Raw genomic sequence first — 53,375 nt, forward strand, 5'->3', positions numbered from 1 at the left:
GGTCCGGCAGACGCGCACCGGGCGGCCGAAGCGGTTGCGCGTCACGCGGCACACCTGGCGACGGCGGCGCGGGCCGCGGCGATAGCGCCGGTCACGATAATATTGCGCCTTCTCGATGGGCGTGCCGTCCGGCAGCGTCGCACGGCTCTCGGCGGTCTTCGCCGCATCCTTCAGCGTATCGGCGGGGGCCGTGACGGGCGCGGCGTCGGCCTTGCCGGAGAGAGCCAGCGTGGCGGAGCCGGCAGCGAGCGCGGCGAGGCCGAGCAGGAAGTTGCGACGTTCCATCGTATGATTCTCCGACGTTCGAGTTGTGTTGCGAGAATAGATTTCAGTCTGAAAGCAATCCGAAGCCGAAATATGATCGGTATAATTACGTGTTCCAGAAATATTTCTTGTTAAAAATAATCATGAAATGAAACGACAAATCAAACATGTGCTGTATTTTCTGTCATTTCGTTTTTCGAGAAACCGCCCCGTTCGAGGCGGTTTCTCGTGAAACCTGACTTCAGCGGCCGTAATAGCCCGGCGGGTAGCCGGTGCCGGGGTGGACTCCCTGGCCGTAATAGCCCGGGCGAGGCCCACCATAGCCCGGACGCGGGCCGTAATAGCCGCGGCGGGGGCCGTCATAACCCCGGTAGCGGCCATAAGCGGGCGCGCCATAGCCCGGACCCCGCCCGCGCTGATAGCGGTCCCGTTCCATCGTCCGGCGAATGATTTCCATGCGGCGCAGCTTGGCATCGCTGGCGGTGAATTCGGCCGCCTGAGCGTCGATCTGGCGGGCCAGTCCTGCGGGCAGGTCCTGACCGGCCTGGGCCGGCAAGGCGAAGCCGGCCCATCCGAGCGAACCGAGAAGGGCGAGGGCGACGATGCGTTTCATCATGATCATCCTGTTGGCGATGGCCGAGCAGGCCATACCGGGCCTAAACCCGGGATGAATGAACCCCTCCGTGGCGCAATGGTTCCCGGTGGCACCTTCTCAGATCGTCCCCGGCATGGCCGGGAGGATCTTGTCGAGGGTCAAGGGATAGTCACGAACGCGCACGCCGGTCGCGTTGTAGACCGCGTTGGCCACGGCCGCGCCGACGCCGCAGATGCCGAGTTCGCCGACACCCTTGGCCTTCAGCCAGGAAGATTTGTCGTCGAGCTCGTCGAGGAACACGACGTCCAGCGCCGGAATATCGGCATGGACCGGCACCTGATATTCGGCGAGGTCGTGGTTGATGAACTTGCCGAAGCGCTGATCGACGACCTGCTCCTCCATCAGCGCCGCGCCGATGCCCATCGTCATGCCGCCGAGGCATTGGGAGCGAGCCGTCTTCGGGTTGAGGATGCGCCCGGCCGCGCAGACGCTCAGCATCCGCCGGATCCGCACCTCGCCGCTGGCGGCATCGACGCCCAGCTCACAGAAATGCGCGGCGAAGCTCGCCTGGGCGAACTGCTTGGTGAGCTTGCCGAAGCTGGCTTTGTCGGTGGCCGATAGCGAGCCGCTGCGGGCGATCTCGCCGAGCGGCACGCTGCGCTGGCCGGCCTTGACCGCGCCATCGGCGAATTCGGCATCGTCGGAGTTGACGCCGGCCTTGCGGGCGATCTCGTTGCGCAGAGCCATGCAGGCGGCATAGACGCCCGCCGAAGCAGAGTTCGCGCCCCAGGAGCCGCCTGAGCCGGCGGATTCGGGGAAGTCGCTGTCGCCGAGCTTTACATGCACCTTGTCGAGCGGCAGGCCGAGCATCTCGGCCGCCACTTGCCCGAGAATGGTGTAGCTGCCGGTGCCGATATCCGTCATCTGCGTTTCGATGGTGAGTTCGCCTTTGCCATCGAGGGTCGCGCGGGCGCCGGAGGGCATCACCAGATTGTTGCGAATGCCGGCTGCGACGCCCATGCCGATGAGCCATTGGCCGTCGCGGGTACTGGCCGGCTTGGCGCTGCGCTTTTCCCAGCCGAAGCGCCTGGCGCCGTCGCGCAGACATTCGACCAGCTTGCGCGAGGAGAAGGGCCGGTCCGGCCCCTTTTCCGGATCGTACTGGATGTCGTTGCGGATGCGCAGCTCGACCGGATCGACACCGGCCTTCTCCGCCAGTTCGTCGATGGCGCATTCGAGGGCCAGCAGGCCGACCGCTTCACCCGGTGCGCGCATCGCGCCACCCTTGGGCAGATGAAGCTCGGCCATGCGGGTGCGGATCAGCCGGTTCTCGCCGCCATAGAGCAGCTTGGTCTGGTCGGCGGCGTTCTCGGCCTCGCCGCCCTCCTGATTGCCGCAATAGGCATCATGGCCGACCGCGACGAGCTTGCCGTCCTTATCCGCACCCAGCCGCAGATGCTGGATCGTCGCGGGGCGGTGATTGGTGTGGTTGAAGATCTGCGGGCGCGTGAGCGTCACCTTCACAGGGCGCCTCAGCTCGCGCGCCGCCAGCGCCGCCAGGATCGGATCGGCATAGATGAAGAGCTTCGAGCCGAAGCCGCCGCCGATATAATGCGAAACGACGCGGACCTTCTCCTTCGGCAGGCCGAGGGTGCCGGCGATACCGGCATGAGCCCAGTGGATCATCTGGTTGGAGGTGTAGACGACGAGCCTGTCGCCGTCCCAGCGGGCGACGGAGGCATGCGGCTCCATCATCGCGTGAGACTGGTCCGGCGTGGTGTAGGTCACATCCACCTTCACCGGAGCGGAGGCGAAGGCGCTGTCGAAATCGCCGACCTTGGAATCCGGGGCTTCCTCGACCGGATCACCGGAATCCTTCACCTTCGCGAGGTCGAACTCGCCCGCCCCGCGTTCGTAGCGGATGTCGATGAGCTTGGCCGCGGCGCGGGCCTGCTCGAAGCTCTCGGCGACGACGAAGGCCACCGCCTGCTCGGCCTGCTCGATCTCCGGCCCGGCGAGCTGCGGAGCATTATGCTTGCCCTCGGCATCCTGCTTGGGAGCGTTGAGATGCGTCATCACGAGGAGCACGCCAGGCGCAGCCTCGGCCTGCTTGACGTCGATGGAGACGATCTTCCCGCGTGGAATGCTCGCACCCAGGACGAAGCCATAGACCGCGTTCGGGAACTCCTCATGAAATTCATAGGCGTAATGCGCCCGGCCCGAGACCTTGAGCGGCCCCTCGATCCGGTCGAACGGCTTGGTGACGATGCGGCCCCGGTCAATCGGGTTGGGAGCGGTGGCTGGCGTACTGAAATCCATGGCGGCGATCCCCGGTCAGGCGGTTATGGTCGCGAGGACGCGACGGGTAAGGCCGAGCTTGAATTCGTTCTGCTTGGTCGCTCTGGCGCCGGAGAGCGCAGCATCCGCCACGGCATCGCTGCCCCTGGCGAAGGCGGCGTCCGCCTCCTTGCTGCGCCAGGGCTTGTGCGCCAGCCCACCGAAAGCAAAGCGTCCGCTCCCATCGGTCCCAAGGATGGCGGCGATGGAGACGGTCGCGAAGGCGTAGGAAGCTCGATCCCGCACTTTGCGATAGACATGTTTGCCGGCAATGGGTTTCGGAAGCGTCACGGCGGTGATCAGCTCGCCGGGCTTCAGATTCGTCTCGATCTGGGGTGTGTCACCGGGAAGGCGGTGGAATTCGGCGATGGGGATGCTGCGGGTCGCCCCATCGGGGGAAACCGTCTCCACGGTCGCGTCGAGCACCCGCATCGCCACCGCCATATCCGAGGGGTGGGTCGCGATGCAGGCGTCGCTTACACCGATCACCGCCAGATTGCGGCTGAAGCCCTCGATCGCGGAACAGCCCGAGCCCGGCTCGCGCTTGTTGCAGGGCGTGGCCGTGTCGTAGAAATACGGGCAACGGGTGCGCTGCAGCAGGTTGCCTGCCGTGGTCGCCTTGTTGCGCAGCTGCCCTGAAGCGCCGGACAGGAGGGCGCGGGACAGCACCGCGTAGTCCTTCCTCACGCGGGCATCGGCGGCCAGCACTGTGTTGCGCACCAGCGCGCCGATCCGAAGCCCGCCGTCCTGCGTCGGCTCGATCGCGTCCAGACCGATGCGGTTGATGTCGATGAGATGGGTCGGCTTCTCTATCTCCAGCTTCATCAGATCGAGCAGATTGGTGCCGCCCGCGATCAGCTTGGCATTCGGGTTCGCCGCGAGCGCCTTGGCCGCAGCAGCGGGGTCGGTGGCCCGCTCATAGGTGAAGGGCCTCATCCGCGCTCTCCTTCATGCACTTCGCGAATGGCGGCGACGATGTTCGGATAGGCGGCGCAGCGGCAGATATTGCCGCTCATGCGTTCACGGACCTCGGCCTCGGAAAAGGCCACCTGCTCCAACTCGGCGGTGACGTGGCTGGGGATGCCTGCAGAGATCTCGTTGAGCATGCCGACGGAGGAGCAGATCTGGCCGGGGGTGCAGTAGCCGCACTGGAAGCCGTCATGCTTCACGAAGGCGGCTTGCATCGGGTGCAGCTTGCCGGGTTCGCCCAGCCCTTCGATCGTGGTGATCTCGTCGCCGTCATGCATCACGGCGAGGGAGAGGCAGGAATTGATGCGCTGGCCGTTGACCAGCACGGTGCAGGCGCCGCACTGCCCCTGATCGCAGCCCTTCTTCGACCCTGTGAGATGAAGATGCTCGCGCAGCGCGTCGAGGAGGGTCACGCGGGGGTCGAGCGTCAGGCGCGCGGGCTGGCCGTTGACGGTGAATCCGACCTCGTTCCGCGCGGCCGGTACCGGGCCCGTGGCGCCGCTGGAGGTCGTACGTGATTCGGCTGCAAAGGGCGATACTCCGCCCACCACGGTGGCCGCTCCCGCCGCGACGGCCGTCCGTCGCGTGGGGCGGAACTGGTCAAGTGGCATATCCACGCTTCCCGGTTTCGAATTGGAATGAGACCAAGGAACGGGCGGCTGCCGGATTTGATCCATCACGCCGGCGTGATCGGCGCGCCGAGGTGCCTGCCAGTCGGGTCACGGCGCGATCGAGGCCGTGCTGCGCCGCTGGGCGCGCCGGCTCGAAAGGTGCTCAAGAGCGTCTGCGAGCGCGCTGCTATGGCAGGGGCTTGGCTCGTGCCGGTTGCCGGCGAGACTTGGAAGGTCTCCCACCGGCAAGCGATGTCGGCGGGCCAGTCTCCGAGAGGAGCTGCCCCAGCGGCTGCGGGCGACCCAGCAGATAGCCCTGGCCGGTGTGGAAGCCGAGGTCGCGCAGGGTCTCGAATTCCTTTTCGGTCTCGATGCCTTCCGCCACCAGCATCGTGTTCGTCCGGCGGGCGAATTCGGCCAGCGCCGCGGCCAGGGCATTGCGGACCGGGTCGCTGTCGACATCGCGGGTCAAACCGATATCGAGCTTGATCACGTCTGGCCTGATGCTGAGGATGTGGCGCAGGCTCGAATAGCCCGCACCCGCATCGTCGATGGCGATCCGCATGCCTTTGCTGCGCAGCGGCTTCAGGGTCTCGATGATCGGCCCATAGTCTTGGACCGGCACATGCTCGGTCATCTCGATCACGATGCGCTGCGGGTCGAACCCGTCCAGCGCCTCCGGCATGGACGCCGCCACCAGCGTATCGGGGGAGAAATTGATGCTGACCGAAAGCGGCGCCGGCAGATCCGCGCAGAGGGCCAGCGCCTTGCGCGCGGCCAGTAGTTCGAGCTCGACGCCATAGGCGACCGATTGCGCTTCCGCGAACCAGAGATCGGGCGAGCGGCCCGGCTCGGCGGCGAAACGCGCGAGGCATTCCACGCCTGTCAGCGAGCGGTCGGCGAGCCGCCTGATCGGCTGCACGACGATATAGGGATCGCCGGCGTCGACGGCCGCCTCAATGGCCTTGAGGGCAGCCCGTCTCCTGGTGTCGTCACGGATGTCCGCCGCGATCTCGGTCGCGATCACGTCGCCCAGGGTGCGCAGCAACGCGATGTCGCGCTCGCCGAGCGACAGGTTGGCGCGATGGCTGAAACAGCAGAGCGTGCCGAAGATGCGCCCGCCCTCGAGGGCGATGGGCACGCTCATATGCGCACCGATCGGGAGCGCGTGCGTCTCGGCGATCGTGGCGGTGAATTCGACCGCCGTGGTATCGGGGATCAGCTGCGGGAGGCGGCCTTCGACGACGTGGCGGCAATAGCCTTTGCCCAGCGATAGAGCGTCTCCGGCGACCAGCGGTCCGGTGCCGTCATCCGGGGAAACGCCGCGAAAGACGCGGTCATGCTCCAGAAACTCCGAGACGAAAGCGACATCCATATCCATCCGCAGGCGGACCGCCTGCAGGATGCGCTCGATATTCTCCATGACATGCGGAGAGAGCGGGGTCGGCGCGAGACTCCAATGCAAATCGCGTAATTGCATGTCCCCTGTTTTCTACGCTGCCGGAAGCGAGATTGGCAATCGCGCCGGAGCGTCGAAAACGAACGCAACAGACCCTGAAAAGGGATGATCCACCTTGCGGGATCAGGCCACGCCCATGGCCAGCAGATCATGGACATGGACCAGCCCGACCGGGATTTGATCGGCATCGGCGACGATCAGGGCCGTGATCCGCAGGCGATTGACCAGTTCCAGCGCTTCCGCCGCCAGCGTGTCGGGACGGACATGGCGGGGGGCGGTGGTCATGACGTGGCGGGCCTGCAGGGCCGGGCCGCCGGACAGCGTGGCCTTGCGGCGAAGGTCGCCATCGGTGACGACGCCGGCCAGGCGGCCCGCTTCGTCGACGATGATCGCGCAGCCGAAGCCCTTCTGCGAAATCAGGGCGATGACGTCCGGAAGAGCCGTCTGCAGCCCGGCGAGCGGCAATTCGCCTCCACGATGCATGATGCTCTCGACCGTCTTGAGCTGCGCTCCCAGCTTGCCGCCCGGATGGTAGACGAAGAAATCCTGGCGCGAGAAACCGCGCGCTTCCAGCAGCGCTACGGCGAGGGCATCGCCCAGCGCGATCTGCATGGTGGTCGAGGTGGTCGGGGCGAGGCCGTTCGGGCAGGCCTCCGTCGCCTTGGGCAGGATCAGGGGGATATCCGCCTCACGCCCCAGCGTGCTCTCGGGATTGGCGGTGAAGGCGATCAGGCCGACCCGGAAGCGGCGCGTATAGCCGACCAGAGCGGCGAGTTCGGCCGTCTCGCCCGACCAGGACAGCGCGATCACCACATCCTCGGGGCGCACCATGCCGAGATCGCCATGGCTGGCCTCGGCCGGATGGACGAAATGGGCCGGCGTGCCGGTCGAGGCCAGGGTGGCCGCGAGCTTGCGCCCGACATGGCCGGATTTGCCCATGCCCGACACCACCACGCGGCCCGTCGCGGCGAGGATCATGGCGACGGCCCGGCTGAAAGGAGCGCCGAGCCCATCGGCCAAGGCGGCGTGAAGCGTGTCGAGCCCCGCGCGCTCGGTGGCGATGGTGCGCAGCGCCGAAGCGCGGATGTCGTCGGTCATGGCCGGCGCTTTAGCATGGCCCGCCCCGGCATTTCCACTGGGGGCCGTCAGCTCCGTTGACGCCTCCTTAACCCTGCTCGTTCTAACTCCGTTAACCATGCGCGCCGGTTGCGCGCCTCGCGTTTTCGTGGAGCCCCGAGTCCGCCCCTTGTCCGGCCGAGCCCCCCTTCTGCTGCTCTGCAGCGCGGCCTTTGCCGGGCTGGCCTTCGCGCAGGCCGCGCGGGCGCAGGCGCTCGGCCCCGATGCGCTGCGCAGCGGCACGCCGCAGGTTCAGGGGCCGGGCGATCCCGTGGTGGCGCCGGGGAGCCGTTCCGCCATCGCGCGCGGGCAGCCGCGCCGGGCGAGCCAATCGGTCCAGACGCCGGCCCTGCGCGGCAGCATCCAGCGCGGCACGGGCCTGCCGAAGACGGTGGTGTCGGGGCTCAACGCCTCCGAGCCGCCGCCTGTGCCCCGCCGCCGCAGGCCGGTCGAGGACGATCCCTGGGCGCCGCTGGGGATCAGGTTCGGCTCGCTCGTGCTCAAGCCGGCGGTGACGGCCTCGGGCGGCTACGACACAAATCCCGAGCGCAAGAGCGGGTTCAACGCCAAGGGCTCGTTCTTCCAGCGCTACGACGCCGAGATCGGCCTTCAGTCCGACTGGAACGTGCACGAGCTGAAAGGGCAGCTGCGCGGCGGCTATGTCGACTATTTCACCAACCGACAGGCTTCGCGGCCGGATGCGCAGGGCAATCTCGATCTGAGGCTCGACATCGACCGCGATACGCGGCTGCTGCTCGAAAGCCGAGCCCAGCTCGACACCCAACGTCCCGGCTCGCCCGATCTGACGGCGGCGGTGCAGGGCCGTCCCGAGGTCTGGCAATATGGCGGTGCGGCCGGCATCACGCGCGACATCAACCGGCTGCAGCTGACGCTGCGCGGGGCGGTGGACCGCAGCGACTATGCCGATGCGCAGCTCTCCAGCGGCGCGATCCTGTCCCAGAAGGACCGCAACCAGACTCAATATGATCTGCGTCTGCGCGCGGCCTATGAGGTCACGCCGGGCATCAGGCCCTTCGCAGAAGCCGAGATCGACCGCCGCGAATTCGATCAGAAGGTCGACAGCAACGGCTATATGCGTTCATCGAGCGGGCTGACCGGGCGGATCGGCTCCAGCTTCGAGCTCAGCCGCCAGCTCACCGGCGAAATCTCGGGCGGCTATCAGAACCGGCGCTACGAGGACGCCAGGTTGCAGGATCTGCGCGGCTTCGTCGGCGATGCCGCGCTCATCTGGTCGCCGACGCCGCTGACCACCGTTACGCTGCGCGGCAGCGCTTCGCTCGGCGACACGACCGTGCCGGGCTCTTCCGGCACCACGGCGCGCCGCGCGACCATCGAGATCGCCCATGCCCTGCGGCGCAACCTCACGGTGACCGGTTTCGCCACGCTGGGGCGCACCGAATATGACGGGCAGAGCCTTCGCGAGGACCTGACGAGCCTCGGCGCCCGGCTGGAATACAAGCTGACCCGGACCTTCGCGATCCGCGCCAGTTTCACCCATGAGCGGCTGAACTCGACGGCGACCGGGGCGGATTACACCGCGAATGTCTCGCAGGTCGGCCTGCGGGTGCAGTTCTGAGCCGCAGGCGGCGTCCGGAAGCCGGGCGCCGTCAGTCCATCGCTTCCAGCTCGGCGATCATGCCCTCGATCATCGACAGGCCGATCTGCCAGAAGCCGGGATCGCGCGCGTCCAGCCCGAACGGCGCGAGCAATTCGGAATGGTGCTTGGTGCCGCCGGCCGCCAGAAGCGCGAAATAGCGGTCCTGGAAGCCCTCCGGCGTGTTGCGGTAGACGCCGTAGAGCGAGTTCACCAGGCAGTCGCCGAAAGCATAGGCATAGACGTAGAACGGCGAGTGGATGAAGTGCGGGATGTAGCACCAGAAGGGCTCGTAACCGTCCGACAGGCGGATCGCGGGGCCGAGGCTTTCGGCCTGCACCTCCATCCACAGGGCGCAGATCGCTTCGCCGGTCAGCTCGCCCTGGCGGCGGGCCTCATGGACCTTGCGCTCGAAGCTGTAGAAGGCGATCTGGCGCACGACCGTGTTGATCATGTCCTCGACCTTCTGGGCCAGCATCGCCTTGCGCTGGGCGCCGTCCCGCGTGGCGTCGAGCAGGCGGCGGAAGGTCAGCATTTCGCCGAAGACGCTCGCGGTCTCGGCCAGCGTCAGCGGGGTGGGGGCCATCAGGGCGCCGTTCGGTGCGGCGAGGACCTGATGCACGCCATGGCCGAGCTCATGGGCGAGCGTCATCACGTCGCGCGGCTTGCCCTGATAGTTCAGCAGCACATAGGGGTGGGCGGAGGGTACCGTGGGATGCGCGAAGGCGCCGGGCGCCTTGCCCGGGCGCGGGGGGGCGTCGATCCAGCGTTCGTCGAAGAAGCGGCGCGCGATATCGGCCATCTTCGGCGAGAAGGCGCCATAGGCTGACAGAACGGTCTCGCGCGCCTCCGACCAGGGGATGGTGCGCTGCGCCACCTGCGGCAGCGGGGCGTTGCGGTCCCAGAAATCGAGGGCCTCGCGGCCGAACCACTGCGCCTTCAGCCGGTAATAGCGATGGGAGAGGCGCGGATAAGCCGCCCGCACAGCGCTCACCAGCGCATCGACGACCTCCCGCTCGACGCGGTTGGCGAGGTGGCGGGAATCCGCGACATCCTGGAATTTGCGCCAGCGGTCGGAGATTTCCTTGTCCTTGGCCAGCGTGTTGGTGATGAGCGCGAAGATGCGCAGCTCCTTGCGGAAGACGGCACTCAGCGCCTCGGCCGCCTTGCGGCGGATCTGCCCGTCGCTGTCCTGCAGCTTGTTCAGCGTCAGTTCGAGCGTCAGCTCCTCGCCGTCGATCGCGAAGCGCAGCGAAGCGATCGTCTCGTCGAAAAGCCGGTTCCAGGCCGCCGCGCCGGTCATCGACTTTTCGTGGAACAGCGCTTCCAGCCGGTCGTCGAGCTGGTGCGGCTTGTCCTTGGCGAGGTCGGTGAGCCAGGGCTTCCAGTGGGAGAGCGGCGGCTGTGCCGCCACCTGTGCCAGCAGATCCGGGTCGATTCGGTTGAGCTCGAGCTCGAAGAACAGGAGCTCGGTGATCGCAGCGTTCAGCTTGTCCTGCGTATCGCCATAGAATTTGGCGCGCTGCGGGTCGGTGGTGTCGCCGGAATAGACCAGGCCCGCATAGGCGCCGATCCGGCCGAGCAGATCGCTGAGCCCTTCATAGGCCCGTACGGCCTCGGCCAGCTGGGCGCTGGCATCGGGGGCAGCCGCGAGTTCGGCGAGCCGGCCGCGATAGCGCTCGGCCAGGGCCCGCGATTCGTCGAAGGCCCGGGCCAGATCGGCCACGAGCGCGGGCGAATCGATCCCGGGGTAGAGGTCGGCGAGATTCCACTCCGGCAACTCGCCCGTCGCGCCCGCAGGCGCCGCGCCGGCCTGCCCGCTCAGGGGCGTCCGAAGGGCTGCCGTCAGATCCCGCATCATCGCCATCAGTCTGGTCGCTCCGTTCCGCCCCCGCTTCCCCTTAGAGCATCGGGCCGGGAAACGGAATCGGCATCTCGGCCGAATCCGATGCTGCGACAACAGGATAGGTTGCCGGCTCGGCCATCGGGGCATCGCCCCGGATTTCAGCGCGGGCCGGCCGCGTTCGACCCAGTTGGGGATATCGGCCGGCGCGGCGCGAGACTTAAACCGCGCTTAACCCTTTGCTCCGACCATGCCCCAGAACGGAACAGGCGATTCTCCGCCGGCGCCTCTCGCGGGGTGCGCGTCCGCTATCTGTCGAGGTGCCATGACCGCCACCGTTCTCGTCGTCGACGACGATCCCGTGCAGCGCCGGCTGCTGGACGCGATGTTGAAGCGCTCGGGCTACGACGTCGCCATCGCCGAAACCGGCGAGGCCGCGCTCGCGTTGATCGCGGCTCCGGGCGGCGAGCGGATCGACGCGATCGTGCTCGACCTCAACATGCCGGGCCTGGACGGCATGGGGGTGCTCGCGGCCCTGCGCGAGCGGGAGATCGCGACGCCGGTGATCGTGCAGACGGCGAACGGCTCGATCGAGACCGTCGTGGCCGCGATGCGCGGCGGGGCGATCGATTTCGTGGTGAAGCCCGTCGGTGCGGAGCGCCTGCAGGTTTCGCTCAAGAACGCGCTCAAGCTCGGCGCGCTCGAGCACGAACTGCGCCACATCAAGCGTCGCGCCTCGAACATGCTCGGCTTTCGCGATCTGGCGACCAAGAGCCCCGATATGGGCCGCGTGGTTCGGCTGGCCGAACGCGCTGCCAAATCCAACATTCCGATCCTGATCGAGGGGGAATCGGGCGTCGGCAAGGAGGTGCTGGCCCGCGCGATCCAGGGGTCCAGCGACCGCAAGGGCAAGCCCTTCGTCACGGTCAATTGCGGCGCCATTCCGCACAACCTCGTGGAATCGATCCTGTTCGGGCATGAAAAGGGCGCCTTCACCGGCGCGACCGAGCGTCATCTCGGCAAATTCGTCGAGGCCAATGGCGGCACGCTGTTCCTCGACGAGGTCGGCGAATTGCCGCTCGACGCGCAGGTGAAGCTGCTGCGGGCGATCCAGGAGAGCGAGGTGGATCCGGTCGGCGCCAAGAGGTCGGTCCGGGTCGATATCCGGCTGATCTCGGCCACCAACAAGAGCCTGCTCGACCAGGTGAAGAATGGCGAGTTCCGGGAGGATCTGTATTACCGGCTCAATGTGTTCCCGATCACGCTGCCGCCGCTGCGCCAGCGCCGGGAGGACATTCCCGACCTCGCCCGCGGCTTCATGGCGCGGTTCGCGGCCGAGGAGGGCAAGAAGCTCGGCGCCATCTCCAGCGAAGCCCTGAGCCTGATCGCGAGCTATGACTGGCCGGGCAATGTCCGCCAGCTCGAGAACGCTATGTTCCGCGCCGTCGTGCTGGCGGACGGGCCCGAGCTCGGCGTCGCCGAATTTCCGCAGATCGCGGCGCAGATGGAGGGGTACGACGTGCGCATCCCGCCCGCGCCCGCCTCGGCCCCGCGCGGCGAGCCGGTGCCGGAGGCGCCGCCGCGAATCATCCATATGCCAGTGCGCGATCCCAACTCGCTGGAACTCGTCTCCGGATCCGACATGCGCAAGCTCGACGAGCTGGAGCGCGACATCATCACCTTCGCGCTCTCGCATTACCGCGGGCATATGTCGGAGGTGTCCCGCAAGCTCGGGATCGGGCGCTCCACGCTCTATCGCAAGCTGAAGGATTACGGGCTGCTGGAGAGCGAGAACGCCTCCGAAGACACCGACGCGGCCTGAGCCGCGCGCATGTGAAAAGCGTCGGCCTGTTGCGCCGCCGCATCTTGTCGAAGCAGACCGGCCGGCGCAAGGAATGGCACGGGCCGGCACCTCACGGGATCAGCGAAATGAGTCGTCGCCATTGGGCGAATCTGACCACGGCATCGGCCTTGGCGATCATGCTGGGTTGCGCTGCGAGTCTGGCGCAGACAGTCACTTCCGGCGAGGCCGTGACGCAGCCCGTGCAGGCCGTCGAAGAGGCCTCCCCGGCCGCTGCGTCCCAGGATGCCGCCGTTCCGCAGGCGGTCTCGGCCGCCGAGGATTCCCCCGCGCAGAAGGAAACGGCCGCAGCCCCCGAGCTCGAGCCGGAGATCGTCACCGGCACGGTCTCTTCGGCCGCGCGGCCGCGCAATCCCGCTTCGATCGATGCCGCCGCCCCCGCGCCCGAGGCCGAGCCTCAAGCGGTGACGCTCGACATTCCCACCATCGAGATGCCCGCCGCCGACCCCGCGCTCGCGGCGGGCAGGCCGGTATCCGCCTCGGTGACGGCGCCTGCGGCCGCGGCCGGGCCTTTGCAGGCGACCCAGCCGATCGTGCCCGTGCCGGAGATGCCGAAGGTCGTGGTCGAGGTCGATCCGGGCCTCGCCTTTGCGGCCGATATCGCCGCCCGTGCGGCCGAGGGCGTCGCGGTGCGCCGTCTCGGCGAGCGGGAGCGGGCCGAGATCGTCGCGGCCTATCAGGCACGCGACAACAAGCCCTTCTGGATCGACGCCCAGGGGTGGACCGCCGCGGGCAAGCGCATCGTCGCGCAGCTCGAGCGTGCGGCCGATGACGGGCTGCGGCCGACCGATTACGCGCTGCCGGTGTTCGAGGCGCGCGACAGCGCCAAGCTCGCCGAGGCGGATCTGCGGCTCTCGGCTTTGGCCGTGCTCTATGCCCGCGACGCGCGCGGCGGGCGTCTGGATCCGCGCAAGCTCTCGAAGCTGCTGACGCCGAAGCTCGAGCTGCCGGCGGCAGGGGAGGTGCTCGCCACCCTGTCCGGCGCCGGCGATGCCGGGGCCGCGCTGGCGGCCTACAACCCGCCGCACGAGCAATATCGGCGCCTCAAGGCGATGCTCGCGCAGGCGCGCGAGCATCTCGACGACACCCCGCTGGTGCGCATTCCGGCAGGCCCGGCGCTGAAGGTCGGCATGCGCGACGATCGCGTGCCGCTGGTCCGCGCCCGCCTCGGCCTCGGCCCCAGCGACGACGCGGTGTTCGACCGCTCGACGGCGCTCGCCCTCGCCGACTTCCAGAAGAAGGCGGGCCTGCCCGCCAACGGCATCCTCAGCGAGCGCACCGTCGCCGCGCTCGGCCGGCCGGCTTCCGCGCAGGGCGAGGCCAACATCATCGCCCAGATGGAGCGCTGGCGCTGGCTGCCGCAGGATCTCGGCACCGACCACATCATGGTCAATGTGCCGGAGATGCGGGTGCGCGTGCTGCGCGCCGGCAAGGTGGTCCACGAGGCGCGGGCGATCATCGGCAAGCCCGAATCGGCGACGCCGATCTTCTCGCACCGGATGGACCATGTGATCGTCAATCCGTCCTGGTATGTGCCGCCTTCCATCATGAAGAAGGAGTTTCTGCCCGGTCTGGCGGCCGATCCGGATTACGCGGCCAAGCGCGGCTATGTGGTGACGCGGACCAAGGGCGGCGCCATCTCGGTGCGCCAGCCGCCGGGCGAGCGCAATGCGCTGGGCTGGATCAAGTTCATGTTCCCGAACGAGCATGCGGTCTATCTGCACGACACGCCCAATCGCAGGCTCTTTTCCGCCGAGCGGCGCGCCTTCAGCCATGGCTGCGTGCGTGTCGACAATCCCTTCGCGCTCGCCGACCAGCTTCTGGGCCCGGAATGGACGACCGAGCGGCTGAAGAGCCTCATCGGGAAGGGCGAGCGGCGCATCAACCTGCCCCATCCGATGCCGATCCATCTGGTCTACAACACCATGGTGGTCGGCGCCGACGGGAAGGTCTCGCGATTCGACGACGTCTACGGCTTCCACAGGCTGGTGCGGCAGGCGCTCGAACAGCAGGGTTGACCCTACGTTGCCAAAAGGGCCTCATGCCGTCGCGGTTTCAGGCGAACGGCTCGCCCGAGCAGGCTGCGGCGTCGCCATCGCCGCCCTGCTAACGAGGCGTTAACGCTTCTCCGCAACTGTTCGTTCACGTTAACGCTCCGCTCCGGCCATGCACCGGGGCGGAACAGGCAGATTGGGCAGGCAGGTTGGGCTGGATGGACGCCACGCTTCGGGGATCGCCGCGCGTCCTCGCACGGCCGGGCCGGCGGCGTCTGACCGGGCTCGTGCTGGTGATCGCGGCCTCTCTCTTCGGCATTCGCGGCACCCAGAACGCGGCGGCGAACGGCGACACGCGCACCATCACCATCCTGCACATGCACACCAAGGAGGAGACGACCGTCACCTTCAAGCAGGATGGCCGCTATGTCCCGGCCGCGCTGGAGAAGCTGAACTGGGCCCTGCGCGATTGGCGCAGCGACGAGCCGATCCGCATGGATCCGCGCCTCTTCGACGTCGCCTGGGAGGTGCATCGCCAGCTCGGCTCCGACCAGCCCTTCCATGTCGTCTCGGCCTATCGCTCACCCAACACCAACGCGATGCTGCGTCGACGCTCGCGCGCGGTCGCCAAGCACAGCCAGCACATGCTCGGCAAGGCGATGGACTTCTACCTGCCGGACGTTCCCACCGCCCGCATCCGCGAGATCGGCATGCGGCTCCAGCGCGGCGGCGTCGGTTTCTATCCCAATGCGCATACCCCGTTCGTCCATCTGGATGTCGGTTCGGTCCGGTCCTGGCCGCGCATGACGCGCGACCAGCTGGTGCGCCTGTTCCCCGACCAGAAGACTGTCCACATCCCCGCCGACGGCCAGCCTCTGGCGGGCTACGAGATGGCACGGGCGGAGATCATGGCCGGCGGCGGCTCGGTCGGCGGCTATGCGGTGGCCGATGCCGACGAGGGTGCGGTGCAGGCCTCGGGTCGCAAGAGCCTGTGGGCGATGATCTTCGGCGGCGACGAGGAAGAGGCCGATGCGCGGCCCGCCCAGCGCCGCGGCGCGCCGGTGCAGCAGCCGACCGTGATGGCCTATGCCGGGCGGCGCGACGACAGCACCTCCGACAATGCCGGACGCTTCCTGATCTCGGCCGCGCCCGAACCGACCACGCGCGCCGTCACCCGCGAGCGCTCGCAACGGTTGGCGCCGCAGCTTCAGCCGCAGCCGCAACCGGCGGCGGAGGAGGCGCCCGCATCGGTCGCGATCGCCGCCGCCCCGCCGCCCGAGCCGCAGCCGCAGCAGCCGCGCCGCGCCCAGCTCATCGACGCGCCGCTGCCGATGGCACGTCCGCGCGAGCTGTCGGCCCCGTCCGGCATCGACGGCACGCAGATCGCGGCGCTGCCCGCCGGCGCAGGAGCGCTGGCCTTCGCCCAGACCGGCCCCGGCGGCGACCAGAAGCTCGTTCTCGCTTCGCTGCCGCCGCGCCGGCCGGATGAAATGACCGGTTCGATCGCATCGAGCCTCGCCGGTCCGGCCGTGGATGCGCCGCTGCCGCCGACGCGTCCGGTGGAGCTGGCGGGCGCGAGCCTCGCGGCCGTTGCGATGCGCGCGGGCGAGTCAGAGGCTGCGGCGGTGCCGACCGGCCGTCTCGTCGCCGTCAATCATCCGCTGCCGCCCTCCCGGCCTCGCGAGGCTGTTGCAGCGGCTGCGGCCGTGACGAATCCGCCGCCCGCCGCCGAGGAGAGCGGCTCGATGGATCGCAACGGGCTGGAGTCGCTATTCAGCGCCGTCGCGCGTCCGCATGGCGCCTCTGGCGCGAGGACCGTGACCGTCGCGACGGCCAAGGCCCGGCCTAATGCCGGCGGAGCCGTGCCGATCGCCGGCCCCAGCCCGGCCGCCTCGCTCGGCTTCAGCCAGAGCGATCCGGCCGATGCCAAGCCGGGTCGCTTCAGCGGGCCGGCCGTGAGGCCCCTGCCGACGAGTTTCGTCCAGAACTGATCGCTTGCCGCCGATGGCGGGCCTGCGGGTCGTCCAAGGCGGCGACGCCTGCGAATTCTTTCGCGCGCCGTGGAACCTTCGAGGCGCGAGCGCGTTCTGCTGCGTTGACCGATTTGAAGCCCGGCCGCGACGGATTCCCCCAAGCGTGCATGGCCCGCGATGGTCGAACGGGTTTCGAGGCGGAGTGCCGGATGGATGGGCTGAGGGGTTTCCTGCGTGTGGAGACCCGTGATCTGCACGAAAGGCTCGACGGCATCATCGGCACTTTCGCGAGCATGGCCGATTACGACCGCTTCCTCATCGGCTCGTTCCGGCACCGCCTTCCGGTGGAGCAGGCGCTGGCCGGGCTGGTCCGGACGGTCTCGGTGAGGCGGATGGAGCCGGAACTGCGGCGCGACCTCGCGGACCGGGAACTGAGCGAGCCCGCGACCGAGCGTCTCGTCCTGTCAAATGACATGGCTTCCGCCCTCGGCGCCACCTATGTGCTCGAGGGATCGGCGCTCGGCGCCCGCGTGCTGGTGAAGTCGGCGGCCGCGCTGGGGATGAGCGCGAGCCACGGAGCGCATTATCTCTCGGCCCAGGCGGCGTCGATGGCGGCCTGGCGCGAGCTTCTCGCGCTGCTGGACCAGGTCGATGCATCGTCATGGGAGCGCGCCGCGGGCGCGGCCCGCGCCGTGTTCGACCATGCGATCCAGGCCTTCTCCTCGCGCGAGCTGCCTGCTGCATGATCACTGTCGACCTGACCAATTGCGATCGCGAGCCGATTCACATTCCCGGCAGCGTGCAGCCGCATGGCTGCCTCATCGTCTGCGATGCGGAGGTGGTGACAATCCGGCGCCATTCGGCGAACGCCGCCGCCTTCCTGGGCTTCGAGACCTTCGAATTCATCGGCCGCAAGCTCGAGGAGGTGCTGGGCGGGCCGGCCGTCCACGAGATGCGCAATGCGCTGGCGCGTTCGAGCCTGCCCTCTCGGGCGGGGCTGCTGCCGCGGCACCATTTCGCCGCGCTCGGCTGCAGCTTCGACGTCTCGATCCACAGCTTCAAGGGCAATGCGATCATCGAGTTCGAGGAAGCGGCCTCGGACGGGCCGAGCTCCCCGCTCGAATTCGCGCGCACGCTGGTCGGGCGCCTGTCCACCGTCGTCTCGCCGGCCCAACTGATCGAGAGCGCGGCGCGGTTGCTACGGGCGGTGCTGCAATATGACCGGGTGATGGTCTACCAGTTCGCGCCGGACGGCTCGGGCAAGGTCGTCAGCGAGGCCAAGCGGCCCAATCTGGAAAGCTTCCTCGGCCAGCATTTCCCGGCCAGCGACATTCCCCAGCAGGCGCGCCAGCTCTATCTGCTCAATCCCATCCGCATTGTCTCGGACGCCAGCGGCGAGCGTTTTGCGATCATGCCGGAGCTGGACGCGGCCGGCGAGCCTCTGGACCTGTCCTATGCGCATCTGCGCAGCGTCTCGCCGATCCATTGCGAATATCTGCGCAATATGGGCGTCGCCGCCTCGATGTCGGTATCCGTCATCCTGGAAGGCAAGCTGTGGGGGCTGATCGCCTGCCATCATTACAGCCGACGCTCGCTTTCGATGAACCGGCGGATCGCCGCCGAGATCTTCGGCGAGTTCTTCTCCCTGCAGCTGGGGGCACTGACGCAAAAGCAGCTCCTGCTGGCGGCGGAGCGGGCGCGCGATTTCCTCAACGGGCTGCTGGCCTCCGCCTCCCACGTCACCGACGCAACGGACTTCCTCGGGCACCATCTCGGCGCGTTCCGCGAGCTGGTCGAGAGCGATGGCGTCGGCATCTACGTCAACGGCGAATGGCGCGCGCAGGGCAGTGCGCCACCGGCCGATTTCGTACGCGAACTGGCGAGCTTTGCCGGCTCGGTCTGCGAGGGCAAGATCTGGGCGACGACGGCGCTGGCGGAAGCGATGCCGGCAGCGCGCGACCATGCCTTGCTCTTCGCCGGCGTGCTGATCGTGCCGCTCTCGCAGATCCCGCGGGACTACATCTTCTTCTTCCGCAAGGAGTTCGTGCAGACCATCGAGTGGGGCGGTGATCCCAACAAGACCTATCCGTCCGGCCCGCTCGGCGACCGGCTGACGCCGCGCCAGAGCTTCGCGGTCTGGAAAGAGACGGTCGCGGGCCATTCGCGGGCCTGGACGGCGGTGGAGCGGGAGCTCGCCGAATCGACGCGGCGCACCCTGATCGAGCTGGTGCTGCGGCAGAGCGAGCTGCTGGCCGACGAGCGCAGCAAGACCGAGGCGCGCCAGCGCGTCCTGAACCAGGAGCTCAACCACCGGGTCAAAAATATCCTGTCCCTGATCAAGTCGATCGTGTCGCATCCGCTGGCCGACGGGGCGACGATCGAGGCCTATGTCGCGGCGCTGAGGGGGCGGGTCGAGGCGCTGGCGGTGGCTCATGACCAGGCGATGCGCGGCGCCGGCGGCGGTTCGCTGGCCGATCTGATGGCGGCCGAACTCTCTCCATACCGTACGGGCGCGGGCGAAATCGTCGTCGAGGGCCCGCCCGCCATGCTGGATGCGCGCGCCTTTTCCGTCCTGGCGCTCGTGATCCACGAGCTGGTGACCAACGCCGCCAAATATGGCGCGCTGTCCGCAGGAGGCGGGCGGCTCTCGATCGGCTGGTCGCGCAATGGCGTCGGCGATTGCGAGATCGCCTGGCAGGAAAGCGGCGGCCCGCTGGTCGCGCCTCCGGCACGCCAGGGATTCGGCAGCATCCTGATTTCGCGCAGCATCCCGTTCGATCTCGGCGGCACGAGCGATCTGTCCTTCCTCCCGGCCGGACTGCGCGGCGTGCTGCGCATCCCCGCCCGCTTCGTCACCTGGGGCGGGACGCAGGAGTCGCTCCTGACCGCTCCGTCCGAGCCCGAGAGCCGGGGCGGGCGACCGCTGGAGGGGCGCCATGTTCTGGTCGTCGAGGACCAGTTCATCATCGCGATGGATTGCGAGGACATGCTGCTCCAGCTCGGCGCGAAGACGGTGGAGGTTTGCGCGAATGTCTCGGAGGCGAGTGCCTGTCTCGACCGGGCGCTTCCGGATGTGGCGATCCTCGACGTCAATCTCGGCAGCGGGACCTCCGAGATGCTCGGTGAGCGCCTGATGCATGCCGGCGTGCCCTTTGTCTTCGCCACCGGCTATGACGATCTGGCTTTGCTCGGCCTCACCGCCGCCGCCACCTTGCGAAAGCCTTACAACCTGGCCGCGCTGGATGCGGCCATGCACCGCCTGCTCGGCGAGGCCGTCCACCACGGGGAGGCGAGCGATGGATCAACTTGACGGCCGTCATCAACTGCCGCAGGACCGCCCATGACCGCGCAGGGAAGGCCCATGACCCAACCGAGCTCCGAGACCGAGGCGCTGCTCGCCATCTGCCGAAGAGAGGGTGTGTCGGATCACGAGGTGATCGCGGAGGGTCTTCGCCTGCTGGCCCAGGCGCGCGGGCGCGCCACCCCGGGCTGGCTGATCGGCGGAGGGGCCTGCGGCGCGCTGGTGCGCGAATTCGACTGGGCCGCGACGCCGCTGGGAGCGAGCGCGGGCTGGCCGCTCGAACTGCGTACCACGGTGCAGAACATTCTGAACTCGCCGGTGCCGAAGGTTCTGATGTGGGGGCCGGAGCACCGGCTGATCTACAACGACGCCTATCGGGAGATCGTCGGCTCGCGCCATCCGGCGCTGATGGGCGCGGCCGTGGAGCCGGCCATGCCCGAGGTCTGGGACTGGAACCGCCCGGTGCTGGAAGCGGCCCGGCGCGGCGAGGCGGTCGCGCATCGCAACGTGCCGATGACGCTCGATCTCTCGGGCACCGCGCGCCGCTTCGTCTTCGATCTGCATTACACGCCGGTCTATGATGGCGGCGGCGCGGTCGGCGGGGTGATGTGTACCGTGATCGACCAGACCGCCCGCGTGACCATGGAACAGGAGTTGACGGCGAGCTATCGCCGCTTCCGCACCGCGATGGACGCGGTTCATGGCGTCCTCTGGACCAACAGCGCCGACGGGCAGATGCGCGGCGAGCAGCCCGGCTGGTCGGCGCTGACGGGCCAGAGCTTCGCCGAATATCAGGGCTTCGGCTGGGCCGATGCGGTCCATCCCGAGGATCGGGAAGGCTCGATCCGGACCTGGAACCAGGCGGTCGACGCCAAGGCGATGTATGTCCACGAGCATCGCGTGCGGGACCGCACCGGTGGCTGGCGGGTGTTCTCGATCCGGGCGCTGCCGATCCTCGACGAGACCGGCGAGATCGCCGAATGGGTCGGCGTCCACACCGACATCACCCATCGCCGCGCGGCCGAGCTCGCGCTGCGCCAGCTCAACGAGAGCCTCGAGGCCCGGGTCGTGACCGAGACCGAGGAGCGGCGCCGGGCGGAGGCCAAGCTGCTGCAGGCGCAGAAGCTCGAGACGGTCGGCAAGCTCACCGGCGGCGTGGCGCATGATTTCAACAATCTGCTGCAGGTCGTCTCGGGCAATCTCCAGCTGCTGAGCAAGGACGTCGCCGGCAACGAGCGGGCCGAGAAGCGCGTCGCGAGCGCCATGGCGGGTGTCGCGCGCGGGGCCCGGCTTGCGGCGCAACTCCTCGCCTTCGGGCGGCGCCAGGCGCTGGAGCCCAAGGTGGTCCATGTCGGTCGCCTCGTCCAGGAGATGGACGACATGATGCGCCGTGCGCTGGGCGAGACGATCGAGATCGAGACGGTCGTCGGCGGGGGGCTCTGGAACACCTTCGTCGATCCCACCCAGATCGAGAATGCGCTGCTCAACCTGGCGGTCAACGCGCGCGATGCGATGAACGGCGAAGGCAAGCTTACGATCGAGCTCTCCAACGCGCATCTGGACAACGACTATGCGCGCGAGCACGACGAAGTCAGCGCCGGCCAGTATGTGATGCTGGCCGTCACCGACACCGGCTCCGGCATCGCTCCGGCCGTGATCGACCGCGTGTTCGAGCCGTTCTTCTCGACCAAGGGCGAAGGCAAGGGCTCCGGGCTGGGTCTCTCGATGGTCTATGGCTTCGTCAAGCAGTCGGGCGGCCACATCAAGATCTATTCCGAACTCGGCCATGGCACGACGGTGCGGCTCTATCTGCCGCGCTCGCTCGAAGAAGAGGATATCGTGGTCGATCTGACCGCCGGCCCGGTGACGGGCGGGACGGAGACCGTGCTGGTGGTCGAGGACGATGACGAGGTCCGCGCCACGGTGATCGAGATGCTGACCGATCTGGGCTACCGCGTCCTGAAGGCGGTGGATGCGGCCAGCGCGCTCAACGTGATCGAGAGCGGGATACCGATCGACCTGCTGTTCACCGACGTCGTGATGCCGGGCGAGCTGAAGAGCCCGGAACTGGCCCGCAAGGCCAAGGCGAGGCTACCCGAGATCTCGGTGCTGTTCACCTCGGGCTATACGGAGAATTCGATCGTCCATGGCGGTAAGCTCGATCCGGGCGTCGAGCTGATTTCCAAGCCCTATACCCGCGAGGCGCTGGCGCGAAAGATCCGCCATGTACTGGCCAATGACCGCCAGCGCGCGCGGGCCGGCGCCGTGCCCCGCATGACCGTGTCGAGTCCGGGCGTCTCCGGGGCCGCGATCGAAAGGGCCTCCGCGCAGCCCAAGCCGGCGACGGTGCTGCTGGTGGAGGACGATGCGCTGATCCGGATGAACACCAGCGACATGCTGCAGGCGTCCGGATATGTGGTGATCGAGGCCGCCAGCGCGGAGGAGGCCTTCGCCACGCTCAAGACCATGAGCATCGACACGCTGCTGACCGACATCAAGCTGCCCGGCAGCTCCGGCGTCGAACTGGCGAGGCAGGCGCGAGAGCTGCAGCCGGGCATCGCCGTGATCTATGCCAGCGGCGACCCGTCCTCGGTGGCGGATGACCGCGAAGCGCGGGTGCTGAGCAAGCCTTACGGCGAGGCGCAGCTGACCCGCATGCTGGACGAGGTGCTGCGCTCGCGCAGCCCGGCCGGGGCGGCCTGAAGCGGGCCCGCCCGGCGCGGGTCCGGCCTGGTCTCAGGCGGTCTCGCCGACGGCCTGCAGATAGAGGTCGAGAATGGCCTCTTCTTCCTTGCGCTCTTCCAGATCGCGCTTGCGCAGCGCCACGACCTTGCGCAGCACCTTGACGTCGTAGCCGTTGCCCTTGGCCTCGGCATAGACCTCCTTGATGTCGTCGGCGATCGTCTTCTTCTCTTCCTCGAGCCGCTCGATGCGCTCGACGATGCTCTTGAGCTGATCGCCCGCAACCGGATCGTCCATCTCATATCCTTTCGGGGTGCGGACCCGCCGGGGTCCCGGGAAATTCGGCCGGCAGCGTTCGCCCGGATCGGCCCCGCGCGTCAAGCGGCGAGCGGCCGATCGGCGAAATGCTCAACAGCTGCGAGGCGCCGCGACCGCATGACGATGCGGTTCCGGGAACAGGCGGCATGCTCTAGAAGCAAAGGAGAGAATCGCCGGACGGCGACACCAGCGGGCGGGACGGGATGCAGGGTCGAGACCACGACATCGCAGCCATGCGGGCGACGGCGCGCAGCATCTATGATCGTGCCGTCGCCCGCGCCCATCCACGAGGCTGCCTGGCGGCGCATCTGCCTCCCGCGCCGGCGCAGGGCCGGCTGATCCTGCTCGCAGCCGGCAAGGCGGCCGGCAGCATGACGGCGCTGGCCGAAGCGCATTATCTCGATAACGGCTTTCCCGCCGATCGGCTGCTGGGCCATGCGGTCGCCCGCCATGGCTATACGGCACCGACGCGGCAGATCCCCATGGTCGCCGCCGGCCATCCCGTTCCGGATGCCGGCAGCGTCGCCAGTGCCGAGCAGGCTCTCGCCCTGGCGCAGGGGGCGAGCGCCGAGGATCTCGTGCTGGTTCTGCTCTCCGGCGGCGGCTCGGCCAATTGGGTGGCGCCGGCGGGCGCGCTGACGCTGGACGAAAAGCGGGCGGTCACCAAGGCGCTGCTGCGCTCCGGCGCGCCGATCGGCCAGATGAACATCGTGCGCAAGCGGCTTTCGCGCATCAAGGGCGGTCGGCTGGCGCTGGCGGCGGCGCCGGCCCGGTTGCTGACCCTCGCCATCTCGGACGTGCCGGGCGACGATCCGGCCGCCATCGCCTCGGGGCCGACGGTGCCCGATCCGAGCAGCATGGCGGATGCGCGCGCCATCGTCGCCCGTTACCGCCTCGACCTGCCTCCGGCCGCTGCCGCCCTCCTCGCCGATGACGGCAACGAGACGCCCAAACCCGGGCACGAGGCCTTCGCGCGCAGCGAATACCGCATCATCGCCCGCCCCGCCGATGCGCTGGCGGCGGCGCGCGCACAAGCCGAGGCGGCCGGTTATGCGGTGATCGATCTCGGCGCGGATCTCGAAGGCGAGGCGCGCGAGGTCGCCGCCGCGCATGCCGACCAGGCCCTTCGCCTGAAAGCGCAGGGGCACCGGGCGGCGATCCTCTCGGGCGGAGAATTCACCGTCACGCTTCGCGGCAGCGGGCGCGGCGGGCCGAGCCAGGAATATGCGCTGGCGCTGGCGATCGCGCTGGCCGGCGAGCCGGGCATCGTCGCGCTGGCGGGCGACACGGACGGGACCGATGGCGGCGGCGGCGAAGCCACCGATCCGGCGGGTGCGATCGTCGATCCCCTGACATTGGCGCGCGCCACCGCTCTCGGCCTTGATCCTGCCCGATCGCTCGCCGAGAACGACTCGACCGGTTTCTTCGAGCCTCTGGGCGATCTACTGCAGCCGGGACCGACTCTGACCAACGTCAATGACTGCCGCGTGATCCTGATCGAGCCCTGACCGATGACGGCCCTTCTCGCCTCCATTCCACGCCTGACGGGTGCGGCCGCGGCGCTGCTGCTGGCGGCGACACTGCCCGCCAAGGCCGATCTGCGCATGTGCAACACCACATCGAGCCGCGTCGGCGTCGCGATCGGCTACCGTGACGCGCAGGGCTGGACGACCGAAGGCTGGTGGAACATCAGCCCGCGCGGCTGCGAGACGCTGCTGCGAGGCGTGCTGGCGGCGCGCTATTACTATGTTCACGCTGTCGATTACGACAAGGGCGGCGAATGGACGGGAAAATCCGTCATGTGCGTGCGCAACAAGGAATTCACGATTCACGGGATCGAGGACTGCCTCGCCCGCGGTTTCGACCGGGCCGGCTTCTTCGAGGTCGATACCGGTGAGCAGAAGAGCTGGACGATCCAGCTCACGGATGGCGCGGCCGGCGCACAGCCGCGCCCCTGACGCCTCACCATGCGTCGGGCAACGAGACAGATAACGGGCGCGGATCGCCGCCCGCGGGGGACAGGATGAAGCGGGAACGTCGCATCAAGATCATCGCCACGCTCGGGCCGGCCTCGGCGACCGAGGAGATGTGCGCCAAGCTGTTTGCGGCGGGCGTCGATGTCTTCCGCATCAATATGAGCCATACGCAGCGCGAAAACCTGGCCGAGAGGGTCGCGATGCTGCGCGGGCTGGAGGCCCGGTTCCGCCGGCCGGTCGGGATCCTGGCTGATCTGCAGGGCCCCAAGCTGCGCGTCGGCGCCTTTGGCGGCGATGGCGGCGCGCTGCTCGACAAGGGCGCCCTCTTCACGCTCGATTCGGATTCCGCCCCCGGCGATGCCGACCGGGTGCACCTGCCTCATCCCGAAATCCTCAGCGCGCTGGAGCCGGGCCATCACCTGATCCTCGACGACGGCAAGCTGCGCCTCGTGGTCGAGCAGGCCTCGCCGGACCGTGCGGTGACGCGGGTGCTGGTCGGCGGGCGCCTGTCTTCCCGCAAGGGCGTCAGCCTGCCCGACACCACCATCGCCGTCTCGGCGATGACCGAGAAGGACCGGGCCGATGCGGCCGTCGCCGCCGAGGTGGGTGTCGACTGGATCGCGCTGTCCTTCGTGCAGCGCCCCGAGGACATGGCCGAGCTGCGCAAGATCGTCGGCGGCCGCGCCTTGGCACTGGCCAAGATCGAGAAGCCGCAGGCGGTGCAGCGGCTTGAAGAGATCATCGACGCGTCCGATGCGATCATGGTCGCGCGCGGCGATCTCGGCGTCGAGATGCCGCTGGAAAAGGTTCCCGGCACGCAAAAGCGCATCACCCGGATGGCGCGCCGCAAGGGCAAGCCGGTCGTGGTGGCGACACAGATGCTGGAGAGCATGATCACCAGCCCGGTCCCGACCCGCGCCGAGGTGTCGGACGTGGCAACGGCGGTGTTCGAGGGCGCCGATGCGGTGATGCTTTCGGCCGAAAGCGCGGCCGGGCAGTATCCGGTCGAGGCGGTGACGATGATGAACCGCATCGCGGAAGAGGTCGAGAGCGAGACCGTCTATCGCTCGATCCTGGAGGCGCAGCGCGCCGAGCCCGAGGCGACGGGCGCCGACGCCATCGCCAAGGCGGCGCATGAGATCGCCGAGACGCTGCATCTGAAGGCCATCTGTGCCTGGACCTCGTCGGGCTCCACCGCCTTCCGAATCGCGCGGGAACGGCCGAATTCGACGGTGATCGCGCTGACGCCGAACCGCGTCACCGCCCGGCGGCTGACATTGGTCTGGGGCGTCCATGCGATCGTGACCAAGGATGCCAGCGACGCCGACGACATGGCGTTCCGGGCCTGTAAATTCGCCGTGCGCGAGCATTTCGCGAAGATGGGCGACCGGGTCATCGTGGTCGCCGGCGTGCCGTTCGGGACGCCGGGCGCGACCAATATGGTCCGCATCGCCTTCGTGGCGCAGGAGCACGTCGCCAAGGCCTGACGCGGCGCGCCAGGCGCAGGCCTTACCGCGCCAGCGCCAGATCCGAGCGGGCGCCGGTCATCGCGTTGATCGCCTCGGCGACGATCTCCGGCGCGGCATGGTGCGGCATATGGCCGACGCCGGGCAGGAGAACGAGGCGCCCCTGCGGCGCCTCCCGGGCGATGGCCATGGAGTGGATCACGGGCGAAACAATGCTGTCGCTATCGCCGGTGATGGCGACGACGGGGACGGCGAGGCTGCGATAGCGCGGGGCCTGGGCGGAGACGAAGGCGAGCGTCGCGGCGATATCCTCGGAATTCGCCTGGAAGGTCGCCGCCCGCAGCAGCAGCGGAATATGTCCGGTGTCCAGGTAGCCAGGCGTGACGGGCTTCGGGGCGAAGACGCTCGCGGCGCCCGCTTCCAGCAGCCGGCTCGCCAGCGGCACGGCAATGAGGCGCGTGAAGAGCGGGCCGATCACCGGAGCCGTGGCGGCATGGTGATACCAGGCGATGCCGCCGGGCCAGGGATGGGAGACGGCGCCGAGCAGGACGAGGCCGCGCAGCCGGTCGGGCCGCTCCAGCGCGATCCGCGTGGCGGAGGCGCCGCCCAGCGAATGGGCGACGAGAACGAAGCGCTCCGGCGCCAGCTTGTTCAGCGCCTGCATGAGGATTTCGGCCTGGCGGGCCGGATCGGCCATCGCCGAGCCCTCCAGCCGCTCGCTCCAGCCATGACCCGGGCGATCGATGGCGATGAGGCGGTAATGCGTGAGTTCAGGCCCCAGCGTCGCCAGCAGATCGGCATGGTCGCTGGATGCGCCATGGATCAGCACGACCGTGCCACGACTGTCGCCGCTCGGGGCTTGCTCGCGGTAATGCAACTGGCCACCGGTCACGGCGACGAAGCTGCCCTGCGCCGGAAAGCGGCGGGCCACGGCCATGCCGAGCCACTCGGAATAGAGCAGGAGCCCGCCGGCAACGAGGGCAAGGACGAGAAGGAGGCCGCGCAGGATCATGAGCGATTTACGCGCGCGCGGCCGCCGCGGTTCAGTGTTCAGGTCTCGCGCCCGTCGACGTCGTAGCGCAGGGAATCGACGGCCTTCCTGACCGCCTCGAACTGGGGATAGACGTCGAGCGCCTTGCGGAAGGCCGCCATCGCGGCTTTGTCGTCACCCTGCTGGCGCAGGATGATGCCGAGACCCATCATCGCGCCGTAATGGCGCGGCTCGCGCTTCAGCGTCTCGCCGATGTCGTAGAGCGCGCGGATCGGGTCGCCGGCGGTGAAGAGCGCGTTGGCGCGCTGGTGCCAGGCCTCGGCCCAATCGGGCTGCAGCGCGACCACACGGTCCAGCAGTTCGATCGCGATCTCGCTCTGCTTGGCCTTGATGGCTTCCTGCGCGCGCGTCATCAGGAGGTCGGCCGTGTCGGAGCCCGAGCGCGACCAGCGGCGCTGGATCTGCGTGGCGATGCCTTTCGCCTCTTCCGGCGACTTTGCGGCGTGCAGTCGTTCGAACAGAGTTTCGAGGGTTTGCGCGGGTGGACGCTGGCGCGCAGCGGCGCCGGAAGCGGGCGCATTGTCGGGCTTGTCCTGCGGCGCCGGGAGGGACGGCCGCGGGGGCGGCTGCGTCTGGGCGGTCGCGCCCATCGCCGCGAGGGAGGCCGCCAGGACCAGAGGGACGATCGTGAGCGAACGCATGAGCCGGATACTAGCTCACCGGTCCATGCCGTCAAATCACGCCGCGGCGAGCAAAGCAAAAAAGCGGGCGCGTCTGGCGACGCCCCGCTTTCGCTCGGTCCTGCGATCCGGCGCGGCGAGAGGCCGCGCGCGAAATCAGCCCTGACGCGCCTTGAAGCGCTTCTGGACCTTGTTGATGATGTAGACGCGGCCCTTGCGGCGGACCAGCTGGTTGTCGCGGTGGCGGGCGCGCAGCGACTTCAGAGAATTGCGGATCTTCATAATCTCAACTCCGTCGGTCCGCCCTCGCGCGCGAACCGGTCAAAAACCGACAGTCTGCGACGCGGATCCTGCGATCCTCACCGCCCATTGGATGGCGCGACTGAATGCGATGCCGGCTGTATACGGATTTTCCCGCAGATCGCAAGTGCGATCACGCTGCGATCGCGCGGTTTCGGCGCGGTCGGGACAGGTCTTCCCCGCCGGCAGCATGCCTCGCACGCGCTGGCGGGCACCGCCGAGGCCGCGGGAGGGTGGCCAGAGCGCTCTGCGGCCGTCATGAAACTCTCATCGAGGGGGTCGATGCTCCGGCGATGGCCGATTCGATCCAACGCCTCCATCTCGCCATCTCACTGGCCCGCCAATCGGATCCGCGCATCTCCCGCACGGCGAAGCTATTCGCCGAAGGCCTGCCCAAGATGGCCAAGAAGGTCGGCGAGGAGGCCGTTGAAGTCGGGATCGAGGCGGTTCTCGGCCGCCGCGACGCGCTGGTCAGCGAAAGCGCGGATCTCCTCTACAATCTCGTTGCGCTGTGGAGCGCGATGGGGATCGCGCCGGCCGATATCTGGGCCGAGCTTGACCGGCGCGAGGGGCTCTACGGCATCGCCGAAAAGCTGCGCAAGCCACGCCCCGGCAAGCATCGCAAGCGCGTCATGGCACGGATCGAGCCCGCCGACGCCGCCTGAGGCGTTTGCCGCGGGCGAAGCGGGCCTTGTCGAGCCAATGCGAAAAACTCTGTCGCGCCTTCGTCATTTTTCGGGTTGCCAAGCGCGAAGCGAGCGGCTATCTCCCCCGCATCAGGCCGGACGCGAAAGCGTCGAGACGCACTGAGACGCGCCCGTAGCTCAGCTGGATAGAGCATCAGACTACGAATCTGAGGGTCAGAGGTTCGAATCCTTTCGGGCGCGCCATTTTCTCCTTAGAAAACAATAAGTTATTGCCCGCTCAGTCGGGTAGCATTACCCGGCCGCTTCGGCTGGGTAATGCCTGGGTATCGCGATCAGATCACGGCGCCGATCTGGAACGTTGAACCGCAGTGCTGCTCGACGAGCCCGGCCTGATCAGCAAGGCCATTGTCGCTCGGCTCGCCCTCATCATCGCACTGGGCGCCTTCGTCCTCGCAGCACGGCTCGCATTCATCGCTATCAGCCGTTGGGAACCGAGGCGCCCAGTCTGTGCCACCTGCCCATGTCTCGATCGCGCCGAAGGTCGGTTCGTCGTCCTCATGCTGGCCGGCATAGGGTGCGCGTTCATGGCCCGTACCGTCCCCGCCGTCCTCCAAGTCAGGATCCGCATCGATCGCATCGAGCAGCCTCAGGAGCCGTTCGACCTCGCACGCTGCCTCGAATCGCAGCCGCGCGAGAGCACGCAGTGCCGGCGGCATGTTGTCACCGTCGACCAAGCTGTAGAACGCGTCCTCTTCGTCAGCCACGGCGAACGCCTCTGCAGGCGTTCTCATGACGGCGTGCAGGTCAACGAGGGTAGGGCCGCTCAACGCCAGATACTCGTCGAGCAGGCGGGCAATGGATGATGCCGAGGCGACCGGGCGCATTGCCGGGCGTGGTGGAATGAATGCATTCGAGTGCATGATTGGTTCTCGCTGGTTCAACGGCTTTCCACAGCCGCACCCGGTGACAGACCGGGCAGCCGGGGGGTGGAAACCTGCCAGCGAGACAGGTCGACGCGCTTTTAAGCTTTCGCTCTGGACATGGCGCACCGCCCCCGGCCATAATGGCCAGGTTCGGACGCCCGCCAAGGCGATCCGCGTTGCGCTAGAGCCCGCCAAGGCTCGCACGCTTCGACAGGCCGCCGGCGCCAACCGGTCCCTGTCTATCGCTAGTCCGGGTTTCCACACCCGCCGGACACGATGCTCTGATTTGCTTAACCGATCAATAGCGCGCCGCCCTTCGGGGCGATGCTCGCGCTTGCGTCTGGACGCCGGCCGCACCGACGCGCTACCGATGGGCCGTAGCGTTCCAGGATCCCCCATGTCCGATCAGAAGCCCAGCCCGACGATGACGGCCGAAGATGTTGGCGCGGCCCTGGCCGGGTTTGCGCTCAGCCTGGCGCCGCTGCTGGAGCGCAAAGACCTGTCGCCGAACGAACTGCTATCTGAGCTCGTCGAGGAGCTGCGGGATCTGGTGTCAGGCATGCAGCGGCACGGCGACACTGGTACGCCCGCGGCCGAGGCGATGCTACAGGCTGCCGCCATGCTGGAGGCGTCGGCGCCGAACAGTGAACAAAACGGGTAACTTCAGCGCTCCACATTTGACCGCAACCATTAGGTGGTAAAACCCCAGGAGAGATTCGCATCCTGGAAATCCCCTTTGGCCCTAAAGTTTCATCCCGAGCCCGGCACGTTGCTGCTGTGTGATTTTTCGACTGGCTTCTGTGAGCCCGAGATGGTGAAGCGGCGACCCGTCGTGGTTGTTTCGCCACGGCTAAAACGACGCGATGGTCTGCTCGCTGTTGTGCCGCTCAGCACGCTCAAGCCGCATACGATGATGGAATATCACTACGAGCTGACGCTGGAAGAGCCGCTGCCGGCGCCATTTGATTCGCCCACGATGTGGGTGAAGGCGGATATGGTCTCAACGGTTGGATTTCAGCGCCTTGACCTCTTTCGCGGCAGCCGAGGCCCGGACGGGAAGCGCAAGTATCTTACAAAGAAGATTGAAGACGCGCAGCTACGTTGCATTTACCGTGCCATGCTACACGGTCTTGGGTTGAGCCACTTGACCCGGCACGTGTGATACCCACATGTGTGCTACGTTCCTGCGCTGCCTGCGGGCATCAGGCTTTCAAGACCTCCTCGGAGGCGGCCGCACACCGGGCGACACCAAGCTCAAGTGCGGCTTTGTCTAACCCCGCTGGAGCAATCCGGCGGGGTTTGTTTTTGCGGATGCCCGTTCCTCCACCAGCCGCCTCCGCAACTTGGCAGCCTGGCGTTTCGTCAGCGGGGGCGGCTTCGGGCGCTCGCGACGAGCGGGGGCTATCGGCTGCAGCGGCTCGGGCAGCGCCAGCGGCTCGGCCTTCAACGGCTGCTTGGCTCGGCGCGCGGCTGCACCAGCGTCGAGGAAGGCTTGCCGCTGCTCGGGCGTCATCGTCGCCCAGCGCTTCAATCCGCCTATTTTCCCACGTTCCGACAAAATCCGGTTCGGTGGAAGTCGTTGAATGATCTCGGCATTTTCGCCGCTCAATTTGGCCTTAAGGCCCTGCCCTTTAAATTTTTCAGCCTGAAATTCCGCCTCGGCGATGACGGCGAAGCGCAGCCCAAGGGCAGTCAGCAGCTTGGGCAAACTGTCCCGGCCGATCGAGCGCGCGTTCTTCGCGGTCGGATTCGTCAGCATGGTCTCGCATTTCGCATAGTAGCCGCCGGGCACCCCCGCGAGATGATCGACATCGGTTTGGGAGAGGCCGAGCTGCATCCGCCGATCGCGCATCGCGCGGATCAGTTCATCGTACTCGATGCCGGCGGCGAAGATCTTCATCGGCTCCCTCCTGCGATGGCGCCGAGCATAGGCGCCCGCTGCGGCGCGGTCTGCCCCGGCCGCCACCACATCTCCTGCCCGAAATCGTCGCGGGCTTTCTTCTCCATCCGGCGAAAGGACTGCCGCCAGTCGGGATCGATCTGCATCTGGATCTGATCCCAGATGAGCCGATCGAGCGCGAGCCGCGCAAACCACAGGTTCGAGCCCGGCGTGTTGCCCTTGATGAACTTCGCAACCTCGGAGCCGAGCGAGGCGGGCTCGCCCTCATAGGTCGATCGAAGCTGCTTCGAAGCGAGGCGTCCCACGTCATCGACGAGGCCGACGACCGGCCCCATAACGTCGCCGGTCCAGCCGCGGCCTGTGCGCGAGACCGCCGAGTTGAGCAGGTCGCCGTAAAGGCCGAGGCCACCCGACTGCGCCAGAGCGGATAGCCAGAACGTCGTGTCGCCCATATTGCGCGGGTCGCGCCCGGCGATCACCTGCTTCGCCTGAATTCCGGCCGCGCCGGCGATGAGGTGCAGTCCGACGAAAGCCGCGCCGTTCCACAGGCGTGATTCGATCGGCACCTGGGCGGCGACGCGCATCATGTGGGTCGTCGCCATCGTCATCGCGAAGGACTTGAACTGCCCGACCGATCGGAAGAGCTCGCCGGAGAATGTGCCCTTCTGCGTTCCGCCGGTCATGATGCCGCGCACCCGGGCGTCGGGCTCCAGCACCGCGAAGGCGCGCTCTTCGAGGATGCCGCCCATCAGCTTGTCGGCCAGCTTGCGGTCGCCCACCGCATCGGTATCGAAGAACCGGGCGCCTTCGACCTCCAGCGCGGGCGCGGCGCGCAGGGCGTCCCATTCGGCCGGGTTGATGTCGTAGCGCTCCAAGAAGCTGCGGAACTTGTCGTCGAGCGCCTTCCACCCCTTCGGCGTCTGGTCGGCGACGTGCCCGAGAAACTCCATGGTGAAGACGCGCTTCATGGTGTCGGTCCACGCGGCGAGGCCCTGCGAGCGGACGACGAAGCTCGCCATCTTCTGAAAGACCTCGGGGCCGGCAATCTGATCCTCGAAGCGTCGAACTGCCAGGCCGTGCTCCATGGTGGCATGGGCGACGACGTTGAGGCGCGCCGCCAGCGCTCGGCCCTCGGCGCCGCTTCTCATCTCGCGGATCGCGCCGGAGATCAGGCGGGCGGCCGGGATGCCATTGTGGTTCGCCGCCAGCGCGATCGTCGCGCTATCGCCGGTAACCGCCGAGACGATCGCCGAGCCGAGGCGAGATGCGGTGTTGAGGCTGCGCAGTGCGCCGAAGATGCCGGCCATGAGCGGGCCTTGCACGATGTTCGCGCGGCCGGTCAGAACGTCATAGGCGCGCTCGGCGGCCCAAGCGCTCTCCATCGTCCGCACCGGATTGAGGCGCTGGCCGGTGGTCAGGCCGCCTTCCGAATGGCGAGCCTTTTCAAGCAGCGCCTGAAACGTCGCCCGGTGCTCCGGCCCGAGCACCTCGGCCAAGGCGATCTCCCGCGAAGCGTCGCGCAGATGGCCGGTCAGCAATCCGAACACATCGTTGCCCGGCCCGTATTTGCCCATCAGCTTCAGATAAGCGTCGGCGTTCTGGAACCGGAAAACGCGGACCTCTTGGCTGAACGATCCACCGCCGCCGAAGCCCCCGCCCTCTGTGATGTTGCGGAATGCGGCCTCCAGGATGTTTTCTCGCTCCAGCGCGGCCGCAGGCTGATAGGTGTTCTTGTCCCAGAGCATCAGGCCGCCATCGTCGATCGCAGCGCGGACATCGGCCAGCCATTCGTCCTTGCGCCGAACCATGCGCTCGCCGGTCCAGAACTGCGGCAGCCGCCAGTCGTCGAGCACGTTGAACACCCGGCCGGCATCCTTGGCGCGCCGCGTGGCTTCGGCAGTCGCATCCTGCCAGCCCTTCGCAGCGATCTTGGCTGTCTGGTCGCCGCTGTCCTCGCCGAACAGCTCGCGGACCACGTTGCGGGCACCCGCGACGTTCTGCGAGAGGCCGGCATATTTCGACCGAAGCGCCTCGATACCGCCGTTGAACTGCCGGTAAAGCGTCCCAAGCACCACCTCTGTCTGCGTGTCGACATTCACCGCGCCGCGGCCCCAGATGTCACGCACCAGAAGCGACATCAGCCCGGCCACCGGACCCTTCGCATGCCGCGCCTGATGCTCGGCGGCCTTGCTGAAAGCGATGGCCTGCTTCGCCAGCGACATGCGGCGTTCGGCGACAGAAGCCGCCATGATGCGCGCGGTCTCTGCCGCCGCGGCTGCCTCTGCGGTCGTCGGCCCAAGGCGCTGATTGAAGCCGGTCTGCAGGCCGCCTTCGAGCGCAAGGGCCTGATCGGCGATCGTGCGCCCGATCTGCCCCGTCTGAACCAGTTTCTCGATGCAATCGCGCACGCTCATGCCGCCATCCCCATTGCGCATTCGCCGATCAGGCTCGCCGCGCGCTCTTCGTGGTCCAGCGCGTCGACCAGATCGTTGACCGGACGCATTACCGTCCGCGCCTGGCCCGTCGCCGGATCAATCTCGATCGACGGCACATGCAGTTCGGTGAAGGCACGCAGCTTGTCGAACTCCTGCAGCGTCGCACTACGCACCTCGGGCGCGGCGGCGAGTTCCACCGCTCGCGCCGGTGCCACGGCCTCGGCGACATGCGATGCGAGATCAGGACGCGAGCCGAGGCCAGAGAGGATCTCGCCGGCATTCAGGGGCTCGCCGAACAAGCGGGCGTCGGAGCTGTTCTTCATCGCCTCGTCGGCATAGCCGCGCAGGAACTCCCCGAGCTTGGCCCGCGCCACTGGGCGCCGCATGTCCGCATCGTGGAAGAAGGCTTCGAGCATCACACGACCGGTGGCGGAGATCTCGTCGCCGAACATGCCCGCCTGCGCCGCCAGGTCCGCGACCTTCACGCCGCTATCGCGAGCGCGTGCGACGAGCCTGGCGGCGTCGAGCAGGTCGGCCGTGATGTCCATGTGAGCGGGGATGGCGCCGGAGAGGGCTGCGTCGCGCATGCGAACCCATGAGGCTGCCGCGTCCATCATGGCGCCGCCGATGGCGCGAATGTTGTTGTCCGTCGCCTCCAGCGCCTTCGCCAGCAAATCGGCATCGCCATAGGCGCGCGCTGTCAAAGCAGCCTCCAGCCGGCGGCGGCCCTCCACGCTGAGTGCGCCGCCCTGGTCGTAGAGGCCAGCGCGCTCGGCCTGCGGCAGGCGAGCCAGCGCGTCGCGGACGAAGGGACGGTTCGCTGCCGACGCGATGTCTCCAGGCTGGGCCTTGGAGAGAATCTCGCCATCGAGGAGGCGTGCGTCGGCGCGGGCCTGCTCTGCCGGCGAAAGGCGCATAGCGGTGGCGCGGTTCGCTGCGTCGGTGAAGGCCACGCGCTCCGGCTCATCGAGATCGGTCAGGCGCCGGGCGATGAGCACCGGGTTCGCGATGTCGCCGATGTCGTATCCTTGCGCTTCGAGCCACGCACGATACTGCGTCGCCTTCTGCCCATCTGCTTCAAGCACCCGCTGCAGCGCCAGCACGCGGCCATTGCCCGATTCCACGATTCCATCAGGCCCGACGATCGGCGCACCTGTGGCGGCATCGGAGGAAGGGCCGAGCCTGGCCGGCTCCAGCCGTGAGGCAATCTCGTTGATCTGTTCGGCGCTGCCGGCGCGCGAACGGTCGCGCGGCTGCAACTGCGGCGGATAGAGCGGGTTCGGGGTGAGGTCGTGACCGTGCGACGTGACGAGGCTGGCCGCATCGGCGATCTGATACTGGACATCGACAGCGCGGCCCTCAGCGTCGAATACGCGACCGGTCCGCCCGACCGGGACGAAAGACGGCTGGATGGGCTGCCCGGCCACCGCCGCGTCGATCGCATTGGAGAGGCCAGCTCGCTGCGCCACCTCGCCCTCGGCGGTCGTTGCGCGGAAGGTCGACGCGATCTGCGCCTCGCTCTCTGCGACGTTGGCGGCGTCTCGCAGCGTGCGGGGAATATCGGAGCCGCGCAAAAGCCCCAGTCCGCGTGACAGCGCCCGGAAGCCACCACCGATCGCCGCTCCGCCGACTGCAGCCGCGGCCGCTTCGCCCGCTGCCTCGGCGAGGCCAAACTGCGGATCCACCCGGCGGCGATCGCGCGCGGTCGCGGCGCTGACGGCAACAGATTGCCCGAATCCGATGCCACCCTCGATAAGCGCCGTTCCGAGAATGGACCGCGCCGCGCCAGCTCCCATCACCATGAACGGCAACTGCACCGGATCGGAAAGCATGGTCTGGATGTCGCCGAGGATCCCGCCGGCCAGGCCACCCCAGCTATGAGGGCGCGCTTCGACGGCGCGAGCATCGCGAACCGCCGATGCAAGCGTGAGGTCTGCGCGCCGGTCAATCTCGGCGTCGAAATCCTCCGGCAGGCCAAGCTCGGGCCGATCCTGTCGAAGCTTCGACAGCCGCTGCATGATGCGGCTGGTCTGCATCGTGCCGAGATCGCCCGCGCTGACCTGCATGGGGTTGGCGATGGCTTCGCCCGTCTTGTCGCGGATGTCGCCCAGCATCCGCTCCCACTCGTCGTTCCGAGCGCGGGCGCGCGAGACGACCTGCTTGACCGCGCGGCCCATGGCGGCCGACGAATCCCAAGCCTCGGCGAACTCGACCGGCTTCTCCCAGACGCGATCGGTCGGGCTGACGGCTGCGCCGGCTTCCGGCTCGGTGCCCCAATACATCGTCAGCGCCTCATGTTCGGAACGAAGCCCAAGCCGAAGACCGAGCGGATCTCCGCAGGCCTTGCATCAGCCCCCGGCTGCCGGCCCTTCAGATCGAGGATGAACCGCTGCTCGCCCTGATAGCCGCCGGCGGTGTTGTCGATGTCGCGCCCGAGGACAGCGGGCTGATAGAGCCACTCGGCCGGCGAGTTGCGGGCCTGCAGCGCATATCGACCATCGGCGATGCCGCGGAGAACGAAGTTCCGGCGAACATCCTGCGCCGTGACACGGATGCCTGACTTCGAGGAAGCCCCGGCGAAGTCGGCATCCGTTAGCGACCACAGCACCTTGTCGAACTGGTCCTGTGTCATGCCGCGAGTGGGCGGGATCAGCTTGCCGCCGTTGTGCTCGACGAGCCCGCCCGTCACGATGGCCGTGGCTTCATCGAGCCGCGACTGATTGAGCACGCCCGACTCGTCGCCATCGCGCGCGGACAGGCCGGCATAGACCGATTTGGCGGCCGCCCCGATATACTGGCGGATGCCGCTGCGCTCCGGCGCCGCGATCGAAAGCGGCAGCGACTTCTCCATGGCGTCCGTGCGCCACTCTTCCGGCTTGGGGGCAAACTTCGGGTTCGCGAGGAGCGCCTGCTGACCGCGGATCACCGCCATCGCGGCGACCGGCGACTCGCGGTGCAACCCAGCGACGAACGCGAGCTCGCCCGACTGCTTGTCCTCTCCCAGGCTGCGCAGCGTTGGCTCCAGCATCTGGTCCGGAAGCTGGGCGAGCGCAGAGAGAACGGAACTCTTTTGGTCCGCTGTCCCGTAATTCCAGACGGTCGAGACCTGCGCCACGTCGGCCGGCGAGAGGGCGGAAAAGCCGGGAAGGCCAGATCGAGCCGCGATGGAGCCGGCAATCTGCCCGCGCATCGCGATCCCCGCGTTGAGGTTCCCCTGGTTCGATAGATCGAGCGGCGGCGGCTCAGCCTGCGCCCAGCCCCGCCGGACGGCCTCGTTCCAGGGCTGCTCCTTCAGGTTCTTCACGCCGCGCTCGACGGTCGCCTTCGTGGCCTCCGCCTGCATCTGGACGAAGATCGGCTGCCCCTGCGCGCGGCGCATCACGTCCTGGACAAGCAGGGCACCGGCCGCGCCGCCTGCGCTGTTGGCCTGCTCGCCCTCATCCACGCCTCGGACCTTCGCCAAAATCTCGTCGCGCTCTCGCCCGAGCTTATGGGGGTTCTGGTCGGCGATCTGGATCGCCCCGGCCAACGTCTGAGCGTCGGGCAGGTTGCCCTTGTCGATGGCGCTGCTGGCGGCGGAGATGACCGCCTTCGCCGAGTCGATGAGCTCGCGGTTGCCCGCGAGCTGCGACTTCAGCCAGGTCGGGGCGAGATAAGGGTTCGCAGCCATCTGCTGCTGCGTGTAAGGCGCCGCGGGCATCGAAACGCCGCCCGCGCCATCGACCTTCCTGATCCACTTCTGTGCGAACTGCCCCGCCGTCATGTCGAGCGTGCCACCGTTACCGAGCACAGCACGCTCGCCGACAACATCGACCGCCCGTACATTCGGCGCCGCCAGCAACTTCGCCGCGCCGCCAGCGCCCTGCTGGTGAGCGAGATAGAGTTCGCCTTCGGTGGGCTCGCGGCCGAGCGACCGCCGCAGCTGATCGCGATTGGCGACAGTCAGACGCATGGCGGCGTCGGCGTTGGCAGAGGGATCGAGCGCGCTCTGCCCGGCGCCGTAGCTCTTCCATGTCGACGGGATGAACTGGAACAGCCCGGTCGCTTTCGAGCCGCCGTTGATCGCGTTCGGATCGAAGCGACTTTCGATGTGGGCGACGCGCAGCGCATAGTTGCGGCTGATGCCGTATCGATCGGCTGCAGCGGTGATGACCCCGCTGACATCGGCCGGCGCGACCGCGGCGCTGGTCGCCTGTCGCACGCGCTCCTCATCGGACAGGCCGCGGGTCGCCTCGTTTCGCCCATAGACCTGCTTCGAGGTCAGGAGCTTGGCTGCCGTCTCGACATCGCCGAGCTTGGTGGCTGTCTCGATCGCTTGGTCGACCGCGCCTTGAGGCAGCGGCTTGCCATCCTCCATGGCCTTGGCCAGCACGGTCGCGGATGCGCGGTTGGCATCGACCTTCGCCTTGTTCTCGCCCTTGCGCATGGCGATCGCGTTGCTGCCGATTTCGACCAAGCCCGAGCGCTGGCTGTCGCTGATCTTGAGCTCCGGGTTGTCGCGGATGTTGTCGATCAGCCATTTTTGCGCGGCTTTCTCGCCCTGGCTGTCATAGATGCTCGCGGCCTTACCGGCCGCCTCGAAGCCGCGCGCCCGGTCGATCGTTGTCCGCATCTCGCTCGCGGCCCGCTCCTTGCCGACCTCGAAAAGCGGATTGTTGCGGAGGCTGTCGTAGAGCCCCTCCAAGCGCGTGGCCGCGTCCTTGAATTCTGGCGTCTCGGTGCCGCCCTGGCGTGCGAGTGCATAGATGTCGTTCGAAGTGCTCTCGATCTGAACGAGGATCGCATCCTTCGCCATCCCGGTCTGCCTCTTCACGGCACCGTTCTGGATCGTGAGATAGTGCTGCTGGCGGAACTTCTCAGCCTCGGCGCGCGCCAGCGGCTTCACGCTTGGATCAGCCGACGACGCGAAATTCCTGACGTAATCCTTGGAGGCAGCGTCGAAGGCGGCTGGGTCGGCCTGATGCTGATTGGCGATGTCGAGCATGCCCCGCTGGGCGTCCTCGCGATACTTGGATAGCAGCCCCGCCCGCGCGCCGGCTTCAAAGGCGCGGTCGGAATGCGTGATCGCGAATGCGGGCCGTTCGACCGTGGGGTTGCCCTCGGCGTCGCGGCCGACCTTCTCCAGTCCGGCAGCATAGGCGTCTTCGGTCGCGGCCTTGTCGAGCTTCTCGCCGATCACGCCCATGACCTCGCCGCCCTTTTTCAGGGCTGCAGCCATGTCGAGACCAGGTTGAGCGAGTTGCCCTTCCGACTGCGTGCTTGTCGGAGTGGCGGCAAGCCCAGGCTTGGGGCGACGCGCGCCGGATGCTTCGAGTACATCGACCATCAGGAAAAGCTCTTGCTGAGAGTGCTGAGAGCGCCCATCGAGGCGCTCAGCGTTGCGCTCGTCCGAGCGGCCTCGCCTCGCTTCCATGCCGCAGCGGCATCGCCTTCGAGACCGAGCGCCTTCAGCCGCTCATTGGAGACGGCTTGGACCCGCGCCCGATCGCTCCGGTCCCGCGCGGCGCCGTACAGCGCCATTGCAGTGGGGGAATCGAACTCGACGTTCTGGCCGGCGCGGATCGAGCCGATGGTCTGGTCGACCTCGTTCCATTCCTCGCGGAACGCGGCATCGGTCTGCAGGGCTTTTACCTTGCCGGCCTCGGCCGCCATCTTCAGCCGAACGGTCTCGACCTGCGCAGCCGTTTTTTTCGCAATCCCCTCGCTGATGCCGCCGGCGATCTGCATGCCAGCACCGGCGACGGCGAGGGCAGGCCCGGCGAACGGTGCGGCGGCGCCCATCAGCCTGCGGCCTTCGGGTCGACGCGGCCGCCTTCCGCGAAGGCCTTCAGATCGAACAGGCTGTAGCGGATGCTGCGGCCCTGCCGATGATAGGCAGGCCCCCGCTTCCGATGGCGCCAGTTCTTCAGCGTCTCCGGTGTCGTTCCCAACAGCGAGGCCGCTTCATGCGGCTTGACGTAGATGCGCGCGATCACGGTGTTCATCGCCGCGCCCTCAGCGACCCGGCGGATTGGCGAGGAACGCCGTATAGTTGATCGAGGGCGTGGTGCCGGAGATCACGTGATAGAGCCGCAGATAGCGGTAGACCGTATCGCCCACCTCGGTCGCGATGCCGAGGAAGCGCTGCCCGGTTGGCGAGGACTGCAGACCGCCGCCGCCCGCGCGACCGCCGGCAGCGCCAAGGTCCACCGCTGCGAGCGTCTCGACCGTGTTGGCGAAGGTCGGCGAGTTCGAGCCCTGAGCCAGGATCAGGTAGCGCTCGTCTCCAGATGACACGTCGATCGCGGCGATGTTGAGGACGATCGTGGCCTCCATCAGACCGCCGCCGAGATCGAGGATCTTGTTCGAACCGCCGACCTGGGCCGCGGCGGAAGCGGTGACGGCTCCGTCATCTTTCAGGACATAAAGCAGGTCGAAAGTGTAAGCGCGTGACGGCATGATGCGATCTCCTTGTTGAGACCACCATCCACCACCGACGCCGACCCGCAACGCACAGGTCGATCAGCTTATCGGCTTGCCCTTCGCGGCTGCTGCGGCGGCGCGTTTCGCTTTCCGGGCTGCCTGTTCAGCCTTCCATTCGATGAGGCCCCAATTCTCCTTGCTGCGCTCATCGGCCGCGACCATTGCCGCGTCCCCCTCTTCCTGCTGCTGCATCCAGCGATGGCGGTAGAACTCAACGACAGCAGGCCAATACCGGCCGCCGTAGATCGCGCTGACGGGTGGGAAGCCGCGCTTCTCCTCAGCCTTTGCAATCGCCGGGAACTCGTGCGCCCGCTTCGGCCCCATGATCAACCGCCCGAGCTCTTCATCATCCGGGAACAGGCAACTCGGCTCGAGCTTGGTATGGATCACACGCTCGCTCATCGGTCGTGGCGCCATCTCGTCCTCCGAATGTCCGCAGCCCCAAAAAAATGAGGCCCCGACATTCTGGCGGGTCGATGGCGCGTGCGGGTTACGACGAGCAGGAAGCGCGCGCGATTTTGCCCCCCGCCCGCCCGCGGCCGGCGCCCTGGCTCGAAGGGGTGGGGGTGCTCGAAGCCGGCCTGCTGTTACCCATAGCCGCCCCAGGCCGGATGCCGACCGCGAGAGTGCCCGATTTCATTGGGGTTTCTGGCGATGAACTGCTGATCTCGCATCAGAGGGTCTGTGCCGATCGAGCCGCCGCGTGAATATTCCACGCTCTCTCGCGCGTCTGAAGCACCACCTATTCGCCCATTTCGAGCCTGTCTCTCGCGCGCGAAGGGGAAACCGTTGATGCTCAATTGGATGCGTCTGGAGGCCCGCTTCTCTCGCGGGCGCGTGAGAGGGGGAAAGGCCTGATTTGGCAGCGGTATAGGCCTTCAGGACCGAGCCCTCGCGCGTGCGCAGGCGCGCGCAGACACGCAGGCCGAGTTGCTCAACGATTTCAGCGCTGTAGCCAAACGGACTTTCGGGCTTCCATGATGTACGGACCAGCGGCCGTCATGCCATCGTGCTCCGCCGTCCTGACGAGGAACGCCAGCTTGGCCTCGGGCAAGCCGTTGGCGATCCGCCGGCCCTCCGCGATGTCGCCGCGCCCGAGCATCGCAACGACTTCCTCGTCCATTTTTTTTTGTTCGTCGCCTGCCCCTATATCCTGCTCCCCCTCGCCAAGCCTCTCCGTGGATCGGATGCTTGGATCAGGCTCCGAGGATATTCCCGAGGATAGACCGACAGATGTGTCCGAACCATTCAGACACTCTTGTCCGAACGTATCCGGCAAATCTGTCCGAACGGTTCCGGCAGAACTGTCCGAACCATTGGTCGCGCGGGCGAGGCGTCGACGCTCGCTCTCGATCTGAAATTCCTTGGTACGGTTCTCGTGCGCGAGCTCGACGGACGCCATCACGGAGCGGCTGCGGGACATGCGATAGATACTGGTCGAATTGGCCCGGCGCTGGGTCGTCAGCCATCCGGCTTCAACGGCCTCGCGGATCCGGCGGCCGACCGTGCGCACGTCGCAGCCAAGGTCAGCGGCGAGACGGTGCTGATCGACCCAGGCGGTGCCGCCGCTTCTGAAGCCGAGATAGTTCGACAGCGCGAAGCAAACGGCGAGCACCTGCGCATCGCCGTGACGCATCACATCCGTGAGCCAGACATGGCGCGCTCGGCGGAACGTCGCATCACTGTGGAACTGCACGAGCTCGATGTCGTCGGCTGCACGCATCGGGGGAAGGTGGCGCGCTGGAAGTTTCGAGAGGTCTGGAGCGCGAGCGTCCATCAGTCGATCTCGCCATTCAGCGCCATCTCGCGATCGACATCGAGGCGGCTCGCGGCTTCGAGCATCATGCGGATTTCGTCGATGAGCCGGCGGTGCTCGTCGCGCAGATAGGCCAGCTTCAGCGCGCGGTGCTCGTCCGTCTTCTCGATGCGGTACTCCAGCTCGGCAACATACGAGAGGCGCTCGCAGAGCAGCTCGGCTCGCCTCTCGCACTCGTCCAACTGGCGTTCGATCTTGTGGAGCAGCATCGGGGGTCTCGAAGGGAGAAGCCCCGGCCCAGGGCCGGGGCGGGTGATCAGAAGCGCAGGTTTTCCCGCGTGTATTCTTCGACCGTGTTCGGCCCGTTGGGGCTGCGCTGGAGGTCCGGCCGGAACCGGCTGGCGCCCGCGGCGACCAGGGCATGGTCGAACCACCACTGAGGCGCGAGGCGCATGGTCGCCGCCGGATCGACGCCATATTCGATGGGCTTGTTGAGCGATTCCTGGTGATCGAGAACCGCCTTCACGAAGGATCGCGCCGCTTCGTCGACCGCCCTCGCTTTGCCCAGGGAGACCTCGATCGCGGCGAGGCACAGCTTCTTGCGCTCGGCCGCACGCTCGGCATCTCGGAAGGGCTCGTCTTCTTTGTATCGACGCTGCGCCGCCTCCGACGCCCGCTCGCAGGCCTCGATTTCCAGCCGTGCGGCTCGCGCTTTCTCGTCGAGCTTGATCGCCTCGGCCTTGGCGCCGGCCTTCCCGTTCGCAACGTCCTCGTCGAGCGAATGGATGCTTGCCCGGTGGCCGCGCTCCTCGCGCTCCAGGTCGACGACGCGCTGGTTCAGCCCGTCGATCTTGGCGAGCAGATCAGCTCGCTCGGTTTCCGTCAGCGCCTTCATCATCATTTTCCTTTGGGCTTGCGGCGCGGCGGCCGCGGTTGAATGGTGGTTTCGGGATCGGGCGCCGGGCGGCCATCGATGGCCGCGAGCTGGCGCTTGAGCTCGTAAAGCGCGCCGGCAAGGCGGGCCTCGTTGATGAGACGCTCGACGAGGAGGTGATGGGGCTCGCGCTCGTCCATGGCGTCACCGACGCAGCGACTTGCGGCGATACACACGACGGCGCCCGGCGGGGGGCCGCACGGTCACGCGAAACGGCAGATCATCGGAACGCCCGCCAAGGAAGTTGCCGACCCAGCCGTGGCGCGGCGCTTCGGGGCGCGGGAGAGGCTGGTCGGACTGATCTGCCTGCGGTTCGTCGTCGAGATAGAGCCGCTCGCCCGTATCGGGATCGGTGCGATAGCCGGCCATCGTCAGGCGCTCGCCTTGGAGTCGAGCCAGGCTTCAAGTGCCTCGATCTTCCAACCGTTTTTTCGAGCCGAAAGCTTCAGCGGCGAAGGTGCGAGGCCGGCCCCATAAAGATAACGCCACCGGGAGGTTGAATAGCCGCAGAATTTAGCAGCCTCTTCCGTGGTTAGAATTCTTCGATGATGCTCTACGCTCAGCCGAACCGATAGCTTCTCTCTTTCGGGGGAGGACTGATAGTTCATTGCAATCTCCGCACGGCAGGTGCTTAGGTGCTCCTGCTATGACGTTGAGACTGCCCGTCTGCGCGGAATTGGGGGAGGGGGGAGTTAGGGAAGATAGCGAACTAAGCGCGAAGCTTCGCCAGGTACTGCTCTACCCGCGAATTTACTGTGTCCTCGTGAACCGAAATGTGCCAAGGCTGTCCGGCGCTACGTTGAATCTTGTCCGTTACCTCGCGAGCCAGTTTTGCCGCCAGAATGTCTGGGGGGACGCCCGCTGGATAAATCAATTTGATAGCAGCTAAAACGCACTGGTTTTGGCGGCTGTCTCGCTCCCGTCGATCACGCCCGGCTGCCGAAACTACAGCGCCCACGGATCCTGGAAATTGAACAGGCTGCGCCTTCAGTAGAGCCCGAATGATAGCTACCACTCCGGGCTCAAGACCACGCCTCTTCAGATATTCGAGCGCCTCGTCGTCAGTCCTCATTGCGAGGCTCGACCAGCTTCGCGACGTACTCGCCCCAAGCTGCCAGGGCTTCCCGCTTCTGCCGCATGTAATCCGCCCGGTTGTAGACGGCCGAAGAGCCCTTTTTCCGGCCCGTAACATGGTTCAGGCAGACATCGGCGATGTGCGGAAGGACGTCGAGGTGCTCGTTCATGACGGTCGACATCGTGCGCCGCAGATCATGAAGTCGCCAAGGATTTAGAGGGCGCGTGACGCCACCAGCCTGCTCCGCTGCCTTCTGACGGGCGTCGATAATACGCTGATCGAGCTCAGCCTTGGCTTTCGACCAGCCCGAGAAGGCCCGCTCGCGCGCGCCGAACAGGAGATCCCGACCATCCCTGCGCGTGACAGCCTCGATTTCGCCCAAAGCCAGCCGCGAGGCTGGCAGGGCGCAGGCCACCTTATTCTTCGCGCGTGCCGCCGGGATCGTCCACACGCCTGCCTCGCTATCGATTTCCGACCAGCACATGCCGCCTACCTCATCGCGGCGGGCACCGAAAAGGAGGAGCAGCCGCACGATCGCGCCGTAATCTCCCGGCCCGGAGTGCTGCCAGATTTCTGCGATTTCCCTGTCTGTCAGGACACGTTCGCGAGATGCCTCTTCCTCAAGTGGCGGTGCCGTGTGGAGCACCGGATTATGCTTGGCCAAGCCGTCATTCTTCATCGCCCAGGCGAACATGGAGCTGAGGCTGGAGCGGACACGGTTGGCGGTGACGGCGCCAACCTCGTCACGGATGCGCTTGAGCCGGGCCGAAATCTCCGATGGTTCGAGCAGGTGGTACGACGTGGAATGCAGCGGCTTGCAGTGGATGCGGAGATGGCGGTCGATCTCAGTGAAATACCTCTGGCGCCGTTCTCCGCGCTCTACCTTTTCCTGCAGCGCCGTCAAATAGGCATCGACCAAGCCGCCCAGGGTTTCGCTCGCCAGACGGCGGCGCTTCTTCTTTTCCTGCCGCGGATCTATATCGCTGGCGATCCCCTTTGCTATCTCGCGGCGCGCAAACTCGCGCGCGGGCTCGGGCGCCAATGCATCGGCATTCGCCAACGTGAGCTTCACAAGCCGGCCGTCGCGGCGATACAGCGCTATCCAGCTGCGCTTGCCGCCGGCTCGGATCCGAAGACCAAAGCCGGGCAGCTTTGTGTCGAAGAAGGTGACCTCCGATTTTCCCTCGGGCAGCGCGAGTCCGGCGACGGTCGTTTTCGTGAGGTGGAGCTTCATGCTGGGTAAGCCATGGGGTAACTCGCCGCGATTGAAATCAATCGCTCTCAGTAACAAAAACTGAGGGTCACCCTACAATTTCAGCCGCCTACTTGCAACCCGATGCATCCCGATATACTACGTTTCACGCAGACCTCAGACTACGAATCTGAGGGTCAGAGGTTCGAATCCTTTCGGGCGCGCCAACACTTAGCTCATTTTGAGCGCCACTTGTTACCGGGTCGTGTTACCCGGTTTTGTTTCCGGCTTGTTTCTCCAAGCGCTTGGCCTGCCGCAGCTCGGCGACGCGGGCCGACTGAACGACCTTCCCGCGGTTGTAGATCATCGTCGTCGACATCTGGGTATGGGTGGCTGTCGTCATCACGTCGGCAGCGGCGGCGCCAGCTTCAAACGCTTCCGATACCGCGCCAGCTCGGCTGTCCATATTCCACACGTCATCGGGCCATCCGGCCTTGCGAGCAATCTTGCGGAACGTGCGAGAGAAGTGGGCTGCGCGATAGGGCTTCCCAGCCTTCTCATCGATGATGACCGGGCCAACGCGCTTCTCGCGCGGCACAGCCTGGAGCAGGGCGAGCAGGGCAGGGTAGCTCTTCAGATCGTGCTCGGCGATGCGGCTGCCGTTTGATTTGCTGGTCGGCTTCTTCAGCAGCCAGTCGTCATCGATATGCGACCAGAGCAAGCCCCACTGCCAGCGCCACTGACCGTCCATGATGCCTTGACGCGAGCCGTCGCCAGCCTTCACCCACTCGCCTATCACGTCCTTCTGCCGAAGCGAAAGCTCGAACTGCAGCAGCAGCGCGAGCTCCTGAGATGGCCGTTTTTCCTCCAGCGCCTTTGGTCCGAAAGCCTGGATCATTTCGAACGTCGGGCGGTTCGTGCGACGCCCTGGTGCCTTGAACTCCATGCGCTCGACCATAGCCGCGATCTTGATGCAGGCGGCGTCGCCGGTTTCGCAGCCGTAGTGGATGATGCGGCGGATCGACTGGATGCACGCATAGGCCCCCCGAAGGCCATGTTTCTCGATCCATGTCTTGTGCCATTTGCGGATATCGCGGCCGGTCACGGCGGCAAGCTGCCGCTCGCCTGCATAGCCGGTGACGTTCTTCAGCGAGTGCCGATAAAAAGCTTGGGTCGATTCCCGCAGCTCGTGGAAAGGGCTGTCCTCATCGGTCTCGAACTGATGCGCAAGAAAGCCGAGGCTGCCCATGGCGAAGGGCGTCTTTGCGGAAGTAGCGCCCTGTGTCCATGCGATCATCTCTGCGGTCTGCTTGATGCAGATCAGCGAAATCTTCTCGATGTCGTCAGGCCATTGGTGAAAGATGCGGACGGTCTTCGGCGTGTAGCCAGCCTTGGCGAGGTCCTCGTCCGCGACCCAATAAAGATCCTCGCGGCCGTTACGTCGTTTCATCCGCTTTAGGCCGGGCGTTGGCGGCCTTGCGCCATCGCTTTTTCCAGTGCTGGTCATAGTTCGGGTTCTCCGCTCCATCAGCGGCAGCAACAGCGCTGCCAGGGACATCGAGACTGTATCGGCGGTCGAGGAATGCTTGAACGGCTGGCCAGTACCGACCGCCGGTCAGAGGATCGACGCGGGGTAAACCGGCCTTTTCCCATACCGAGGCCACGCCAGGCCAAGCCGGCGCCCGCGGTCCGAGCACGACGCGCGCGATCTCTTTCTCGTCTGGATACAGGCAGCTCGGCTCAGGGCGGGACGGCCTCGCCATCTCACTCCCCCTTCGCCCGGATGGCTGCTGACTGCTCGTGGTAGATATCGACGCGCGTCTTGGCGTTCTTCGCACGAAGCCAGAACTGCCACGTTTTCTCGCCAGCATCGAGCCCGAGAAACCAGGCGCCCGCTTCCATCTGCTCAAGATGGACCGTGACACCTTTCGCTATCATCTCGTCGATCAAGCCATCGTCGTTCCGCCTGATCTCGACGTGTGGCTCCCTCTCCCCCGCGAGCGCGGCTTCTGCGGCTTCTCTGAGGCCTCGTTCGCACTCCCATCCGATCGTCGCGTTGGCATGGTCTGCACATGCGCGCTCAATCTCCCGCTCCTTCTCCGCCAGGATCGGGGCGAAGAGGTCGGCAATCTTCCGGGCCGGCTTGCGATACTGGTTTTTGAAATCGTGCGGCAATTCTTCCCAAGGCGTGAGACGAGGCTTGGCGTGGTAGATCAACCGCGCGATCTCCTCCAAGCCCGGCACCGCGGCATCTGTCTGCTCACCCATGGGGGTTCTTCTCCTGTCTGTGGGAGGCGAGAGCGGCGCGGGCTCTCTGGATGCGCCACGAAAGCGGCAAGTCGCGTTCCCAGCGCCTCCGCCAGACGAACGGCGAGGTGAAGATCAGCCGAAACCGCGGCGTCTTGAACGGGAAAGACCAGTGCCGATCACCCATCCCGCCCTCCATCAGCAGGGGTCGCGAGGCAGGCCCGGGATCGCTCAACTGCTGCTGCGGCCTCGGGGTAAGTCTGATGCAGCGAGGCGACAACTCCTTCGCAGCCGTCGTCAATGCGGTTATCGGTGTTGATCCTGACGACGGCGTAGAACTGCCCATCGACCGGCTGATTGAGCGTCGCCACCTCGAAAAAGATGCTCGCCCTGTCCTCCACCCCGCTCGCCTGCGCTGGTGCGTCGTGGGTCATGGGCATCAGCGCTCTCCTCGCCAAAGGCCATCGGCATGCGGGTAGTTCCCGCCATCGCCGCCATCCCAATTTGTGCCTTCGATCACGCCCACGATAAGCGCCCCATTGCGGTCGCCTTGGTCATGAATGCGGAGGGACCCGTGGCCCGATCCGCCGAATATCGTGAGGCCCAGGCGTTTAGCGTCACGAGCAGCACGGCCAAGGCGTTTGGCCAAGCGATCGACGGCCTTCGGGTCAAGGTCGGCCGCCTCGCATTCGTCGAAATTGGCGTAAGACCCGCTCACGTCCGCTCCTCCGGCGCTGGTGCAGAGGCGGAGCGGGCTGCAGCGAACTCGGGGGGCAGCGCCACATTGGCCGGGGCGTCGCGAAACAGTGGTGCTATCTGCTCGGGCTTGTACCCGGCGAGGCCGCAGCCGATGGGCGTGAGTTGGAATTGCTCGGACGACATCATCCGGGCCACAGCGAGGAACGCCCCGACATGTCGAGCGATCACATCGAGCGGCAGGACGGCTAGGTCGTAGTCCTTCGTCGGAATGGCATAGCTGCGGCCTTGAAGGCCCACGCCCTGTCCATATACCGCGCCATGATGCCGGCGCGCATAGAGCGCTGCACCTTTGCCGTGACGACCGGCCAAGTTGCTGCCGAACACGAAGATCGCAGACCCGCTCATCGTTTGTCCTCCGAAGCCACCGCCTCCACCCCAGCCGGCAAGGCTTCTGCCTCGGCAGGGCGAGGCTCTTCTGATCCTTCCGGCAAATGCTTGAAGGGGTCGATCTTCGTGAACATCGGCAGCGAGATATAGCCGGATGCGGGCTCGGGATCGTCGCGGAGATACCATTCGTCTTCACCAAGACCCTCGATGATGACGAGATAACCAAACGGCCCATGCATCGCCTCGGCAGGGGGTGACGACGCGGGAGAGGACAGGGCGGCCTTGCGAGCGCCCTTCCACATGCGCTTGAAAGCCTGCCGGAAGTTGTAGTCGTGGCTCCGCACGGTCATGGCGATACCGTCGACCTCGTCGCTCCCGTAGTGAGCCATGCAGGCGGCGCGGATCATCGCATCCGTCAGCCGAGGGAACAGCACCCCGCCGCCCGCAGGCTCCGAGGCAAGCAGCGCGGCAGAGGCGGTCTCGCTTTCAGAATGCGCGACCAAGGCATCATGCAAGGCTTGGTCGCCCACAGGCTCCGAGGCGGGCTTGGCGAGGGAGGCGCGAGACACGATTTCGACAATTTGGTCCGGCCAAATCCACCAGACCGGGAACGCGCCCTCATCGCGAGCGCGCATCATGTCCCCGCCGTTCCGACAGCGCCTGCCCAGAGTGTCGAAGCACATCGCTGTGAAGTGGTGACCACGCCATCCCTTCTCTTCGCCGAGCTCGGTGTTGTTGTGCTCTGGGTGCCGGGTCAGCCAAGACGACGCGCGCGAAACCCACTGATCGAAGGTGTCGAACCGCTGTTGGCTGAATGGCGGCTCAACCAGCCCCCTCGCGCTCCCAGAACCATCCGAGAACGGCGGGGTGGTGGGGGCGCTCATGACTGCGCTCCTTCGCTGGGCTGGTCGGCGACCTCGGCGGCTGCCTTGTTCTTCGCGTGCTCGCCCTGGTCAACGAGCAGCGCCTTGTCCTCGCGGGAGAGCGCGCCGAAGTGCTGCTGGTAGGCAGCGAGGCCGTTCGTCGCGGCGGCTCGTGCGTCGTCGATGATCTGCTGAACGCGGTCGAATGGACGATCGCCGGGAAAGTCGTCATCGCGCGGCGGCGCCTGGGGCGGATCGCGGCGCGCGACATTGCGCTGCCCGGTCGCCCAAGCGGCAAGCGCGGCTCCGTGCTCCTCGCTGATGCGGTCGCCGTGCCGGAATAGAGCCTCGTGGGAGCCTTCGAGCTTGTAGGACTTTGGGTCCGACAGATCGATATAACCCTTGCGCTCGGTTTCCAGCCGGAACGAGACCGTCACCTCGTAAGGGAATTGGCTGTTCGTGACCGACTTGAAGAGCTTCGTGGGCTTGTCGCCGGGGTTGGCGCCGGGCTTGACGCTCTCCTCCCCGCGAATGCTGAAGATGATCGGGATCCGCCGCTGTAGCAGCGAATAGACCATGGCCTTGTGCGCGCCCTTAGGCTTGATCCAGGAGGCCATCTTCATGCGCTCCTGCTTCCGGTAATCGTCGCCGGCCATGCGCTGGATTTCCTGCGCCTGCCAATCGAGGACGCCGCCGATCCCGACCCACTCCATGCTGAAGCTGTCGATGACGAGCGCGGCATAGCCCGCGTCCTCGGCGGACTTCGCAGCCTCGGCGAAGCGCTCGGGCCGGAATGGCGGGTCCATCACGTTCGCGTCGAAGCGGAACTCGTCCTTCAGGTGCAGCGTGCGGCCGCCCTCCGTGTCGAGCACAGCTATCTTGCCGTTCGGTCCGGCGATGCCGCGGGCGAGTCGCAGCGCGGAGAACGTCTTGCCGCTGTTCGTGCCGCCGGTGAGCGAGACGAAGAGGCCGGCGCGTTCCGTGAACGTCTCGGCGGGGGCGAAGGTGAACGTCATGGGGCGATGATCTCCAGCATCTCGCGTGGTTTGCTCGGGGGCTGCCACGGCGCGCGCATCAGGAAGGGGTCGAGGCCGTTGTCGCGGATCGACTCGTCGGCGATCTCGCGCGCGAGCCAGGCGCTTTCGGCGAAGGGCGGGTATTCGGCGATGACGACGGAGGCCGGATAGCCGGGCCAGTCGTTCTCGCGGCGGCAGCGGTTCCAGAGAGCGAGCGCGGCCGCGACCTTCTTGCGGCCGATCTCCAGCCCGGCATTGTCGAGCTCGGCGACGGTGATCAGATGCGGCGCTTCGTTCTCGACGAACACCCAGCGGAAGCGGAGCCGCCCGGCGAGGTCGGGCCGGATCGTCGAGACAACGCGCTCGTAAAGCGCCGCCTGTACCTCGTAGCCCATGTTCGCGATCCGCCGGCCGAGCGTGGACGGTTCGGCGCTCGTGTCGCCGGTTTTCAGATCCCACAGGATCGCGCCGTTCTCGCGCTCCTCCAGCTTGTCGATCATGCAGCGCAGCCACGCGCCGGTCGGGTCGTGCGAGATGCCGACCACCTCGGGCGCGGCTGCGGCGAAGCCCTCGCAATCGCCGATCTGAGCAAGTTGGCTGGCCACCGCCTCGGCGATGGCCTGGGCTTGCTCATAGTCGGGCTTCAGGATCGGGCACGATCCGGCCGCATAGGCTGCGGCGCGCGCCGTCTTGGCCGCGCCGCCCTTGAAGTCGGCGGCGTCGATCACGACAACCTCACCGCCTCGGCCGAGCGCCAGCTTGTGAACGGCCGTGCCGATCTCCTTGGCGCGCGTCGGGTCGCTCTCCGCCGGGATGTCGACGTTCAGCCGGGGATGCTGGAGCCACGCATGACGCGGGCTCTGATCGAGCAGCACCTTTGCGATCGACGAGGACATCGACGGCTCGGGCGCCGGGTCCGCGTGATAGGCGGAGGCGGTCACGTCGAAGTGCAGGCCGGCTTGCATGGTCACGCCGCCCTCCTGGCTTCGCGCTTCTCGACAATCGACCAGATGCGGGCGGCCGTGGCATCGCCTGCGCGGATGAAGAAGCGGTAGGGATCGGCGTCGAAGTCGCGCCACTGATCGAGCGTCAGCCCGGCGGCATCGAACTCGTGCGGCTCAATGTTGAGCAGAATGCGCAGCCGGTTGTGGAAGCGCGCGGCGTCGTCGGAAAGGATACTCACCCCCTGCCCTCCCGGTTGGCGCGGGCGAACAGCGACAGCAGCGCCCAGACGACGGGAACGGCCGCGATGAGATACAGGCCGAGTTCGGGGCTGATCGGGGCACCGGTCACGACGCGGCCTCCACCGGCTTGCCGGACTTCAGCGTGTAAAAGGTATCGGCCTTGATGCCGTCACGGCCGACAACGCCGGCCCAGACGTCCAGGACCGGCCCATCCCAGCTTTCGCGCTCGACAAGGAACAGGGCGCTGCCGTCCTTCCCGCTGACCTTCCCGAGATAGCCGCTCGCCGTGGCCGCGCCCTGATCGCCGCTCGCCGTGGCCGCGCCCCGAGTGCCGCTCGCCGTGGCCGCGCCCTGATAGCCGCTCGCCGTGGCCGCGCCCTGATCGCCGCTCGCCGTGGCCGCGCCCTGATCGCCGCTCGCCGTGGCCGCGCCCTGATCGCCGCTCGCCGTGGCCGCGCCCCGAGTGCCGCTCGCCGTGGCGCCTTCATTCTCGCCAGCCGCGACCGGGCCGTCTTTCCAGTTGGCCCGCGAGAACACCCAGTCGATGGCGCGCTTCGTCAGGTCGCCCAGCGATAGCTCAACACCGATGGTGATCTTGGCCGACGCCAGCTTGGTCTCGCGCTTGTCCATGTCGCCGGCCTGGTCGACGAGGAAGAAGCGGTTGCCGGACGGCGGGTAGAACTCGAACACCGACAGCGGGTGCTCGTCGACTGGGCAGGCGTGGAAGCCGTTCGAGCAGGCTTTGATCTTGCCGCTGACCTCGAACGTCTTCCCGACCTCGAACTTGTAGCCGCGGCAGGACAGGTCGCTTTCGAAGCCCTTGATGGACTGGATGACCTCGGGCGGGACGGGCGTTTCGGCGGATTTCGAGCGCTTGGTTGCCATGAGAGCGTCTTTCGGGTGAGGGGTCAGAAAAGGGTTGCGAGCGCCACGAGGCAGGCGCCGCCGATGACTAGGGTCAGAGCGGCCATGGCGTCGCCGATGCGGTCGACGGTCCAGACGGGCTCGGGCTGGCGCGGCGGGACGAAGAGCGTGCGGTTCATCGCCATCACTCCGCCGCCATCATCCGGCGATGATCGGCAGCGGCAGCCTTGTCGGCGCCGCGCAGCTCGTCGCTGACCTGGATGGTGATGAGCCCGGTGCGCTTGTCGTGGGCGCGCGCCGCCTTCTCGATCAGCACATAGAGTGGGTGCGAGCGCGTCAGGCGCTCCTTGCTGACCAGCGGGCGAAACCCGACCGGCGGCATGATCTCGGTGCGAACCCAGATATCGGCGATCGTCCACTCGCCTGACGGATGGCCGTTC

The 53,375-nt window shown here is 67.1% G+C and carries 53 protein-coding genes and 1 tRNA gene (1 of these 54 running past the window's edge); 14 read left to right on the top strand and 40 right to left on the bottom strand.

The window, feature by feature from the left end:
- From ACOJTB_RS21080 to ACOJTB_RS21110, 7 genes are all read right to left on the bottom strand, one after another.
- A partial coding sequence (locus tag ACOJTB_RS21080) for a hypothetical protein (RefSeq protein ID WP_420104483.1) occupies positions 1-285 on the bottom strand: 285 nt, incomplete at its 3' end.
- Between the two features lie 220 nt (positions 286-505).
- Positions 506-877, bottom strand: a complete 372-nt coding sequence (locus ACOJTB_RS21085) for a hypothetical protein (RefSeq protein WP_420104484.1) — start codon at positions 875-877, stop codon at positions 506-508.
- 99 nt (positions 878-976) lie between these two features.
- Positions 977-3,178 carry a molybdopterin cofactor-binding domain-containing protein gene (locus tag ACOJTB_RS21090; RefSeq protein WP_420104485.1) on the bottom strand — a complete coding sequence of 734 codons (2,202 nt, stop codon included), beginning with the start codon at positions 3,176-3,178 and terminating at the stop codon, positions 977-979.
- Between the two features lie 15 nt (positions 3,179-3,193).
- The gene (locus ACOJTB_RS21095) at positions 3,194-4,132 is read right to left on the bottom strand and encodes an FAD binding domain-containing protein (RefSeq protein WP_420104486.1); all 939 of its coding nucleotides are present in this window, start codon (positions 4,130-4,132) and stop codon (positions 3,194-3,196) included.
- Positions 4,129-4,776: an aldehyde dehydrogenase iron-sulfur subunit PaoA gene (gene paoA, locus ACOJTB_RS21100; protein WP_420104590.1), complete on the bottom strand. Its 648-nt coding sequence runs from the start codon at positions 4,774-4,776 to the stop codon at positions 4,129-4,131. The genes ACOJTB_RS21095 and paoA overlap by 4 nt, the downstream gene beginning before the upstream one ends.
- A gap of 187 nt (positions 4,777-4,963) precedes the next feature.
- Positions 4,964-6,256: an EAL domain-containing protein gene (locus tag ACOJTB_RS21105; protein WP_420104487.1), complete on the bottom strand. Its 1,293-nt coding sequence runs from the start codon at positions 6,254-6,256 to the stop codon at positions 4,964-4,966.
- Between the two features lie 102 nt (positions 6,257-6,358).
- On the bottom strand, positions 6,359-7,333 hold the full coding sequence (locus tag ACOJTB_RS21110; protein WP_420104488.1) for a KpsF/GutQ family sugar-phosphate isomerase: 975 nt from the start codon (positions 7,331-7,333) through the stop codon (positions 6,359-6,361).
- 148 nt (positions 7,334-7,481) lie between these two features.
- Here ACOJTB_RS21110 and ACOJTB_RS21115 point away from each other — a divergent pair, with 148 nt between their 5' ends.
- Positions 7,482-8,948, top strand: coding sequence for an outer membrane beta-barrel protein (locus tag ACOJTB_RS21115; RefSeq protein ID WP_420104489.1), 1,467 nt, complete (start codon positions 7,482-7,484; stop codon positions 8,946-8,948).
- A 31-nt stretch (positions 8,949-8,979) separates the two neighbouring features.
- Here ACOJTB_RS21115 and ACOJTB_RS21120 read toward each other — a convergent pair whose 3' ends face one another.
- On the bottom strand, positions 8,980-10,827 hold the full coding sequence (locus tag ACOJTB_RS21120) for a M3 family oligoendopeptidase (RefSeq protein ID WP_420104591.1): 1,848 nt from the start codon (positions 10,825-10,827) through the stop codon (positions 8,980-8,982).
- Positions 10,828-11,134: 307 nt separating this feature from the next.
- On the opposite strand from ACOJTB_RS21120, the gene ACOJTB_RS21125 reads away from it, so the two are divergent.
- The 6 genes from ACOJTB_RS21125 (at position 11,135) to ACOJTB_RS21150 (ending at position 22,641) form a co-directional block, all read left to right on the top strand.
- Positions 11,135-12,631 (top strand): sigma-54-dependent transcriptional regulator, encoded by a 1,497-nt coding sequence (locus tag ACOJTB_RS21125; protein ID WP_420104490.1) that lies wholly within the window; start codon positions 11,135-11,137, stop codon positions 12,629-12,631.
- Positions 12,632-12,738: 107 nt separating this feature from the next.
- A complete protein-coding gene (locus ACOJTB_RS21130) occupies positions 12,739-14,688 on the top strand; it encodes a L,D-transpeptidase family protein (protein ID WP_420104491.1) in 1,950 nt (649 codons plus the stop codon).
- 194 nt (positions 14,689-14,882) lie between these two features.
- On the top strand, positions 14,883-16,655 hold the full coding sequence (locus ACOJTB_RS21135) for a peptidoglycan L,D-endopeptidase MepK (RefSeq protein ID WP_420104492.1): 1,773 nt from the start codon (positions 14,883-14,885) through the stop codon (positions 16,653-16,655).
- A gap of 191 nt (positions 16,656-16,846) precedes the next feature.
- The gene (locus tag ACOJTB_RS21140; protein WP_420104493.1) at positions 16,847-17,383 is read left to right on the top strand and encodes a biliverdin-producing heme oxygenase; all 537 of its coding nucleotides are present in this window, start codon (positions 16,847-16,849) and stop codon (positions 17,381-17,383) included.
- Complete coding sequence (locus ACOJTB_RS21145; protein WP_420104494.1) at positions 17,380-19,947, top strand: HWE histidine kinase domain-containing protein; 2,568 nt, start codon at positions 17,380-17,382, stop codon at positions 19,945-19,947. Before ACOJTB_RS21140 ends, ACOJTB_RS21145 begins: the two co-directional genes overlap by 4 nt.
- A 51-nt stretch (positions 19,948-19,998) precedes the next feature.
- Positions 19,999-22,641: a hybrid sensor histidine kinase/response regulator gene (locus ACOJTB_RS21150; protein ID WP_420104495.1), complete on the top strand. Its 2,643-nt coding sequence runs from the start codon at positions 19,999-20,001 to the stop codon at positions 22,639-22,641.
- 33 nt (positions 22,642-22,674) lie between these two features.
- Here ACOJTB_RS21150 and ACOJTB_RS21155 read toward each other — a convergent pair whose 3' ends face one another.
- Complete coding sequence (locus ACOJTB_RS21155; protein ID WP_420104496.1) at positions 22,675-22,917, bottom strand: DUF2312 domain-containing protein; 243 nt, start codon at positions 22,915-22,917, stop codon at positions 22,675-22,677.
- A gap of 224 nt (positions 22,918-23,141) precedes the next feature.
- On the opposite strand from ACOJTB_RS21155, the gene ACOJTB_RS21160 reads away from it, so the two are divergent.
- The 3 genes from ACOJTB_RS21160 to pyk all read left to right on the top strand — a co-directional run bounded on the left by ACOJTB_RS21160 (position 23,142) and on the right by pyk (position 26,401).
- Positions 23,142-24,446: a glycerate kinase type-2 family protein gene (locus ACOJTB_RS21160; RefSeq protein WP_420104497.1), complete on the top strand. Its 1,305-nt coding sequence runs from the start codon at positions 23,142-23,144 to the stop codon at positions 24,444-24,446.
- Positions 24,447-24,449: 3 nt separating this feature from the next.
- On the top strand, positions 24,450-24,896 hold the full coding sequence (locus tag ACOJTB_RS21165) for a DUF1036 domain-containing protein (protein ID WP_420104498.1): 447 nt from the start codon (positions 24,450-24,452) through the stop codon (positions 24,894-24,896).
- A 65-nt stretch (positions 24,897-24,961) separates the two neighbouring features.
- Entirely contained in the window at positions 24,962-26,401 is a 1,440-nt protein-coding gene (gene pyk / locus ACOJTB_RS21170; RefSeq protein ID WP_420104499.1) for a pyruvate kinase, read from the top strand.
- A 22-nt stretch (positions 26,402-26,423) separates the two neighbouring features.
- Here the strand turns inward: pyk and ACOJTB_RS21175 are convergent, their stop codons facing one another.
- From ACOJTB_RS21175 to ykgO, 3 genes are all read right to left on the bottom strand, one after another.
- On the bottom strand, positions 26,424-27,392 hold the full coding sequence (locus ACOJTB_RS21175) for an alpha/beta fold hydrolase (protein ID WP_420104500.1): 969 nt from the start codon (positions 27,390-27,392) through the stop codon (positions 26,424-26,426).
- Between the two features lie 38 nt (positions 27,393-27,430).
- The gene (locus ACOJTB_RS21180) at positions 27,431-28,072 is read right to left on the bottom strand and encodes a tetratricopeptide repeat protein (RefSeq protein ID WP_420104501.1); all 642 of its coding nucleotides are present in this window, start codon (positions 28,070-28,072) and stop codon (positions 27,431-27,433) included.
- A gap of 135 nt (positions 28,073-28,207) precedes the next feature.
- On the bottom strand, positions 28,208-28,333 hold the full coding sequence (ykgO, locus tag ACOJTB_RS21185; RefSeq protein ID WP_038363015.1) for a type B 50S ribosomal protein L36: 126 nt from the start codon (positions 28,331-28,333) through the stop codon (positions 28,208-28,210).
- 311 nt (positions 28,334-28,644) lie between these two features.
- On the opposite strand from ykgO, the gene hisE reads away from it, so the two are divergent.
- Positions 28,645-29,016 carry a phosphoribosyl-ATP diphosphatase gene (gene hisE / locus ACOJTB_RS21190; RefSeq protein ID WP_420104502.1) on the top strand — a complete coding sequence of 124 codons (372 nt, stop codon included), beginning with the start codon at positions 28,645-28,647 and terminating at the stop codon, positions 29,014-29,016.
- 148 nt (positions 29,017-29,164) lie between these two features.
- Positions 29,165-29,241 (top strand) — tRNA-Arg (locus ACOJTB_RS21195).
- A gap of 89 nt (positions 29,242-29,330) precedes the next feature.
- On the opposite strand, the gene ACOJTB_RS21200 is transcribed toward ACOJTB_RS21195, so the two are convergent.
- The gene (locus ACOJTB_RS21200) at positions 29,331-29,918 is read right to left on the bottom strand and encodes a hypothetical protein (RefSeq protein WP_420104503.1); all 588 of its coding nucleotides are present in this window, start codon (positions 29,916-29,918) and stop codon (positions 29,331-29,333) included.
- A gap of 400 nt (positions 29,919-30,318) precedes the next feature.
- On the opposite strand from ACOJTB_RS21200, the gene ACOJTB_RS21205 reads away from it, so the two are divergent.
- A complete protein-coding gene (locus ACOJTB_RS21205; protein WP_420104504.1) occupies positions 30,319-30,582 on the top strand; it encodes a hypothetical protein in 264 nt (87 codons plus the stop codon).
- Positions 30,583-30,657: 75 nt separating this feature from the next.
- On the top strand, positions 30,658-31,083 hold the full coding sequence (locus tag ACOJTB_RS21210) for a type II toxin-antitoxin system PemK/MazF family toxin (protein ID WP_420104505.1): 426 nt from the start codon (positions 30,658-30,660) through the stop codon (positions 31,081-31,083).
- Between the two features lie 108 nt (positions 31,084-31,191).
- Here ACOJTB_RS21210 and ACOJTB_RS21215 read toward each other — a convergent pair whose 3' ends face one another.
- From ACOJTB_RS21215 to ACOJTB_RS21345, 27 genes are all read right to left on the bottom strand, one after another.
- On the bottom strand, positions 31,192-31,821 hold the full coding sequence (locus ACOJTB_RS21215) for a helix-turn-helix domain-containing protein (protein WP_420104506.1): 630 nt from the start codon (positions 31,819-31,821) through the stop codon (positions 31,192-31,194).
- Positions 31,818-34,235, bottom strand: a complete 2,418-nt coding sequence (locus ACOJTB_RS21220; protein ID WP_420104507.1) for a hypothetical protein — start codon at positions 34,233-34,235, stop codon at positions 31,818-31,820. Before ACOJTB_RS21220 ends, ACOJTB_RS21215 begins: the two co-directional genes overlap by 4 nt.
- A complete protein-coding gene (locus ACOJTB_RS21225; RefSeq protein ID WP_420104508.1) occupies positions 34,232-36,538 on the bottom strand; it encodes a hypothetical protein in 2,307 nt (768 codons plus the stop codon). The genes ACOJTB_RS21220 and ACOJTB_RS21225 overlap by 4 nt, the downstream gene beginning before the upstream one ends.
- Positions 36,539-36,540: 2 nt before the next feature.
- A complete protein-coding gene (locus ACOJTB_RS21230) occupies positions 36,541-39,474 on the bottom strand; it encodes a transglycosylase SLT domain-containing protein (RefSeq protein WP_420104509.1) in 2,934 nt (977 codons plus the stop codon).
- A gap of 107 nt (positions 39,475-39,581) precedes the next feature.
- The gene (locus ACOJTB_RS21235) at positions 39,582-40,037 is read right to left on the bottom strand and encodes a hypothetical protein (RefSeq protein WP_420104510.1); all 456 of its coding nucleotides are present in this window, start codon (positions 40,035-40,037) and stop codon (positions 39,582-39,584) included.
- Positions 40,037-40,240 (bottom strand): helix-turn-helix domain-containing protein, encoded by a 204-nt coding sequence (locus ACOJTB_RS21240; protein WP_420104511.1) that lies wholly within the window; start codon positions 40,238-40,240, stop codon positions 40,037-40,039. Before ACOJTB_RS21240 ends, ACOJTB_RS21235 begins: the two co-directional genes overlap by 1 nt.
- Positions 40,241-40,250: 10 nt before the next feature.
- Entirely contained in the window at positions 40,251-40,694 is a 444-nt protein-coding gene (locus ACOJTB_RS21245; protein WP_420104512.1) for a hypothetical protein, read from the bottom strand.
- A gap of 63 nt (positions 40,695-40,757) precedes the next feature.
- The gene (locus ACOJTB_RS21250) at positions 40,758-41,120 is read right to left on the bottom strand and encodes a hypothetical protein (RefSeq protein WP_420104513.1); all 363 of its coding nucleotides are present in this window, start codon (positions 41,118-41,120) and stop codon (positions 40,758-40,760) included.
- A 541-nt stretch (positions 41,121-41,661) separates the two neighbouring features.
- Positions 41,662-42,495: a helix-turn-helix domain-containing protein gene (locus ACOJTB_RS21255; RefSeq protein ID WP_420104514.1), complete on the bottom strand. Its 834-nt coding sequence runs from the start codon at positions 42,493-42,495 to the stop codon at positions 41,662-41,664.
- Positions 42,495-42,743: a hypothetical protein gene (locus ACOJTB_RS21260; RefSeq protein WP_420104515.1), complete on the bottom strand. Its 249-nt coding sequence runs from the start codon at positions 42,741-42,743 to the stop codon at positions 42,495-42,497. The genes ACOJTB_RS21255 and ACOJTB_RS21260 overlap by 1 nt, the downstream gene beginning before the upstream one ends.
- Before the next feature lie 47 nt (positions 42,744-42,790).
- Positions 42,791-43,369 carry a hypothetical protein gene (locus ACOJTB_RS21265; RefSeq protein ID WP_420104516.1) on the bottom strand — a complete coding sequence of 193 codons (579 nt, stop codon included), beginning with the start codon at positions 43,367-43,369 and terminating at the stop codon, positions 42,791-42,793.
- Between the two features lie 2 nt (positions 43,370-43,371).
- The gene (locus tag ACOJTB_RS21270) at positions 43,372-43,548 is read right to left on the bottom strand and encodes a hypothetical protein (RefSeq protein ID WP_420104517.1); all 177 of its coding nucleotides are present in this window, start codon (positions 43,546-43,548) and stop codon (positions 43,372-43,374) included.
- A 4-nt stretch (positions 43,549-43,552) separates the two neighbouring features.
- Positions 43,553-43,777: a hypothetical protein gene (locus tag ACOJTB_RS21275; RefSeq protein WP_420104518.1), complete on the bottom strand. Its 225-nt coding sequence runs from the start codon at positions 43,775-43,777 to the stop codon at positions 43,553-43,555.
- Between the two features lie 2 nt (positions 43,778-43,779).
- Positions 43,780-44,016, bottom strand: coding sequence for a helix-turn-helix transcriptional regulator (locus tag ACOJTB_RS21280; RefSeq protein ID WP_420104519.1), 237 nt, complete (start codon positions 44,014-44,016; stop codon positions 43,780-43,782).
- 453 nt (positions 44,017-44,469) lie between these two features.
- Positions 44,470-45,717 (bottom strand): tyrosine-type recombinase/integrase, encoded by a 1,248-nt coding sequence (locus ACOJTB_RS21285; protein ID WP_420104520.1) that lies wholly within the window; start codon positions 45,715-45,717, stop codon positions 44,470-44,472.
- A gap of 226 nt (positions 45,718-45,943) precedes the next feature.
- On the bottom strand, positions 45,944-47,233 hold the full coding sequence (locus ACOJTB_RS21290) for an integrase (protein WP_420104521.1): 1,290 nt from the start codon (positions 47,231-47,233) through the stop codon (positions 45,944-45,946).
- Positions 47,234-47,439: 206 nt separating this feature from the next.
- The gene (locus ACOJTB_RS21295; protein WP_420104522.1) at positions 47,440-47,943 is read right to left on the bottom strand and encodes a hypothetical protein; all 504 of its coding nucleotides are present in this window, start codon (positions 47,941-47,943) and stop codon (positions 47,440-47,442) included.
- A 158-nt stretch (positions 47,944-48,101) separates the two neighbouring features.
- Complete coding sequence (locus tag ACOJTB_RS21300; protein WP_420104523.1) at positions 48,102-48,362, bottom strand: hypothetical protein; 261 nt, start codon at positions 48,360-48,362, stop codon at positions 48,102-48,104.
- Complete coding sequence (locus ACOJTB_RS21305) at positions 48,362-48,640, bottom strand: hypothetical protein (RefSeq protein WP_420104524.1); 279 nt, start codon at positions 48,638-48,640, stop codon at positions 48,362-48,364. Before ACOJTB_RS21305 ends, ACOJTB_RS21300 begins: the two co-directional genes overlap by 1 nt.
- The gene (locus tag ACOJTB_RS21310) at positions 48,637-49,026 is read right to left on the bottom strand and encodes an A1S_2505 family phage non-structural protein (protein ID WP_420104525.1); all 390 of its coding nucleotides are present in this window, start codon (positions 49,024-49,026) and stop codon (positions 48,637-48,639) included. The genes ACOJTB_RS21305 and ACOJTB_RS21310 overlap by 4 nt, the downstream gene beginning before the upstream one ends.
- Positions 49,023-49,892, bottom strand: coding sequence for a hypothetical protein (locus ACOJTB_RS21315; protein ID WP_420104526.1), 870 nt, complete (start codon positions 49,890-49,892; stop codon positions 49,023-49,025). The genes ACOJTB_RS21310 and ACOJTB_RS21315 overlap by 4 nt, the downstream gene beginning before the upstream one ends.
- Positions 49,889-50,935 (bottom strand): DEAD/DEAH box helicase family protein, encoded by a 1,047-nt coding sequence (locus tag ACOJTB_RS21320; RefSeq protein WP_420104527.1) that lies wholly within the window; start codon positions 50,933-50,935, stop codon positions 49,889-49,891. The genes ACOJTB_RS21315 and ACOJTB_RS21320 overlap by 4 nt, the downstream gene beginning before the upstream one ends.
- Positions 50,884-51,852 (bottom strand): PD-(D/E)XK nuclease-like domain-containing protein, encoded by a 969-nt coding sequence (locus ACOJTB_RS21325; RefSeq protein WP_420104592.1) that lies wholly within the window; start codon positions 51,850-51,852, stop codon positions 50,884-50,886. Before ACOJTB_RS21325 ends, ACOJTB_RS21320 begins: the two co-directional genes overlap by 52 nt.
- 2 nt (positions 51,853-51,854) lie before the next feature.
- A complete protein-coding gene (locus ACOJTB_RS21330; RefSeq protein WP_420104528.1) occupies positions 51,855-52,070 on the bottom strand; it encodes a hypothetical protein in 216 nt (71 codons plus the stop codon).
- Between the two features lie 106 nt (positions 52,071-52,176).
- Positions 52,177-52,956 carry a DUF7666 domain-containing protein gene (locus ACOJTB_RS21335; protein WP_420104529.1) on the bottom strand — a complete coding sequence of 260 codons (780 nt, stop codon included), beginning with the start codon at positions 52,954-52,956 and terminating at the stop codon, positions 52,177-52,179.
- Between the two features lie 23 nt (positions 52,957-52,979).
- Positions 52,980-53,114: a hypothetical protein gene (locus ACOJTB_RS21340; protein ID WP_420104530.1), complete on the bottom strand. Its 135-nt coding sequence runs from the start codon at positions 53,112-53,114 to the stop codon at positions 52,980-52,982.
- Between the two features lie 5 nt (positions 53,115-53,119).
- Positions 53,120-53,375 carry the 3' portion of a hypothetical protein gene (locus ACOJTB_RS21345; protein WP_420104531.1) on the bottom strand. 89 nt of this gene lie beyond the right edge of the window, so only the last 256 of its 345 coding nucleotides appear in the window; the start codon falls outside the window, past its right edge; it ends in the stop codon at positions 53,120-53,122.

Origin of the sequence: Allobosea sp. (assembly GCF_048595345.1) — a bacterium.
Lineage (GTDB): Bacteria > Pseudomonadota > Alphaproteobacteria > Rhizobiales > Beijerinckiaceae > Allobosea.

What these genes read in the sequence shown, in the direction of transcription:
- ACOJTB_RS21165 (WP_420104498.1), top strand. Translation starts at nt 24,450, where the DNA reads ATGACGGCCCTTCTCGCCTCCATTCCACGCCTGACGGGTGCGGCCGCG.
- ACOJTB_RS21265 (WP_420104516.1), bottom strand. Translation starts at nt 43,369, where the DNA reads ATGAAGGCGCTGACGGAAACCGAGCGAGCTGATCTGCTCGCCAAGATC.
- ACOJTB_RS21140 (WP_420104493.1), top strand. Translation starts at nt 16,847, where the DNA reads ATGGATGGGCTGAGGGGTTTCCTGCGTGTGGAGACCCGTGATCTGCAC.
- ACOJTB_RS21225 (WP_420104508.1), bottom strand. Translation starts at nt 36,538, where the DNA reads ATGTATTGGGGCACCGAGCCGGAAGCCGGCGCAGCCGTCAGCCCGACC.
- ACOJTB_RS21250 (WP_420104513.1), bottom strand. Translation starts at nt 41,120, where the DNA reads ATGAGCGAGCGTGTGATCCATACCAAGCTCGAGCCGAGTTGCCTGTTC.
- pyk (WP_420104499.1), top strand. Translation starts at nt 24,962, where the DNA reads ATGAAGCGGGAACGTCGCATCAAGATCATCGCCACGCTCGGGCCGGCC.
- ACOJTB_RS21220 (WP_420104507.1), bottom strand. Translation starts at nt 34,235, where the DNA reads ATGAGCGTGCGCGATTGCATCGAGAAACTGGTTCAGACGGGGCAGATC.
- ACOJTB_RS21150 (WP_420104495.1), top strand. Translation starts at nt 19,999, where the DNA reads ATGACCCAACCGAGCTCCGAGACCGAGGCGCTGCTCGCCATCTGCCGA.
- ACOJTB_RS21200 (WP_420104503.1), bottom strand. Translation starts at nt 29,918, where the DNA reads ATGCACTCGAATGCATTCATTCCACCACGCCCGGCAATGCGCCCGGTC.
- ACOJTB_RS21205 (WP_420104504.1), top strand. Translation starts at nt 30,319, where the DNA reads ATGTCCGATCAGAAGCCCAGCCCGACGATGACGGCCGAAGATGTTGGC.
- ACOJTB_RS21295 (WP_420104522.1), bottom strand. Translation starts at nt 47,943, where the DNA reads ATGGGTGAGCAGACAGATGCCGCGGTGCCGGGCTTGGAGGAGATCGCG.
- ACOJTB_RS21120 (WP_420104591.1), bottom strand. Translation starts at nt 10,827, where the DNA reads ATGATGCGGGATCTGACGGCAGCCCTTCGGACGCCCCTGAGCGGGCAG.
- ACOJTB_RS21110 (WP_420104488.1), bottom strand. Translation starts at nt 7,333, where the DNA reads ATGACCGACGACATCCGCGCTTCGGCGCTGCGCACCATCGCCACCGAG.
- ACOJTB_RS21105 (WP_420104487.1), bottom strand. Translation starts at nt 6,256, where the DNA reads ATGCAATTACGCGATTTGCATTGGAGTCTCGCGCCGACCCCGCTCTCT.
- ACOJTB_RS21085 (WP_420104484.1), bottom strand. Translation starts at nt 877, where the DNA reads ATGAAACGCATCGTCGCCCTCGCCCTTCTCGGTTCGCTCGGATGGGCC.
- ACOJTB_RS21240 (WP_420104511.1), bottom strand. Translation starts at nt 40,240, where the DNA reads ATGAACACCGTGATCGCGCGCATCTACGTCAAGCCGCATGAAGCGGCC.
- ACOJTB_RS21315 (WP_420104526.1), bottom strand. Translation starts at nt 49,892, where the DNA reads ATGAGCGCCCCCACCACCCCGCCGTTCTCGGATGGTTCTGGGAGCGCG.
- ACOJTB_RS21335 (WP_420104529.1), bottom strand. Translation starts at nt 52,956, where the DNA reads ATGGCAACCAAGCGCTCGAAATCCGCCGAAACGCCCGTCCCGCCCGAG.
- ACOJTB_RS21245 (WP_420104512.1), bottom strand. Translation starts at nt 40,694, where the DNA reads ATGCCGTCACGCGCTTACACTTTCGACCTGCTTTATGTCCTGAAAGAT.
- ACOJTB_RS21180 (WP_420104501.1), bottom strand. Translation starts at nt 28,072, where the DNA reads ATGCGTTCGCTCACGATCGTCCCTCTGGTCCTGGCGGCCTCCCTCGCG.
- paoA (WP_420104590.1), bottom strand. Translation starts at nt 4,776, where the DNA reads ATGCCACTTGACCAGTTCCGCCCCACGCGACGGACGGCCGTCGCGGCG.
- ACOJTB_RS21310 (WP_420104525.1), bottom strand. Translation starts at nt 49,026, where the DNA reads ATGAGCGGGTCTGCGATCTTCGTGTTCGGCAGCAACTTGGCCGGTCGT.
- ACOJTB_RS21135 (WP_420104492.1), top strand. Translation starts at nt 14,883, where the DNA reads ATGGACGCCACGCTTCGGGGATCGCCGCGCGTCCTCGCACGGCCGGGC.
- hisE (WP_420104502.1), top strand. Translation starts at nt 28,645, where the DNA reads ATGGCCGATTCGATCCAACGCCTCCATCTCGCCATCTCACTGGCCCGC.
- ACOJTB_RS21275 (WP_420104518.1), bottom strand. Translation starts at nt 43,777, where the DNA reads ATGGCCGGCTATCGCACCGATCCCGATACGGGCGAGCGGCTCTATCTC.
- ACOJTB_RS21290 (WP_420104521.1), bottom strand. Translation starts at nt 47,233, where the DNA reads ATGTCCCTGGCAGCGCTGTTGCTGCCGCTGATGGAGCGGAGAACCCGA.
- ACOJTB_RS21255 (WP_420104514.1), bottom strand. Translation starts at nt 42,495, where the DNA reads ATGGACGCTCGCGCTCCAGACCTCTCGAAACTTCCAGCGCGCCACCTT.
- ACOJTB_RS21090 (WP_420104485.1), bottom strand. Translation starts at nt 3,178, where the DNA reads ATGGATTTCAGTACGCCAGCCACCGCTCCCAACCCGATTGACCGGGGC.
- ACOJTB_RS21260 (WP_420104515.1), bottom strand. Translation starts at nt 42,743, where the DNA reads ATGCTGCTCCACAAGATCGAACGCCAGTTGGACGAGTGCGAGAGGCGA.
- ACOJTB_RS21125 (WP_420104490.1), top strand. Translation starts at nt 11,135, where the DNA reads ATGACCGCCACCGTTCTCGTCGTCGACGACGATCCCGTGCAGCGCCGG.
- ACOJTB_RS21340 (WP_420104530.1), bottom strand. Translation starts at nt 53,114, where the DNA reads ATGAACCGCACGCTCTTCGTCCCGCCGCGCCAGCCCGAGCCCGTCTGG.
- ACOJTB_RS21285 (WP_420104520.1), bottom strand. Translation starts at nt 45,717, where the DNA reads ATGAAGCTCCACCTCACGAAAACGACCGTCGCCGGACTCGCGCTGCCC.
- ACOJTB_RS21235 (WP_420104510.1), bottom strand. Translation starts at nt 40,037, where the DNA reads ATGGGCGCCGCCGCACCGTTCGCCGGGCCTGCCCTCGCCGTCGCCGGT.
- ACOJTB_RS21230 (WP_420104509.1), bottom strand. Translation starts at nt 39,474, where the DNA reads ATGGCTGCAGCCCTGAAAAAGGGCGGCGAGGTCATGGGCGTGATCGGC.
- ACOJTB_RS21155 (WP_420104496.1), bottom strand. Translation starts at nt 22,917, where the DNA reads ATGGACGATCCGGTTGCGGGCGATCAGCTCAAGAGCATCGTCGAGCGC.
- ACOJTB_RS21215 (WP_420104506.1), bottom strand. Translation starts at nt 31,821, where the DNA reads ATGAAGATCTTCGCCGCCGGCATCGAGTACGATGAACTGATCCGCGCG.
- ykgO (WP_038363015.1), bottom strand. Translation starts at nt 28,333, where the DNA reads ATGAAGATCCGCAATTCTCTGAAGTCGCTGCGCGCCCGCCACCGCGAC.
- ACOJTB_RS21130 (WP_420104491.1), top strand. Translation starts at nt 12,739, where the DNA reads ATGAGTCGTCGCCATTGGGCGAATCTGACCACGGCATCGGCCTTGGCG.
- ACOJTB_RS21300 (WP_420104523.1), bottom strand. Translation starts at nt 48,362, where the DNA reads ATGCCCATGACCCACGACGCACCAGCGCAGGCGAGCGGGGTGGAGGAC.
- ACOJTB_RS21175 (WP_420104500.1), bottom strand. Translation starts at nt 27,392, where the DNA reads ATGATCCTGCGCGGCCTCCTTCTCGTCCTTGCCCTCGTTGCCGGCGGG.
- ACOJTB_RS21095 (WP_420104486.1), bottom strand. Translation starts at nt 4,132, where the DNA reads ATGAGGCCCTTCACCTATGAGCGGGCCACCGACCCCGCTGCTGCGGCC.
- ACOJTB_RS21145 (WP_420104494.1), top strand. Translation starts at nt 17,380, where the DNA reads ATGATCACTGTCGACCTGACCAATTGCGATCGCGAGCCGATTCACATT.
- ACOJTB_RS21280 (WP_420104519.1), bottom strand. Translation starts at nt 44,016, where the DNA reads ATGAACTATCAGTCCTCCCCCGAAAGAGAGAAGCTATCGGTTCGGCTG.
- ACOJTB_RS21270 (WP_420104517.1), bottom strand. Translation starts at nt 43,548, where the DNA reads ATGGACGAGCGCGAGCCCCATCACCTCCTCGTCGAGCGTCTCATCAAC.
- ACOJTB_RS21160 (WP_420104497.1), top strand. Translation starts at nt 23,142, where the DNA reads ATGCAGGGTCGAGACCACGACATCGCAGCCATGCGGGCGACGGCGCGC.
- ACOJTB_RS21325 (WP_420104592.1), bottom strand. Translation starts at nt 51,852, where the DNA reads ATGCAAGCCGGCCTGCACTTCGACGTGACCGCCTCCGCCTATCACGCG.